Here is a 55601-nt window from a genome sequence, read left to right on the forward strand (position 1 = left end):
GACCAGGACGGGCCCGGCCCACAGGAGATCCTGCGTGCCGACCGAGATGATCTGGGATCCGAGGGTCGGCGCGAGCCAGTCCTCGACCAGGTAGCGCAGGCCCAGCCAGAGCAGGGCGCTGGAGATGAGGCCGCCGATGATCGCGGCGACCGCCCCTTCCAGCAGGAAGGGGGCGCGGATGAACACGTTGGAGGCGCCGACCAGGCGCATGATCGCGATCTCGCGGCGTCGGTTGGCCACCGACATCCGGATGGTGGTGGCCACCAGCAGCACCGCGGCCACGAGCATCAGCACCGCCAGGCCCAGCGAGAACAGGGTCGACTGGTTCAGGGCGTCGATGAACGGGGCGAACACGCTGAGCAGGTCGGTGACCTCGTCGACGCCGTCGCGGCCCTGGAAGAACTCGACCACCGCCGCGGAGGAGTCGGAGTCCTTCAGCGTGATGTGGAAGGAGACGGGCATGTCCTCGGCGGTGAAGTTGGAGACGAACCCCTCCCCCGCGAACTGCTCCTGGTAGATCGCCAGCGCCTCCTCCTGGTCCCGCTCGGAGTAGGAGTCGATGTACCCCGACAGGACATCGCCCTCGAGGGCGTCGCGCACGGACTGGATCTGCGCATCGGTCGCCGGCCCGCCGGCGCAGGATGCGGCCGTCGAATGCGGGGAGCACAGGAAGATCGTCACCTGCGACTGCTCGACCAGGGTCGACTTCATGTCGATGATCTGCTTCTGCATGAGCAGACCGGTGCCCACGAAGGTCAACGACACGGCGGTGACGATCACCACCGAGACGACCATGGCGACGTTGCGCCACAGGCCGGTGAAGATCTCCCCGAAGATGTACCGCGCTCTCATCGCAGCACCTCCGGGTCGTCCTGGATCTCCTGGAAGGCGGCGGCGTCCTCGTCCAGGACGGTGTCCCGCTCGTCGTAGAGGTCCTCGTCCAGGACGTCGTCGACCACGGCGGGCTCCTCCGCCTCTGCGGGCAGCTCCGCGGCGATCTCGGCGCGGGGATCCTCGGCGTCCTCGAGCCACGGGGAGGCGGCGAGCACCGACGCGGCGGTCGGGCGGGCGCGGTCCTCGCCGTCGGACGGCAGGGAGCCGCCGGCCGCGGACGCCGGATCACCGGCGTATTCGGCCGGGCCGGCCGCGGCACCCGGCCCCTCGGCTGCGGCCAGGGTCGCTGCGGCGGCGCCGGGGGCGAAGGGATCCCGGGACCGGAAGCGGCGGCCGGCGGCGGCTCCTCGCGACGTGCGGGCTGCGCGGCCGGTCGCGGGAGCCGAGGGCTCGTGGGGAGCGTCGGAGGCCGGGGCATCGGCCGACGGCGCCGGCCCGGGGGCCGCCGGGGCATCCGGGGTGGCCGCGGCAGCGGGAGCCGTCGGGGCATCGGCGGGCACGGGGACGTCGGCGGTCTCCGGCTCCAGGAGCTGGGCGGCGCGACGACCGCGGCGCCGGCGCTCGGGACGACGCGGCTTCTCCTCCGGGGCCTGCGTCTCCTCCGGGCTCGGCGTGGTCGCGGGCTCCGGCGCGGGGGCCTCGGGCGCCGATGCGGGGCCGGTCGCGAGCACGACGGGTCCCTCCTCGCGCGGCTCCGGGGCGGCCTCGGGGCCGTCCCCGGCGGCGAGCTCCGCCGGCAGGGCGCCGTCGGGGAGGTTGCCGGAGATGACGCTGGCCTCGCTGGCGGACTCGTAGCCGCCGGCCTCCTCGTCGCGGACTACGTGCCCGCCGACCATCTCGACCACGCGCTTGCGCATGCGGTCCACCGCGGTGGCATCGTGGGTGGCCATGACGACCGTGGTCCCGCGGTCGTTGATCTGGCCCAGCAGGTCCAGGATCCCCTCCGCGGTGGCGGGGTCGAGGTTCCCGGTGGGCTCGTCGGCCAGCAGGATCGAGGGGCGGTTGACGTAGGCGCGGGCGATCGCGACGCGCTGCTGCTCGCCGCCGGATAGCTCATGGGGCAGGCGGCGGCCCTTGTCCGCCAGGCCCACCATCTCGAGCATCTCGGGCACGAGGCGCCGCACCACCTTGCGCGGGGTCCCGATCACGGCGAGGGCGAACTCGATGTTCTGGTAGGCCGTCTTCGACGGGAGCAGGCGGAAGTCCTGGAACACCATGCCGATGTCCCGGCGCAGCGTCGGAACCCGCCAGGAGGGGATGCGGGCGATGTCCTTGCCCGCGACGTACACGTTCCCGCGCGTCGGGGAGGTCTCCTTGAGCACCAGGCGCATGAGGGTGGACTTGCCCGAGCCGGAGGCGCCGACGAGGAACACGAACTCCCCGCGGGCGAACTCGAGGGTGAGGTTCTCCACCGCCGGCTTCTGGCCGCGCTGGTACGTCTTGGTGACGTTGTCGAATCGGATCACTGCTGCCTACGGGTCGAGTGGACGGACACGCTCAGGGTAGGCGCGAGGGGGCCCGGACCGCGACGGCCACGCGGCCGATCACCGGTCAAGCCTTGGTCAAGATTCGCGGCGCCACCTGCTGATGCGCCGCTTCCTGCGGGGCGGCCCGCCGCCGCAGGGAGCCCCGGGGCGCGCACGGCCCCGGAGCGGGTCCCGATCAGCTCGCGTTCTCGCGCTGCTGGCCCACGCGCCACCGGATCCCCGCCTCGAGCAGGGCGTCGATATCGCCGTCGAACACGGCCTGCGGGTTGCCCTCGGTGTGCTCGGTGCGCAGGTCCTTGACCATCTGGTACGGGTTCAGCACGTAGGAGCGCATCTGGTCGCCCCAGGAGGCCTTGACGTCGCCGGCGAGCTCCTTGCGCTCGGCGGCCTCCTCGGCCTTCTTCAGCAGCAGCAGGCGGGACTGCATGACCCGCAGGGCGGCGGCGCGGTTCTGGATCTGGGACTTCTCGTCCTGCATCGACACGACGATGCCGGTGGGCAGGTGCGTCATGCGCACGGCGGAGTCGGTGGTGTTCACCGACTGCCCGCCGGGGCCGGAGGAGCGGAAGACGTCGATCTTGAGGTCGTTCTCGTCGATCTCGACGGTGTCGGTCGACTCGATCAGCGGGATCACCTCGACGGCGGCGAAGCTCGTCTGGCGGCGGCCCTGGTTGTCGAAGGGGCTGATGCGCACCAGGCGATGGGTGCCGCCCTCGACGGACAGGGTGCCGTAGGCGTAGGGGGCGGAGACCTCGAAGGTGACGGACTTCAGGCCCGCCTCCTCCGCGTAGGAGGTGTCCATCACCTTGGTGGGGTAGCCCTTGCGCTCGGCCCAGCGCAGGTACATGCGCAGCAGCATCTCGGCGAAGTCCGCGGCGTCCACGCCGCCGGCTCCCGCGCGGATGGTGATCACGGCGTTGCGCTCGTCGTACTCGCCCGAGAGCAGCGTGCGCACCTCGAGCTCGTCGAGCGCCTTGCGGATCGAGGCGTACTCGGTCTCGGCCTCGTGGAGGGTGTCCTCGTCGGACTCCTCGGCGGCGAGCTGCACCATGATCTCGAGGTCGTCGATGCGGCTGGTCAGCTCGTCGATCCGGCGGCGCTCGGCCTGGGCGTGGGAGAGCGCGGAGGAGACCTTCTGGGCGTTGTCGACGTCGTCCCACAGGTCCGGCGCGGCGGCCTGCTCCTCGAGGTCGGCGATCTTCGCGTTCAGGGCATCGAGATCCGTCACCTTGGCGATGGACTCGAGGGTCGATCGCAGGTGCGGGATCTCTTCGGAGAAGTCGACGGTAGCCACGAGGAGCAAGTCTACGGCAGGGCCCGGGCGGAGCCGGCCGATTCCCGGGCGCGCGTCTCCCGGGAGCAGTCCGGGACCCCCGGTCACGCGGAGCGGTCAGCCCCTCCCGAGCGCCGCACCGATCTCGCGGCCGATGCCCTCCAGCAGCTCGGGGCCGCGCTGCAGCGCGTCCTCGAGCCCGGCGGAGCGGCCGATCAGGTCGTAGGCGGCGCCGATGCCGGCCGCGCGCAGCTGCTCCGGCGCCAGGGTCACGGCGCCGGCGACGGCGAGGACCTCCCGGCCGGCCTCGCGGGCGCGGCGGGCGACCTCGGCGGGGCCCTTGCCGTGGAGGGTCTGCTCGTCGAGCTTGCCCTCGCCGATGACGACCGTGTCCGCCTGCTCCAGCGCCTCGTCGAAGCCGAGCAGGGCGAGCACCGCATCGGCCCCGGCCTCGAAGCTCGCGCCGAGGGCGTACAGGGCGAAGCCCGCTCCCCCGGCGGCGCCCGCCCCGGGGCGGTGGGCGTGCTGGCCGCTGGGGTCGATGCGCTCCCCCGCCGCGGCGAGGCGCGCGTCGATCTCGCCGATGCGCTCGGGCGCGATGCCCTTCTGCGGCCCGTAGACGGCGGCTGCGCCCTCCGGGCCGGTCAGCGGATTGATGACGTCGCAGGCCGCGACCAGCTCGACGCCCTCCAGGGCCGTCAGGGCGGGGACCAGGTCGACGGAGGCGAGGTCCTCCAGGCCGTCCGCGCCGGGGGCGATGTCCTCCCCGCGCGCGGTGCGCAGGTGCGCGCCGAGGCCCTGGAGGATCCCGGCCCCGGCATCGGTGGTGGCGCTGCCGCCGAGGCCCACCAGAATCCGCCGCGCTCCCGCGTCGCGGGCGGCGAGGATCAGCTCCCCCAGGCCCCGGGTGCTCGCCCGCCCCGGGGCGAGGTCGCCGCCGGGAAGGACGCGCAGCCCGGAGGTCTCGGCCAGCTCGAGCACGGCATCGGCGCCGCGCAGCGCCCACCGGGCGGGGACCGGCTGACCGGTGGGGCCCTCGACCGTGGTGGTGCGGCCCTCGAAGCCGGCGGCGAGGGCCGCCTCGACGGTGCCGTCGCCGCCGTCGGCGATCGGGCAGCGCAGCACGCGGGCGTGCGGCGCGGCGGCGGAGATGCCGGTCTCGAGGGCGTCGCAGACCTCGGCGGCGGTGAGCGTGCCCTTGAACTTGTCCGGGGCCAGCAGGACGGTGCGGGGGGCGGGGTGGGTCATCGAGCTCGAGCCTCTCCGAGGGTGGTCAGGGGGATGGACATGTCCGTCGCGCTGGTGAACCAGCCCACGAGCGGCGGGTCGACGCGGCCGGTCAGCGTCACCGAGACGGTGCCGTCCTCGGCCACGTCCACGCGCGCGACGCCCACGTCGCGGAGGCGCCCGTCCCCGAGAGGGTAGCGGGCCAGGAAGTCCTCCGCGGCCCGGCGCGCGAGAGCCGGAGTCGTCGTGGCCTGGGCACCGGGCGTGTAGAGGCCCGCCTCGTCCACGGTCTGGGAGGCGGCGAGGGCCGCGCCGTCGGCGGCATGCTGGAGGCCGTTGCGCTCCAGGTGCACGCCGGTGATGGCGACGCCGAGGGCGATCACCATGAGCACCACGGCGACCACGCCGGTGGTCAGGATGGTCATCGTCCCCGAGTCCTCGGCGAGCGCGGCGCGCAGGGCCCGCGCCCTCCGGCGGATCGGGCCGCAGGCGCTCATGCGGCGCCCTCGGGGCCATTCGAGCCGGGGGCGCGGTAGCGGTCCACGGGGGCGATGTGCTCGCTGCTGACCGCGACCGGTCCGGCGCCGCCGAGGACAGGGCCCAGCCCCGGGATCGGCACGGGGATGCGCACGCTCGCGGTGACGGTCCCGCCGGGGGTCGCGCAGGGGTCCTCGGTGCAGCGGATCTCGACGACGTCCCCGGGCTCGAGGCCGAAGTCCTCCAGCACCATCCGGGCATGCGCGGAGCTGCGGCCGGAGGCGGCGACGGGATCGGTCTCGGTGGCGTGGATGCGGGCGGCGTCCCGGGCGATGACATCGGCCGCGAAGACGGCCGCCTGGACGGAGCCGAGCGTCAGCACCAGGTACAGCGTCGGGATCAGCAGGGCGACGGCGAGGACCACGAACTCGATCAGGGCGTTGCCCTCGGTGCCGCGCAGAGCCCGCCCGGCCTCGCGGAGCCGGGCACCGCCGCGGAGCCGGGGCCATGGGGCGCGCCGGCGCATCACCAGGTCTCCTCGGCGATGGCGCGCCCGTCCACCTGCAGCGTCCCGCGGGGACCGTAGAGGCCCACCAGCGGGAAGGCGGCGCTGACGCGGACGTCGATGATCCCGTCCTCGCCCTGCACGGCGCTCACCTCGACGTCCAGGTCGCCGCCGAGGTTCTGGTCGATGAGCTGCCGGGTCCGCTCCTCCCCGTCCTGCAGATCGTTGCCCACCAGCGAGGCGTGGTGGGCGCCCTGGACGCTCGCATCGATCAGGGTGTTGCGGGTGTGCAGGATGACGGCGGCCTGGATCACCGCGAGGGCGATGATCAGGATCAGGACGGCGACCAGGGGGAACTCGACGACGGCGGAGCCGTCCTCGGCGCGCAGCGCCCGCCGCAAGCGGGCGAGGCGGCGCCGCGGCGGTCGTCGCTGCCCAGGAGGACCGGTCCGGCGGGTCGCGGCCATGTCAGCCGACGGTGCCGCCGAGGAACGGCTTCATCGCGTTGTTGAAGATGGCCACCAGCTGATCCGCCGCGACGGCCCACAGGGCCACCACGATCGCCGCGGTCATCAGGGTGATCAGGACCCAGCCGGGCACATCGCCGCGGTCCGCCGCGAGACGTCTCGCCGCGCCGTGCAGGGCACGGCGCGCGCTGCGGCTGCTCCAGGCGCCGGCCGCCGCCGCGGCACGGCGCACATGCGCTCGAGTGGTGGTGATGGCCTGTCCGGGGGTGATGCGCGTGCTCATGGGATTCTCCGATGCTCTCGAGGAGGGGTGTTGGGATGGGATTCGTGGGGGTCGGCGCCGACGGCGGTGGGGAGAGGCCCGCGCCGGCGCCCCGTCCGCCCCGCTCACAGCGAGATCTCCAGGACGGCGAGACCGGGGAAGATCGCGAACACGATCACCAGCGGGAGCACGAAGAAGACGACCGGCACGAGCATGTAGATCTCGCGGCGGCCGGCCGTCTCCAGCAGGTCCCGCTTGGCGGTCTCGCGGGCATCCTGCGCCTGGGCGCGGAGCACCTCCGCGAGCGGGGTGCCCCGCTCGATGGCGACCGCGACCCCTTCGCCGAACCGCCCCAGGGCGTCCAGCGGGGTGCGGGTCCCCAGGCTCATGAGCGCCTCGGAGACCGTCGATCCGGCGCGGATCTCGGCGACGGTGGTGGCGAACTCCTCCGGCAGGGCGCCGCGGGAGGTGGTGGCCACGCGCTCCATGGCGGCCACAGGGCTCTCCCCGGCCGCGACCGCGAGGGCGAGCAGATCCGCGACCGTCGGGAACTCCCGTGCCATGCGCCGCCCGCGCCGCGCGACCGCGATGCCGAGCAGGTAGTCCCGCAGCAGCACGCCGCAGATCCCGCCGATGAGGATGATCATGAGGCCGAGCAGCGGGCTCGCGCCGCGCAGGGTGACGGCGGCGACGGCCAGGACGCCGGCGACCGCCATCGCGCCGAGCCCCATCACCACCTGCTCCAGGCGGAAGGTGTCCACGGTGGTGCTGCGACCGGCCAGGCGCAGCCTCCGCTCGAGCTGCTCGGGACCTCCGGTGAGCCGCTCGAGGAGACCGATCACCCGGCTCACCATGGGGCCCAGCAGGCGCCGGGCCACCTGCCAGCGGCGTCCCCGCTGCTCGCGCGGGGCGAGCAGGGCGCTCTCGCGGTCGCGGCGCAGATACGGGTCGATCCTCTGCGCGAGGCGGCGCGGGCGCATGATCGGGTTCCCGTAGACGACCAGCAGCAGACCGGCCCCGAGCACGAGGCCCAGTCCGGCGCCGAGCAGCGCAGGGTGCACGGCGGTCATCGCAGCACCCTCTCGTCCTGGGGGAGCCGCGCGATCTGCAGCATCACCCGGTAGGCCACGAGGGAGACCGCCCCGCCGATGAGGATCAGCAGGATCCCCTCGCGGGAGTCGTAGGCCTGGGCGGCCTGCGGTCGCGTCGACATGAGCACGAGCACGATCCAGGGCGCCGCCAGCGCCAGGCGGGCCGCGTTCACGGTCCAGGACTGGCGGGCCTCGAGCTCGGCGCGGGTGCGGGCGTCCTCGCGCAGGAACGAGGAGAGGGTGCGCAGCAGGACCCCCAGATCGGTGCCGCCCACGTCCCGGGTGATCCGCAGCGCTTCGACGATGCGGTCGCCGACGGGGTCCGCCAGGCGCACCTTGAGGCGGTCCAGGCAGCTGCCGAAGTCTCCGCTGGCCTGATAGTCGCGGGCGAACTCCACGAACGGCGGGCGCAGCGCCTCCGGGCCGCGCTCGCCGACCTGCACGAGCGCCTCGGGCAGGGACATGCCGGCCCGGACGGCGGAGTTGATGTGGTCCACCGCTTCGGGCCAGACCTCGCGCAGCTCGATGCGCCGCCGGCGTGCCGCGGAGCGCAGCACGAGGACCGGCAGCGCTGCGGTGCCCACGGCGATCGCGAGCGAGGGCACGAGCGCGGAGGAGATCGACCACAGGGTCGCCAGCACGACGAGAGCCGCCCCGGCGCTCAGCGCCGGCACGGCGACCGGAGGCACGCTGCCGAGCCCCACCTGGACGAGGTCGTCGCGGATACGGTCGCTCCACGTGCTGAGCCGGCCCGGGCCCGCGGCGCGGGGCTCCGCGGTCTCCCAGCAGGAGCGCCAGATGGCGACCAGGCCCACGCCCATCAGCAGACCGAGCAGCGCTCCCTGGATCATGCCGCGTCCCGCCCCAGCAGACGGGAGAGGTCCGCCCCGGCACGGGCGAAGCGCTCGGCATGCGGCGGGAATCCGTCGCCGCGCACCAGCTGGTCCTCGCGCAGGTGGAAGATGTCGGAGATCTCGATGACGTCGTTCTCGACGCGCCCGGGCAGTCCCGCGATCTCCCGCACGCAGCGCCGGCCGTCGGGCCGGATGTCCAGGTGGACGACCAGGTCGATGCAGCTGGCCACGGTGGGGACCACGAAGCGGCTGGAGACGTTCTCACCCGCCAGCAGCGGCAGCGTGCACAGCTTGGTGACGGCGTCGCGGGCGGAGTTCGCGTGCACGCTCGCCATCCCCGGCAGCCCGCTGTTTAGCGCGATCAGCATGTCCAGGCTCTCGGCCTCGCGGACCTCGCCGACGATGATGCGGCTGGGACGCATCCGCAGGGATTCCTTGACCAGGTCGCGCAGGGTGATGCGGCCGGTGCCCTCGAGGTTCGGCTGGCGGGTCTGCATCCCGACGACGTCGCGCAGGTGGAGGTCGAGCTCGAACACCTCTTCCACGGTCACGACGCGCTCGCGGGCCCCGATGGATGCCGCGAGGCAGTTGAGCATGGTCGTCTTCCCGGCGCCGACCGCGCCGGAGACGATGATGTTCAGCCCGGCGGCGACGGCGGCGTCCAGGAAGGCGGCGGACTGCGGGGTCAGCGAGCCGAGCTCGACGAGGTCCTCCAGCCGGTGGGCACTGGCGATGAACTTGCGGATGTTCACGGACCAGTGGCGCCGGGTCACGCTGGGGATCACGACGTGCAGACGGCTGCCGTCGCTCAGCAGGGCGTCCACGAACGGGGTGCTGAGGTCCAGGCGGCGGCCCGAGGAGACGAGCATCCGCTCGACGATGCCGCGGATCTCCGGTTCGGAGAGGACGAGGGAGGTCAGCTCGCTGCGTCCGTGGCGGGCGCAGAAGATCTGCCCGGGGCCGTTGATCCACACCTCTTCGACGCTCGGGTCGTCCAGCAGCTCCTGGATCGCGCCGTAGCCGCCGATGCGGGCCGCGACCTGCGCGACGACGGTGTCGAGGTCGCGCACCGGCGGCACCGCGCCGCTCGCGGAGCGCTGGTCGTAGTCGGCGGCGACATCGCGGATCAGGGGCTCCAGGCCGCCGGTGCGCACGTCGAGGCCTCGCCGCCGGATGATCTCGCGGGTCTCCGCCTCGATGATCGCGTGGGCCTCCATCGACCGCTCCCCTCCTGCTCCGGCGCCGCCCTCCCTGGGGACCGCCGGTGTCTTCCCTGCATCTGCGCTGTGACTGCAGCCACTCTAGGGAGATCGGCCGGATCCCGCTCCCCCGTCCCGAGGATTGTGGACAACTCCGGCACGGTGCCCGCCGCGGAGCACGACCCGTCCCCGGGCCCCGGGGACGCGCCCGCGACGGCGCACCCGGTGCGCGCAGTCCTGCGACGTGCAAGGATGACATCGCCTGAGACCCGGCCCCCGGCCGGTCCCCGACATCGCGGAGGAACCATGACGGCGAAGGACGCATCCCCGGTGACGACGAGCGGCTCGGCCACGAGCCCGGCAGCGAAGGACCGGCCCCGCCTGACGCGGGCCACCGTGGTGTACATGGCCAAGCGCGTGCTGACGGAGTTCGGCCGCGACGGCGGCACCGACCACGCCGCGAAGCTCACCTACTTCATGGTGCTCTCGGTCGCCCCGACCCTGCTGGCGGTGTTCTCCCTGGCGACGCTGGTGCTGCAGGGCTTCCAGGAGCAGATCTCCCAGCTCATCATCGACATGATCTCCCGGTCGAACCCTGACGGCGGCCAGATGAACCTCGAACCCCTGGTCACATCGACCCTGGAATCGCTGATGGGCAGCTCCACCGGCGGGACGGTCGCCCTGATCATCGGTATCGCGACGGCCCTGTGGTCCGCCTCCGCGTACGTGAAGGCGTACGCCCGGGTCTCCAACGCCATGTACGACGTCCCCGAAGGCCGCGGGCCGATCCGCATGAACGGCACCATGCTCGCCGTGACCGCCGCCCTGGTCCTGGGCATCCTCGCGATCGCGATCTCCCTGCTGCTGAGCGAGTCGATCGTGACCTCCCTGCTGGGGCCGATCGCCGACCCGATCGGGGCGACCGGGCTGCTCACCTTCCTGGTGGACTCCTTCCTGCCGATCTGGGCGTGGGCGAAGTGGCCGGTGGTGGTGCTGCTGATGTTCGTGCTCATCTCGCTGCTGTACTGGGCGACCCCCAACATCGCCAAGCCCTTCCGGCTGATCTCCCCCGGCGGCGTGTTCGCGATCCTGGGGATCGCCCTCGCGCTGCTGGCGCTGTCGCTGTACATGTCGACCCTGGCCTCCTACTCCTCCTACGGGGCGATCGGCTCGATCATGGCGGTCCTGTTCGCGCTGTGGGTCGTGAACACGGTCATCCTGCTGGGGGCGGAGGTCGACGCCGAGTACGAGCGGGCCCGCGAGCTGGCCGCCGGCAAGCCGGCCGAGGACTCCCTGGCCCTGCCGCTGCGCGCGGAGGCCGGCGCGGTCAAGGCGGAGGAGAAGTACCAGCAGGTCGTCGACGCGGGCCGGGACATCCGCCTGCGCAACCTCCATCACGACGCGGCCTCCTACACCGGCCCCGAGCACCGCCTCACCCCGCCGGAGGACCGGGCCTCCGCCCCCGAGCGCGAGGACTGACGCCCTCGGCGTCGCGCCGGCCCGCAGCCCCGATCCCGCCGCCCAGAAGGAGGCCCGCCATGTGCGGTCGATTCGCGTTCTACCAGGAGATCGAGCCGCTGCTGGACGACCTCGGCGCCGTGGATCTCACCGAGCCCGGCTTCCGGGCCCGCTGGAACATCCCGCCCACCGTGCCGATCCACATCGTCACCGAGTCGATCGACCGGGACTCCGGGGAGGTGCTGCGGGCGCTGCGGATGGCCCGATGGGGCCTGCTGCCTCCCTTCGCGAAGGACCTCTCCTTCTCGGCCCGCACCTTCAACGCCCGGCGCGAGACCCTCGCCGAGAAGCCGTCCTTCCGCGGCTCCCTGGCCCGCTACCGGGCCGTGGTCCCGATGAACGGCTACTACGAGTGGCGGCGCGATGCGAAGGGCCGGCGCACCAAGGAGCCCTTCTTCATCACCCCGGCGGACGGCTCCCTCCTGTACATGGCGGCGCTGATCTCCTGGTGGAAGGGCCCGGGCGGGCACGAGGGCCCGACGGCGAGCGCCGACGGCGCCTGGCTGCTCAGCGCGAGCATCATCACCCGCGAGGCCCGGGGCGAGCTCGCCGACATCCACGACCGCACCCCGCTCATGCTCACCCGGGAGGCCGTGGACCGGTGGCTGGATCCGGGCATGGACCGGGCGGCCGATGCCCAGGCCTTCGCCCTGGAGGATGCGAACCTGATCGACGACGCCCTGCTCGAGGTGCGGCCCGTCGGCCGGGAGGTCGGCAGCGTCCGCCACGACGGACCGGACCTCATCGCCCCGGCGGGGACCGCCCAGGGCCGGATCCCGCTGCCGCCGGCGTGACGCATGGCGCACCCCGGCTCCGACCACGGGAGGACGCCGGCATGCCGCGTCATCCCTAGGCTCGAGGCATGAGCGCACCGCACGACCCCGCCGCGGCCCGGGCGGGAGGCCCCGACCTCCGGCCCGCGCCCCGGACCCGTTTCGACCCCTTCCGCTGGGTCGTCGAGCACCCCGGCTGGGTGGACCTGGTCGTCTTCGGGGGCGGCGCGCTGTTCCTGGCGGCGTTCTCGGTCCTGACCGGCTCGCTGGGATGGTGGCTGCTGTCGACCTTCCCGATGGTCGCCGCGGGCGCGTTCCTGCGCACCCGCACCGGCGGGGCGACCCTCGTGATCGGCATCCTCGCCGTGCTCCACTTCGTCGCGGGACAGCCCTACGTGCTGGGCGACGCGATGATCTTCTACGCCCTGTTCTGCGCGACCGTGCACGGCTCCGCCCTCGCCCGCCGCCTGGCGCTGGGAGCCGCCTTCTTCGGGGCGCTCCTGCAGGCCGGCGCCATGGCGGCGAGCCTGGCCGTGACGGTGCACTCGCTCGGGGAGCTGTACGAGATCGTCCTCGTCTTCGCGGTCTCGCTGTTCGTGGGCTGCGTCGCGGTGCTGGGGACCTGGGCCATCGGCCGGTACCAGCACGTGCGCGTGGACCAGCTGCGCCTGGCCCGGGAGCGGGCTGCGCAGGAGGTGCATCAGCGCGAGCAGCGCACGGCCCTGGCCGTCGCGGACGAGCGCGCCCGCATCGCCCGCGAGATGCACGACGTGGTGGCCCATTCGCTGTCGGTGATCATCGCCCAGGCCGACGGCGGCCGGTTCATCGCCGCCCAGCAGCCCGAGAAGGCGCAGGACGTGCTGTCCACCATCGGCGCGACCGGCCGCGCGGCCCTGGCCGACATGCGCAACCTGCTGGGGGTGCTGCGCCAGGACGAGGAGACGAGCTTCGGCCCGCAGCCCGGCATCGAGATGCTCGACGAGCTCGTCGCCCGGGTCCGCAGCGCCGGGGTGCGCGTCGAGCTGCGCCGTGACGGCGACCTCGCCACGGTCCCCCACGCCCTGGGCCTGACCGTGTTCCGCGTCGTCCAGGAGGCGCTGACCAACGTGATGAAGCATGCCGGCCCCGCCGCGAGCGTGCGCGTGGAGCTGGCCCGCACCGGCGACCTGCTGCGCCTGGACGTGCTCGACGACGGCCGGGGCCACGACCCGGCCTCCGACGGCCAGGGCCACGGCCTGACCGGCATGCGCGAGCGCATCGCCGCCTTCCAGGGCGAGCTGCAGACCGGCCCGCTGCCCGGCGGCGGCTACCGTGTGAGCGCACGCATCCCCCTGCGACCCGATGCCCCCGTCCCCGGAAGGACCGCCCGATGACCACGCCCGAGACCTCCCTGCCGCTGCGCATCGCCCTCGTCGACGACCAGCCGCTGGTGCGCGCCGGCTTCGCGATGGTCATCGATTCCCAGCCCGACCTCGAGGTCGTCCTCCAGGCCGACGACGGGGCCGCCGCCGTGGACTCCCTCGCCTCCCGGATGGTCGACGTGGTCCTCATGGACGTGCGCATGCCGCGGATGGACGGCATCGAGGCGACCCGGCAGATCCTCTCCCGCGCCCCCGCGGATCGCGCCCCGCGGATCATCGTGCTGACCACCTTCGACCTGGACGACTACGTCGTCGCCGCGATCCGCGCCGGGGCCAGCGGCTTCATGCTCAAGGACTCCCAGCCCGAGGAGCTGCTCAGCGCCATCCGGACCGTCCATCGCGGGGATGCGGTGATCGCGCCCTCGGCCACGCGGCGCCTGATGGAGCAGATGGTCTCCGCCGTCCCGTCCGCGACCCGGTCCACGGCCGTGCTGGACTCCCTCACCGACCGGGAGCGGGAGGTCCTCACCCTCATGGCCAAGGGGCTGTCCAACACGGAGATCGGGGCGGAGCTGTTCGTGGCCGAGGCGACCGTGAAGACGCACGTGGGCCGGGTGCTGTCCAAGCTCGGCGCCCGCGACCGGGTGCATGCGGTGATCACGGCCTTCGAGACGGGGCTGGTGCGCCCGGGCGAGTGATCCCGGGCGAGCGATCCCGCGCGAGTGATCCCGCGCGGGTGATCGTGGGCGGGTGATCGTGGGCGGATGATCGTGGGCGGATGATCCCGCGTCATACCGTGGGCGGACCTGTCCCTCCTGCTCAGGACTCATGTCCCGCCGCGGCCTCACGACCTCGCGCCGATGTGCGCGGGGCCCGGCATGGCGGAGGCTGAGGGGGAACCGTCCACCAGCGAAGGAACGAACCTCCATGTCATCCTCTCCCGCCTCCCCCTCCTCGTCCCCCGCGCAGGGGCCCGCCCTGCGCGCCCGCGACCTGCGCCGCACCTACGGCAGCGGCACCTCGCAGGTGCTCGCCCTGGACGGGGTGGACCTCGACCTGCAGCGCGGGGCGTTCACGGCGATCATGGGCCCCTCCGGCTCCGGGAAGTCGACCCTGCTGCACGTGCTCGCGGGGCTGGATGCCGTGACCTCCGGCAGCATCGAGCTGGAGGGCACCGAGCTCACCGGCCTGGACGACGACGCGCTCACGCGGCTGCGCCGCGACCGGATCGGCTTCGTGTTCCAGTCCTTCAACCTGCTGCCGATGCTGACCGCCGAGCAGAACATCCTGCTGCCGCTGGACCTCGCGGGCACCCGCGCGGACCGCGCCTGGCTGGACACCATCACCTCCGCCTTCGGCATCGCCGACCGCCTGGACCATCTGCCCTCCCAGCTCTCCGGCGGGCAGGTCCAGCGGGTGGCGATCGCCCGCGCCCTGATCGGCTCGCCCGCGGTGATCTTCGCCGATGAGCCCACCGGCAACCTCGACTCCCGCACCACGGAGGAGGTCCTGGACTTCCTGCGGCTCTCTGTCGACCAGTTCGGCCAGACGGTCGTCATGGTCACCCACGAGCGCGACGCGGCAGAGCGCGCCGACCGCATCGTCACCCTCGCCGACGGCCGCATCGCCAGCGACGAGCAGGGACCCTTCGGGCCCTCCGCCGCCCGCGCAGCCTCCGTGCCCGCCGCCGGGGGCGCCCGATGAGCCGGCCCGCACGTCCCCGCATCACCCCGGTGCGGCGCCATGTCGCCGCCATCGTCACCATCGCCCTGTCCACCGCGTTCGTCGCCGTTCTCGTGCTGGCGGGCAACCTCATGACCGCGTCCCTGGACCAGAGCGCCGAGTCGACGTACCGCGGCGCCGATCTGGTCATCGACACCGGCGGCGCGGAGCCGGTCGAGAACGCCGACGGCACCGTCAGCGCCCCGCCCGCCCCCGCGCTCCGGGACGCCGCGGCCATGTGGCCGGTCGCCTCGTACTACACGGAGCTGCGGTCCGCGGCGCCGGGAGGCTCTCCCCGCTTCGTCGAGCTGCGCACGCTCCCGCCGCAGGAGGTGGCCCCCACCGCGGTCGGCGAGGGCCGCGAGGCCGTCGGCGATCACGAGATCACGCTCGCCCCGGAGACGGCGGAGGCCCTCGGGGTCGGCGTCGGCGACGCGGTCCTCGCGCAGACCTACGACGCGCAGGGCGAGGAGCAGCAGGTGTCCCTCGAGGTCACCGGGATCCTCGCTCCCTCGGCCTCCGGCTCGGACCTGTTCGCCTTCGACACGCCCTGGGCCGTGCTCACCGCGGCCAACGCCCCGGTCCTGACCGGCGGCGACCTCCCGGCGAGCACCTACACCTGGCATGCCGCCCTCACCCCGGGGGCCGATGCCGAGGCGATCGCCAGCTCCGGCTCGACCGCCGGTGTCGAGATCGTCACCGCCGAGCAGGCCATCGCCGAGGCGAAGTCCCAGGGCCTGTCCGGGATGGTCGCCATGGGATCCATCTTCGGCGTGTTCGTCGTCATCGCCCTGCTCACCGCGGCCGTGGTGGTCGGCAACACCTTCACCGTCACCCTCGCCCAGCGCACCCGCGACCTCGCCCTGCTGCGCACCCTCGGCGCCACCCGCCGGCAGGTGACGGCGACCGTGCGCGGGGAGTCGCTGCGCGTCGGGCTGGTCGGCTCCGTCGCGGGCCTGCTGCTCGGGCACGTCCTGGCCCAGCTGGCCCTGCTCGCGGCCTTCCTGCTGGGGGCCACCCCGGGCCTCGGCATCGTCCCCGTCAGCGTGCTGTCGGTGGCGCTGCCGCTGATCGCCGGGGTGCTGGTGACCGTCTTCGCCGGGGTCTCCCCGCTGCGCCGGGCGACCCGGGTCGCCCCGCTGGAGGCGCTGCGCCCCGTCGAGGCGAGCTCCCGAGGGGCCGGGCGGCTGCGCGCCGTCGGCTCCGCGGCCGCGTTCGTCGCCGGCGTCGGCATGCTGCTGGCCGGGACCGGCATCTCCCTGGCCGGGACCACGGGCCCGGGGCTGCTGCTGGCCATCGCCGGCGGCGTCGTCAGCTTCGTGGCCGCGCTCGTGGGCCTGGTCGTGCTCACCCCGATCGCGACCTCCCTCATCGGCCGCGTGGTGCGGCGCCTGGGCGGGGTCCCTGCCACGGTGGCCGCGGCCAACACGCTGCGCCACCCCCGCCGCAGCGCGGCGACGATCTCCGCGCTCCTGATCGGCACCACCCTCATGACGATGATGGCGGTGGGCGCCCACACCGCGGAGGTCTCGCTGACCTCCGATCTCGACAACCGCAAGCCGATCGACATGGTCGTCCGGGCCGAGGCGATGCCGCAGGACGCCGTCGCCCAGGTCGAGGCGGTGCAGGGCATCGAGAAGGCCGTGGAGGTCCCCACCGCGGAGCTGGACGTCGACGCCCGCGACACGATGACCGTCTACGGCCCCACGCCCGAGGAGATCGACGACGTCGCCGTGCGCGGGGACATCTCCGCGAAGATGGCCGACGGCGTGCTGCTGACCGGCGGGGATCGCGCAGAGCAGTTCGGGCTGCACGACGGGCAGGTGCTCACGCTTCCCGCCGCCGACGGCGGCACCGTGCCGGTGACCGTCGAGCTCGACGGCAACCTCGCGATGAGCCTGCTGACCCCGGCGACCTTCGCGCAGCTGGCCGGCGGCGATCCGGCCACCGCCCTGTTCGTGGACATGGCCGCCCCCGGCGCCAGCGCCCGCGGCGGGCTCGACTCGACCACGATCCTGCTGAACCTGCGCGATGCGCTCGAGGAGGGCGGCTTCACCGACCCGTCCATGAGCGCCGAGGGCGTCGAGCGGGAGATGTACGGGCAGATCCTCGGCGTGCTGCTGGCGATCACCCTGGGCCTGCTCGCGGTCGCCGTGCTCGTGGCTCTGGTCGGCGTGGCCAACACGCTGAGCCTCGGCGTGGTCGAGCGCACCGGCGAGAACGCGCTGCTGCGGGCGCTGGGCACCACCCGCGCCCAGATGCGTTCCATGCTCGCCTGGGAGGGCCTGCTGCTCGCGGTGATCGGCGCGGTGCTGGGCGTGGCCCTGGGGATGCTCTACGGCACCACGGGGATCATGGCGATCTTCGGCTCGACCTTCCCGACCGTCGTCACCGTGCCCTGGGTGCAGGTCCTGACGGTGATCGTGCTGACCCTCGCGGCGGGACTGATCGCCTCGGTGCTGCCGGCCCGTCGCGCCGCCTCGACGGCTCCCGCACAGGCCCTGGCCGCGGCCGAGTCCTGATCCCTCAGGTCGCGGACGTCCTCCGGCTCCTCCGCCCCCGGCGTCAGCGCCGCGGGCGCGAGGGGCCGGTGCCGTCGCGGCGGTCCTCCGCCGCGGCGGCGAGATCGTGGGGCAGAGGGGTGGCCCGGGCGATCCGGGTGAGAAGCACGAAGGTCGCGACGGCGACGGCGATCGCCGCGAACCCCTCGGGGATCAGACCGGCGGTGAGCAGGCTGGCGCCCACCAGGGCCTGGAACAGCTGCCAGGTGATGCCGTAGCCGACGCCGAAGCGGGTGCGGGCCAGGATCGATCGGGCCGCGGCGAACACGGCCAGGGCGAAGGCGATGACGAAGATCCCCAGCCCGGTGCCGAACCGTCCGCCCTCGGGGACGCGGGCGATCACCGCGAAGGCGAAGGTCGCCACGCCCAGCAGGGCGAGGCCCTCCAGGGCCAGGAGCGCGGCCGCCGCGCGGCGGGTCCCGAGCAGGGCGGGCGCCTCGGGGCGGTCGGGACGGGCCGCACCCGGGCGTCCCGGGGCGCCCTGCGCGGGCTCGGACGTCGTCATGCCAGCACTGTATCGCCCGCCGACCAGGACGCCCGTATCGGACGTTTCGACGCAAGGCTCTGGGCTGTGGGAAGTGCCACCCACCTGACCTGCGCATCCCCTTGTGACCACCGGGTCACCCCGCAACAATGGAATCAGCCCGCCTTCGCGCCCCGGAGGGCATCTCACGCTCCGGCCGCGGCACGAAGAGGCCGTCCCACGAACATCGCCCGAACAGCGGGCGAGAGCACCACCGTGCCGCATCCTCCGGGTGCGGCGGGGTGATCCGGAAAGAGAGAGTGACGATGGACTGGCGCCACCGCGCAGAGTGCCTCACGCAGGATCCCGAGCTGTTCTTCCCGATCGGGAACACCGGGCCGGCGATCACGCAGATCCAGGAGGCGAAGGCGGTGTGCCAGCGCTGCGACGTCATGACGGCGTGCCTGAAGTTCGCCCTGGAGACCGGTCAGGACTCGGGTGTCTGGGGTGGTCTGTCCGAGGACGAGCGCCGCTCCCTCAAGCGCCGCAACGCCCGCGCCCGCCGCGCAGGCTGAGACCCGCCGCACCGCGGCTGTCGCCCCGCCCCCTCGGGTCCGCGGCCGATCTGCTCGACTTCCGAGGAGCCCGTCGCCGTCGCGACGGGCTCCTCGCGCGTCAGACGCCGATCGGGTCGAGGTAGACGTCGACCGTGGCCCGGGTCCCCCCGCCGCTGCGATCCTCCCAGGTCAGCGTCCCGCCGAGCTCGCCCTGCACGAGCGTCTGGGCGATGTTCGTGCCCAGACCGGTGGGCGCGCCCCGGGATCCCATGCCCACGCCGTCGTCCTCGATGGAGATGACCAGATGGCTCCCCTTGCGCTCGCTGCGCACGGTGAGGGTCCCGCCGGTGTCGGACAGGCCGTGCTCGACCGCATTGGTGGCGAGCTCGGTGACCACGAGCGCGAGCGGCGTGGCCTCCTCGGCCCGGACCGCCCCGGCCTTGCCCTCCTTGGAGGTGCGCACCTCCACCTGGCTGCCTCCCACGGCCGGCGCGCCCACATGGCGCACCGAGGCGCTCGCGGCGTCCACGGCCAGGCGCAGGCAGCGGTCGATCACCTCGTCGAAGAACACGGTCTCCTCGCTGCCCTGCAGCAGGGACTCGTGCACCAGCGCGATGGTGGAGACCCGTCGCATGGCCTCGGAGAGGGCGTCGCGGGCCTCCTCCGACTTCATGCGCCGCGACTGCAGGCGCAGCAGCGCCGCCACCGTCTGCAGGTTGTTCTTGACGCGATGGTGGACCTCGCGGATGGTCGCATCCTTGGTGATGAGCTCCCGCTCGCGACGGCGCAGCTCGGTGACGTCCCGGACCAGCACGATCGCGCCGGTGCGCCGGCCCGCCTCCGTCAGCGGCACCGCGCGCAGCGACAGCGTCCCCCCGCGGGCCTGCATGTCCGATCGCCAGGCGGCGCGCCCCATGAGCACCAGCGGCAGCGACTCGTCCACCGGGGAACGGGTCTGGATGACCTCGGTGCTCAGCTCCGCGAGCGTGCGCTCGCGCATGTCCCCCTCGACCCCGAAGCGGTGGAAGGCCGAGAGCGCATTGGGCGAGGCCCACTGCACGGTCCCCGTCTCGTCGAGCTGGACGATCCCGTCGCCCACGCGCGGGGCGCCGCGCCGCGGCGGGATCGGAGCCCCCGCGATCGGGTAGGCGCCGGCGTCCATCATCTGCAGCAGGCGCTGGCCGAGCTCGTCCATGTGGGCCTCGGCGGTGCCGGCCGCGGTCTCCTGCGCGGAGGTCTCCACCGTGACGGCGGCCAGCAGCTTCCCCTCCTTGCGCACCGGCGTCAGCCGCACCCGGGCGGGGCGGTCCTCGCGCTGCACGGCGCGGGCCGTGCGGTCGACGGGATGGCCCGCCAGCAGCTGCGAGATGTCGCCGGCGATGTCCTCGGGGGCGGGGCTGCCGACGGGGTCGTCGTAGTAGACGGACTGGCCGGTCGCGGGACGGCAGTGGGCGATGGCGAGGACCTCGCCCTCCCGCTCGATCCACAGCACCAGATCCGAGCGCAGCAGGTCCGCCACGAGGTTCCAGTCCCCCACCAGGAGCTGCAGCCACTCGGCGGCGGCGGAGAGGGAACCGGTGGAGTCGGAGAGGAACTTCGCGAGGCTGGGCATGCCACCAGCTTAGGGCCGCCCGGCAGCTGCCGGTGCCTGGCATAGAGTTGGCCCGATCGCCACATAGAGTTGGCCTCATCGCCGATGCTGGAGGAAGAGACCATGAAGCTGACGGAGACCCTGAGCCTGCCGATGCCCGCGCAGGACGTCGCCGCGATGTACGCCGACCCGCGCTACGCGACGGTCCGCGGCGAGGTGCTGGGCGCGCAGGACGCGTCCTCGAGCGTGGAGGGCGACGTGCAGGCCGCGTTCACCGTCTCGACGGACCTCTCCATGCCGACCGACCGCGTCCCGGACATCGCCCGCCCCTTCGTGGGCTCCTCGATCACGGTGCGCGAGGTCCAGCAGTGGTCGGCCCCGCAGGCCGACGGCAGCCGCACCGGCACCACGCATCTCGTCGTGGTCGGCACCCCGGCCTCGATGACCGCCTCGGTCTCCATGACCCCGGGCGCGGAGGGCACCACGGACATCGTGATCGACGGCGAGCTCGTCGCGAAGGTCCCGGTGCTCGGCAAGCGTCTGGAGAAGGCGGCCATGCCGTACGTCTCGCGCGTGCTGAAGGCCGAGCAGAAGGCGGCCCGCACCTACCGCGACGGCGCCTCCGCGTAGTCCAGCGCCGCGGCGCCCTCGCTGGCGTCGAACCACAGCAGGGCCGGGTCCGTGTCGTCGGCCTCGACGGCGCGCGCCCCCAGCTCGCTCACGTGGAAGGCGGCGATCCGCAGCGTGGCGGGCGCGGCGAGCTCGATGCCGTAGGCCCCGCCCTCCTCGGGGGACTCGACCACGGCCCGGTCGGGGACGTCCCCCGCCACCACCAGGGCGCGGCGATCCGGGTCCTCCTGGGGGCCGGAGGTCAGGGCGACGTGCACGGCGTCCTGCAGGGCGTCGTACTCGAGATCCTCGGGGTCCTCCCCCGGGCGGTCCGCGCGCGCCGAGGCATGCACGGCCCAGGCGGAGCGCCCGGCAGGAAGCTCCAGGGCCCCGGCACCGGAGCGCAGCGCGGCGTGCTCGGCAGGGGTCACGGGCAGATAGATCCTCATGCGCTCATCCTGCCACCCGGGCGGGCGCGCCCTGCACCAGCGGCGAGCAGGCCAGCTCCTTCAGGGCACGGCGCAGCGGGCTGCGCGGGGCGGATTCGGCCAGCAGCGCCCCGTCCCAGGCCGCGCGATGGCATGCGGCCGAGTCCTCGGGCAGGGCATGCAGGGACGCCAGCGGCATCCGCCCCGCCAGCAGCTCCTCCAGCCGCTGCGCCGGGATCAGCGAGGTCGTGCGGTTGACCAGGACGGCCAGATCGGACACCCCGAGCTCCTCGAGCCGCTCGCGCTCGCGGATCAGCCGGGTGATGCCGACGGGCTCGGCATCGACCACGGCCAGCACCTGGTCGGCCGCCTGCAGGGCGGAGAGCGCGGCGCCGTTTCGCTGCGGGGCGCTCGTGTCGTAGCTGAGCTCCTCGTCCTCCTCGAGGTTCGCGGCCACGTCGACGATCACGAGCCCGCCGCGGCGGCGCAGCGCGGACCACACGCCGTCCAGGCCGCTGGGCCGGACCTCCGCCCAGCGGGCGGCGACGCCGATCCCGGTCAGCAGCCGCAGCCCCGGCCCCAGCGAGGGAAGAAGCCCGGCCAGCGTCCGCGCATCCAGCGTGTCCCGGGCGCTCGCCCGGCACGCGGCCACGAGGCCGGGAGCCTCCTCCAGCACGCCGAGCATCTGCGCGAGGCTCGGGGCGTAGGTGTCGGCATCGACCAGGACCGTCTCCGTCCCGGCGGCCGCGGCCTCCGCGGCGAGGTTCACGGCGACGGTCGAGCGTCCCGGGGCCCCGGCGGGTCCCCACACCACGAGGATCCGGCCTCGCGGCTCGTCGTCGCTGGGATCGGCCGGAGGATCCTGGGTCCAGGCGTCGACCTCCTCCTCGTCCTCGCCGATGGCCGCCTCGACCGCCGTGAGGATCTCCTCGACCGGTGCCGAGGAGTCGACGACGTGGCGCAGCCCCAGGTCGGTGCGGCCCAGGGCGGCGCTGTCGGGGCGCAGGCCCACCACGGCGGCGCCCGTGCGCAGCAGATCCGCGATCGCATCGCGGTCCAGGCCGCGCACGGTGAGGTCGATGACGACGACGTCGCCGATCCCGGCGGCCGCGGCGCCGCGGGTCTCCGCCAGATCCGCGCAGCGCCGGACGACCCGCGCCCGGGACCCCGTCGGGGCGAGGTCGTGCACGATGCGGACCTCGTCGCTGCCCGAGGCGCACAGCACGATGTCGATCATGACCGCGCCCCCTGGGCGCCGGGGACTCCGATGACGTCCAGCCGGGCGTCCTCGGCCAGCGCCTCGAGGACCAGCGGCACGTCCTCGGCGGGCACGAGGACCTCGACGGTCATCGAGCGCATCCCGATCGCGCTGCCCTCGTCGACCCGGCGCACGACGGCGCTGTCGATGAGGAGCTCCGCGGTGGGCGGGGCGCCGTCGATCCCCTCGCGGGTGCGCCACAGCTCGACCTGCCCGCCGGGCGCGACGGACTGCGCGACCGACTCCTCGACGGGCAGCACGACGGGACGCAGCGGCACCTCCGTGCCCTGCCCCACCGCGGAGACCGTCAGCAGCTCCCCGGAGCGGACCGTCTGCATGGCCACGGACCCCTCGGGGATCGCCTCGAGATCGCGGACGTAGAGGCCCTCGAGCTCTCCGAGGCGCACGTCCACGGCCGTGAGCTTGTCGGCGGTGATGACGTCGCCGGGGACGATGTCCACGCGGGCGGCGAGGACGGTGGTCGTCTCGGCCAGGCGGGAGACGAGCACGGAGCCGAGCAGGATGCTCAGCAGCACCAGGGCGATGCCGACCACCAGGCGCGGGTCCTTCCAGCGGGGTCTCCGCAGGCGCATCGTGGCGGGGGCGGGGGCGGCATCGGTCATCGGGACCTCCGGGGACGGCCGCGGCGTGACGGCCAGGGGCGGGGACGGGCGCGGCGGGCCGCGCTGGTTCGAGGGTAGACGAGCCCGCAGGCGGGCGGGCCCGGTGGTCATCGGCTGTGGACAACTGCCGCGCTCGCGGAGAATGCGCAGGCGAGCGAATCGCAGGAGGGACGCGCGGGCGCTCGTCGCCTCCTCCCGCGGGCCCGGAGGTGCGACAATGGGCGTGCCCGACCCCGAGGAGTCCAGATGCCCCCACGGTTCATCCCGCTGTCCGATGTGGCGGAATCGCTGTCCATCTCCGCGTCCCAGGCCTACGCCCTGGTGCGCTCCGGGGAGCTGCGCGCCATCAAGGTCGGCGGCCGGGGGCAGTGGCGGGTCGAGATCTCCGAGCTCGAGGACTACATCCAGCGCAGCTACGCCGAGACGCGCACCCTGCTCGAGCAGGAACGAGCCGCCGAGTCCCCCGCCGGCGAGCGCACCTCCCGCTGACCTCCGCCCGCCCGCGCCCGGCGCGGGCCCCAGTCCGGCTCAGAGCACCTGCACCAGGACGAGCGCGGAGAACGGCACCAGCACGTCGCGGCCGGCGCTGACCCGCACCGCCTCCCCGGTGGGAGAGGTGCGCAGGTCCAGGGCGTCGGCCCCCACCGCCCGCAGCCGTCCGTGGCAGGTCCCGGCGTCGGTGCGCAGGCGCACCAGCGAGCGGTCCCGGGCGATGCCCCGCAGCTCGTGCCCGATGCCGTAGGGACGCCGGCCCACGGTGTCCGAGACCGGCCTCGCCCGCTGCGGGAGCCCTTCGACCAGGGAGATCCTGGACATCGGCACCAGGGCGATGCCGCCCTCCCCGGAGGGGCGCAGACGCACCCACTCCTCCCCCGAGTCCTCGATCGCCCCCTCGACCACGAGGTCCGCGGCGAGGTGGATCCGCACCACCCTCCCGGCCGCCCCACGGAAGCGATCGGCCAGGCTCACCTGCGCGCGCTCGGCCCGGGCGAGCTCGTCGGACATGGCGCGCATGTCGAGCGACTCGAGGTGCTCGAACCGGCCCTCGAGATCGTCGAACATCCTCTCCATGCTCATGGGGGCCACTGTAGCGACCTCGCTCCGGCCGCCGTCCGCCACGCAGATCCCCCTCCCCGGAATCCGGGGGCTTGCCGGACTCCACACATCGCCGTACTGTGCATCACATGACACCAAACTGCATCAAACGACAGCATCAACGTCCGAGCGATGCCGAACGGCACGTTCCTGTTCCGGGACGGCTCGCATGACCTCGGCAGCACCGCCGCGCCGCGCGGCACGCCCCTCCTCGCCGGGGATCGGTCCGACAGGAGGGGCGTACGCCCTGCTCAGCGTGCTCGCCGCCGCGGCCGGCGCCGCTGCGCTGCTCTGCGCGCGCTCCTTCGGCCCCGCGGCGCTCGCGGGCGCCGGCACCCAGGCGATGACCGCCTCCCTGCTGGCCCTGGTGGGGCTGGCCGCCACCGCCTTCTGCGGGTACCTGACGCTGATCTGGGCTCTGGCGGCCCTCGCCCGCGGTCGCCACGGACGGCTGAGCGGCCGCGCCAGCCTGCAGGTCCTGCGCCTGCTGGCCCCGGCCCTGGCCCGCCGCGTCGCCCTGGGCGCCGCCACCGCGACGGCCGTCGGCTCCCTCGCCCTGGGCCCCGCGCTCGCCATGGATCCCTCGTCCTGGGAGGATCCGCCCAGCACCCCGAGCGCCCCGAGCGCGACGGCGCAGACCGTGGGCACCGCGGCCTCGGCGCCGGCGATGTCGGAGCCGCTCCTCGAGGCCGCGCATCCCTCGCACATGGTGCGGGCGGGTGGCGCCGCGGAGCTCGCTCCTGTTCCGGCCGACGGGGAGGCCGTGCCAGCCGACGGCGAGGCCGTGCCGGCCGATGGGGAGTCCGTGCCGCGCGACCGCCGGGACGACGCCGCATCCTCGTCGGAAGAGGTCGCCGCCGACCCCGACGAGACGCCGCCCGGTCTCGGCTGGGTCGCACCGGCTCCCGAGCCCGCGTCCCCCGCCCCTCAGCAGCGCACCGTCACGGTGCACCCCGGGGACAGCCTGTGGTCCCTCACCGACGATCTGCTCGGCCCCGAGGACGAGCCCGCCGCGGAGATCGCCGCCGCCTGGCCCGAGCTCTACCGCGCCAACTCCGCGACCATCGGCTCGGATCCCGACCTCATCCACCCCGGGCAGGTGCTCGTCGTCCCCGCCGGGATCGGCGAGGGTCCCGGCACCCCGGATCAGCCCGCCCCCTCCACGCAGGACACCCGAGATCAGGAGGTCTCATGACCGCCACCGACCAGCGCCTCCAGACGGCACCCGGACGCCCCGGGATCGCCCCCGAGGACCCGCGCAGCGTCGCGCCGATGGTCGAGGCCGTCGCGCGCAGCGCCGTCGAGATCGTCCGCGACGCCCGCCCGGTCACCGCTCTGTCCCGCGTCGTCACGCCGGAGATCTCGGCCATGCTGGCCCGGCGCGCCTCGCTGACTCGGCGCCTGAGAGGGACGTCGACGCCGCGCGACCCCTCGGCCCTGCGCATCGCCGTCACCGGGGTGCGGGTGTGCGTGGTCGACGAGCGCACCGTCGAGGCCAGCGCCGTGCTGCGCGAGGTGGGGCGCGCCCGCTTCCTCGCCATGCGCTGGGAGCTGCGGCACACCGGCTGGCGCGTCACGGTGCTGGAGATCGGATGACCCGGCGATCGGCGCGCGATGGCCCGGCACCCCCAGGTGCCGGGCCTTCCCTCTGCCCGGGTCGCGCCCGCCGGGTCAGGTCCCCGCAGGTCCGCGTCCCGCCGCGGCGGCTCGCACCGCGTCAGCGTCCGCGCCGGGCGCTCCCCGATCCCTTCGTGTCGCGCTGCTCGGCGCTGCGGCTGCGACGCTCGGCCTTGGCCCGGCGGCGGCGCTCGGCACGCGAGAGGGAGCTCTCGTCCTGCGCGTCGGTGGCCTCGGCGGAGGAGTAGCGCAGCTGGCCTGCGCTCGGGCCGTCGTCCAGACCCTTGGCCTCCAGCACGACCTCGGGCGCCCCGCGGTCCTCATCGGTCGCCGAGAGCTCCTCGCCATCGGCCGCCGGCGTCTCGGCCTCCTCGGCCGCGGAGTCCGAGGCGGCGCCGTCCTCCTGCGCCGCCCGCGGGGCGGCCGCCGCATCGGCGGCGGCCTTCGCGGTCGCGCCGACGGAGGTGACGAGCTTGGAGACCGCATCGGGGACGACGGAGGTCTGCTGCTGCACCGTGACCTCGAGGTTGAAGAGGTAGCCGACGGCATCCTCCTTGATCCCCGCGATCATGTCGTTGAACATGAGGTGGCCCTCGCGCTCGTACTCGATGAGCGGATCCCGCTGGGCCATGGCGCGCAGGCCGATGCCCTCCTTGAGGTAGTCCATCTCGTAGAGGTGCTCCCGCCAGCGCCGGTCGATGACCGACAGCAGGACGCGGCGCTCGAGCTGACGCAGGGCGTCCTCGCCGAGCTCCTCCTCGCGCCGGTCATAGGCCAGCCGCGCGTCGGCGAGGATCTCCGAGCGCAGATGCGCGGCCGAGAGGTTCTCCTTGCCGTCGACGTCCTCGATGAGCTCATCGGCCGTGATGGAGACCGGGTAGATCGAGCGCAGCGCGCCCCACAGCTCCTCGAGGTCGAAGTCCTCGGGGTTGCGGCCCTTGGTCGCCGCGTCGACGGCGCCGCCGATCACCTCGTCGATGTAGCGGTCCACGTGCTCGGTGAGGTCCTCGCCGTCGAGGATGCGGCTGCGCTCCTCGTAGACCTTCTTGCGCTGCTTGGTCAGGACGTCGTCGTACTTGAGGACGTTCTTGCGGATCTCCGCGTTGCGCGACTCGATCGAGGTCTGCGCCCGCTGGATCGCCCCGGAGACGACGCGTCCGGTCAGCGGGATCGACTCGTCGACGCCGCCGCGGGAGAGCAGCGACTCGGCCATGCCCGCGTTGAACAGGCGCATGAGGTCGTCCTGGAGCGAGAGGTAGAACCGGGACTCGCCGGGATCCCCCTGGCGCCCGGAGCGGCCGCGCAGCTGGTTGTCGATGCGCCGCGACTCGTGGCGCTCGGTGCCCAGCACGTACAGCCCGCCGAGCTCGACGACCTCGTCGTGCTGCTCCTTGACCTGCTCCTTGGCGTTCTCGATGGCCTCGTCCCAGGCCGCCTCGTAGGCCTCCGGATCGGCCTGGGCGTCCAGGCCGCGCTCCTCGAGGGCGGCGTGCGCCATGAACTCGACGTTCCCGCCGAGCATGATGTCGGTGCCGCGGCCGGCCATGTTGGTGGCCACGGTCACGGCGCCCTTCGCCCCGGCCATGGCGACGATCGAGGCCTCGCGCGCATGGTTCTTGGCGTTGAGGACCTCGTGGGGGACGCCCTGGGCGGTGAGCAGCTTGGAGAGGTACTCCGACTTCTCCACGCTGGTCGTGCCCACCAGCACCGGCTGGCCGCGATCGTGCCGCGCGACGATGTCCTCGACGACCGCGTCGAACTTGGCCTTCTCCGTGCGGTAGACCTTGTCGGCCTGGTCGATGCGCTGCATCTCCTTGTGCGTCGGGATCGGCACGACGCCGAGCTCGTAGGTGTTCATGAACTCGGCGGCCTCGGTCTCGGCCGTGCCGGTCATGCCGGAGAGCTTCTCGTAGAGCTTGAAGTAGTTCTGGAGGGTGATCGTGGCCAGCGTCTGGTTCTCCGCCTTGATCGCCACACCCTCCTTGGCCTCGATGGCCTGGTGCATGCCCTCGTTGTAGCGGCGGCCGGCGAGGATGCGGCCGGTGTGCTCGTCGACGATGAGCACCTCGCCGTTGAGCAGCACGTAGTCCTTGTCGCGCTTGAAGAGCTCCTTCGCCTTGATGGCGTTGTTCAGGAAGCCGATCAGCGGCGTGTTCAGGGACTCGTAGAGGTTGTCGATGCCCAGGTGGTCCTCGACCGTGTCGATGCCGGACTCGAGGATGCCGACGGTGCGCTTCTTCTCGTCGACCTCGTAGTCCCGGTCGCGGCGCAGCAGCTTCACGACCTTCGCGAACTCGGCATACCACTTGTTGGCGTCGGCGCCCGAGGGCCCGGAGATGATCAGCGGCGTGCGGGCCTCGTCGATGAGGATCGAGTCGACCTCGTCGACGATGGCGAAGAAGTGCCCGCGCTGGACGCGGTCCTTCGGCGACAGCGCCATGTTGTCGCGCAGGTAGTCGAAGCCGAACTCGTTGTTGGTGCCGTAGGTGATGTCGGCCGCGTACTGCCGGCGGCGCTGCTCGGGGGTCTGGCCGGAGGTGATCACCCCGGTGGTGAGCCCCAGGGCGCGGAAGACGCGCCCCATGATGTCGCTCTGGTAGGTGGCGAGGTAGTCGTTGACCGTGACGATGTGCACGCCCTTGCCGGCGAGCGCGTTGAGGTACGCGGGCAGGGTCGCCACCAGCGTCTTGCCCTCACCGGTCTTCATCTCCGCGATGCGCCCGCGGTGCAGGGCGGCGCCGCCCATCACCTGCACGTCGTAGGGACGCTGGCCGAGGGTGCGGCGGGCGGCCTCGCGCACGGCCGCGAACGCCTCGACCTGGATGTCGTCGAGGGTCTCGCCGTCCTCCAGGCGGGCCCTGAAGCGCGTGGTCTCCTCGCGCAGCTCCTCGTCGCTCAGCTCGGTGAAGACGTCCTCGGCCTCACCCACCCGCTGTGCGATGGACTCGAGCTTCCGTCGCTCTCGGCCCTCGCCCGCGCGCAGGATCTTGTCGAAGAGGTTGACCACAGGTACTCCCATTTCGTCTGGAAACGTCTCGCCGGACGGTTCATGCCTGTCACATCGTAGTCGTCACGAGCCTGGGCGTGAGCCCGGTCCGTCCCCGTCAGGACGGGATGCCCGCCGCGGACGCCGCACGGACCTCCGCGTGCAGGGCCGCGGAGAGGTCCCCGGTGCCCGGGCCCGTGAGCACCTCGATCTCCTCCAGCCCCTGCCAGGTCGCGGCGCGGGACAGCTCGGCGGCGAGCGCCGCGGCGATGGTCCCCTCCCCCGGGCGTTCGCGGGCCCGGGTGCGCAGGGCGGGCTCGGCGTAGGTCCCGCGCACCTCCAGCACTCCGCGGGACCGGTCCGAGCGCAGGTCCACCCGGGCGGGGATGCGGTCGCCCAGCAGGAGGAGCAGGGAGTAGTAGCCGGTGGTCCGGCGCTGCGCCGGGGTGTAGATCCCGATGGTGTAGTCGACGTCGAACAGCTCCCGCAGGCGGGGCCGATGGAAGGCGATCGGGTCGAAGGGGCTCACCAGGGCGGCGCCGCGCAGGGCGGAGCCCTGGGGCGCGTCGCGGTGCAGCAGCAGGCGGCGGGGTCCCTCCGGCAGGCCGACCTCGACCTCGCGCAGCTCGCCGTCGGCCAGCAGGCGGGTGATCGCCGGGCGCACCTCCCCGACCCGCAGGCGGAAGTAGTCCGCGATCGCGCCGGCATCGGCGATGCCGAGCGCCCGGGCGGCGAGCGAGGTCAGCGAGAGCACCGCGGCGGGGTCCTCGGCCGCATCGGCGCCGGGGTCGACGGGGCCGTCCGGCGCCTCCGGGGCCGGGAGGTACAGCCGCTCGAAGCGCTCGTTGCGCCCGACGCAGTCCAGCGCCCCGGAGCGGAAGAGGTACTCGACCGCCCACTGGCTCTCCGTGCGCCGCCAGCCCCACCCCTCTCCGCGGTCGTGGTCGCCGAGGTGGCGGGAGATCGCCGCCGCGCTGAGGGGGCCGTGCTCGGCGATGGTCCGGAGGATCCCCTCGAACAGGTGCGGGGACTGCTCGGCGGCGCGGCGGACCGCGCCCCAGTCGCGGTGCGCGGCCCGGGCGCGGCGGAAGGCCAGCAGGGCGTGGACCGCGGGCGTGGCATAGGCGGCCTCGTGCGCGAGGGCCTCGCGCACGCGCCGTCCGGGGCCGGGACGGGACGCCGTCTCGAGCACGCTGGTGTCCCAGCTGCCGGTGCGCGTGAACACGGGCATGTGGTGGGCCCGGGCGAAGACGTTGACGGAGTCGATCTGCAGCAGGTGGGTGCGTTCGAGGGTGCGGTCCAGGGCGCGCCGGCTGGCGGCGGGGCCGGGCACGACCGTCCGGCGGGCCGGGCCGATGCCCTGGGAGCGCAGCGCGATCCGGCGGGCCTGCGCCCAGGAGAGGGTCTCGGTCATGCGGGCGGGTCCTCCGGGATCGCGGATGGTGGGCGCAGCGAGGGCGGGAGGCCGCGATGCGCGTGCCTCCCGCCCGGGCTCGTCAGGGGATCAGGCGTCCTCGAGCTGGCCGTCCAGCTCGATCACTCCGTAGCTCCAGCCCTTGCGGCGGTAGACCACCTTGGGGTTGCGGGACTCGGCGTCGATGAACAGGAAGAAGTCGTGCCCGACCAGCTCCATCCGGTACAGCGCGTCGTCGATGCTCATCGGCTCGGCGACGTGCTTCTTCTCGCGGATCACGACGGGGCTGAGGCCGGTGTCCGGGACGTCCTCGGCGGCAGGCTCCGGCTCCGGGGCTGCGGGCGCCGTGCTCGGGGTGCTCTCGGCGCCGGCGTCCTGGGCGAGGTCCGGATGCGTCGGCAGGGTGCGCAGCGAGGCGACGGACGTCTGGTGGGAGCGGTCCTTGCCGCGGTGACGGTCCTTGCGGCGGTCGCGGGCGCGACGCAGCCGCTCCAGGAGCTTGCCGTAGGCCACGTCCAGCGCGGCATAGAGATCGTCGGCCCGGGCCTCGGACCGGATGATGGACCCGCTGTCGTGCACGGTGAGCTCTACGCGGTCGCTGAGCTCGCTCTGACGCGGGTTGTTCTCGTGCGACATCTCGACATCGACCCGGAGCGCAGCCGGGGCGAGCTGTGTGACCTTGTCGAGCTTCTCCTCCAGGTGGCGGCGGAAACGCTCGGGGACGTCCATATGGCGTCCGACGACATTGATCTCCATGAGGTCCTCCTCGGAATCTTCGGCGCGGCCGCTCTCCGCCCGGCCGCCATGGCGCTGAGTGGGGGACCACCTCCTCTTCTCGAGGGCACTCGTCGTATCGAGTCAGGCCAGCATGCCACGAACGGCTGGGCCTGTGCAGGAGATCACTCCCAGGTTCCGGGATCCGGTCTCTCACAGCCGCACCGGGGCCGGCCAGCGGGCGGAGGCGACGACCACCGCCGCCACCGCCGCGGCCCCGGCCGGCGATCCCTCGTGGAGGGCGCGCAGGGTCGAGCCCGTGGTGACCACGTCGTCCAGCAGGATCACCCGCGGGTGATCCGGCGCCGGGCCGCGTGCGGGATCGCGCCCCCGATCGCGCGCCGCCGCGGCGCCGGCCGCGCGGAAGGTGCGCCGGCGACGCTGCCGCGCGCCCTTGCCCGCCTGGGACCCGCTCAGCGAGCCCCGCACCGTGAGGACCTCCACCCCGGTGCGCCGGGACAGGGCGCGGGCCAGCAGCGCCATGTGGTCCTCCCCGCGCCGGATCCGGCTCCCCGGGCGCGAGGGGACGGGCACGAGGCGGTACAGGGCGGGGTCCTCGCTCCCGACGATGTCGCGGACGACGGGGGCGAGGGCCTGCGCCAGGGCGCCCGTGTGCACGAGGGCGCCGCCGTTCTTCCACTGGACCACCAGGCGCTGCAGCGCCCCGGCGTACTCCCCCAGGGCGAGCACCGGGAACGGGGAGCGGTAGTCGACGCCGACCGGCTCGGGCGGGGCTCCGGAGCGCTCCCGCACCCGCGCCGCGGCGACGATCTGCAGGGCGTCGCACACCGACTGCACCTCCTGCGCCCCGGCCTGGAGGAGCGTCCGGCAGGACGGGCACAGCAGCGTCCCCTCCTGGCCGCAGGCGCACTCCAGGGGGATCACCAGGGCGCACAGGTCCCGCAGCATCCTCGTGACGGCCTCGCGCGCATCCATGGCTCCAGGGAACCGCGTCGGCGGCCCGCGCGCTCGCGCCTGGGGACGACGGGGCGCTGGGGAGGAGCAGCCCGAGGCGGCGCGGCCCGCCGTCGGCAGGCTGCGCCGCCTCGGCGGGGCGCGCCGCCGGCGCACGGTGCGCCGACGGTCAGCTCCGGGAGCTCGCCGCGATCAGCGCGCGGGAGCTCAGTAGGTGAGGACCCGGCGGCCGTCCACGCACCAGCCGCGGTCCCACATCCGGTTCATGAACGCCGTCGAGACCCGGGCGCAGCCGTGCGAGGCCGGGTACGGCGGGATCGAGTACGAGCCGTGGATGGCCCAGCCGCTGTAGAAGTAGATCGGCCGGTACAGGTCTCCCAGGGAGCCGCTCTGCCAGCCGGCGCTGTACCGGCGGAAGACGCGGTAGTCCCCCAGCGGCGTGTAGGCGGTCTTCCACCGGCCTCCGGAGTAGTAGCGCTCCCCGCTGCCGGTCGAGGTGTTCATGATGTACGACAGGCCGCCGTTCCAGGTGAAGATCATCAGGTCCCGGCCGACGTCGATCTCGATCCCGGTCCCCGAGGTGATCCTGCGGCTGGGGCGCACCCCCCGGTCCAGGGCGCTGCGCGTGTTCGGGCCGACGACCCCGTCCTGCGCGAGCCCGGCGGCCTTCTGCAGCGCCCAGACCGCCTGCTGCGTGAGGTGCCCGAAGGAGCCGTCGGCGGCGCCGCACCAGTACTTCAGCTCCCACAGGCGGCGCTGGATCGCCGCGACCTCGGTGCCCCTCCAGCCCCGGGACGGGTAGTGCGAGGCGTGCGCGGCGCCGGTGCCCAGCGCCAGCGACAGCCCGACGGTCCCCGCCCCCACGAGCACGCGCCTCCTGCCGGGCCGGGGCATCCCCCGGTCCTCCCCGCCCCTGTCGATCCGATGTGTCCTGGCGATGGTGCTCATCGCGTACCCCCTGATCCGTCCGGGCTCCTGCTCCCTCCAGGGGTGCGGTCGCCCCCATCGGCGGCCGACAGGGCCCGGACCCTCACCATAGCGCGTCAAGGGCAGGTAAAGGAAGGGTCAACTCGAGGGTGCAGGTCGCAGCAGGTCGGGGCGGCCGCAGGGCGGGATCAGTAGTACGAGGGATCCCGTGCCGGGAGATCGACGCTCGTCCATCCGGTGCCGTTCGTGCGCAGCAGGGCGCCGCCCTCGGTGGTCGCCCAGATCACCTCGGACACGGCCGTGCCCGCCACGCGCAGGGTCCCCGGGCGCGGGGCCGGCATCATCTCCGAGCCCTCGAGGAGGTTCAGCACCAGGACCTGCTGCTCGCCGCTCTGCGCGGCGGTGCCCAGCACGAGCACCTCGATCTCGTCGTACCAGCTGACCTGGGTCACATCGCCCAGCTCCGTATGGAGGGTGATCGGGCTGGTCAGCTCGGTCGGCACCCCGGCGGCGTCCCGGATCACGGCGCACAGGTCGATCCGCGAGACGCTCTCGTCGGCCGAGAGCACGATCAGGCGCGTCGCATCCGCGGACAGGTCCACGGCCCGCAGCTCCCGCCCGGCGAGCCAGGGCGCGTCCACCCGGGCATCGGCGGCGGATCCGGATCCCGACAGCGCCAGCAGCGCTCCGGCGCTGGTGACGGGCGAGGTCCACACGTAGCCGGCGTCGTCCACCCGCGGCGCCACCAGCGCTCCGCCCAGCGCCGCGTCCCGGCGCGGGATGGAGCCGTTGGTCGAGGCGAGCACGAGGGTGCCGCCATCGGCCGCGAGGGCCGCCGCGAGCGGGCCCGACTGCGCGATCGCCGGGGAGGAGACGACGTCGTCGGCGAGGGCGGGCACCAGCTGCGCGGCGCCTGCGCCGGCGGTGATGTCGGCCAGGGAGATGATCCCGGTGGTCCCCGCGCCGATCGGCCGGTGCCCCGGCAGCGGCCGGCTGAGGTTCCCGGCGGAGAGGTCGACCACCACGCCGCCGATGCTCACGCGCACGCTGCTGAGCCCGCGCAGGGTGCGCAGCGAGGTCTGGATCTGGGCGAGGGCGCGATCCCGCTGCGACTGGGGCAGGTCGTCGATCGCGCGGGGCAGCTCGACCTGGGTGGTGTTGTCGTCCCCCGGGGCCAGGGTGACCTCGGCGAGCTCGGTCAGCTGGGGGACGGCGCTGCGCACCGCCGGGGCGAGCACCTCGGAGGGCCCGGCCCCCAGCTGCACCAGCAGCTTCTGGGCGCTCTGCTGCACGGGGAACCACCGGTGGTCGGGCACCAGGTGCGCCGCCCGGGGGTCCAGGAAGTAGAGCCGCGCGGTGGTGAAGAGGTTCTCGAAGGCGGCCTGGGACAGGAAGATCCCGTCCGGCGGCGAGGAGATGCGCCACTGCCCGTCGACCTTCTCCAGGCGCATGTCGATCTCGCGCGAGGACGGCGCGCCGAGCACCGTGCGGATGCCGCGGGCATCGACCTGGGCGAGGGCCTGCACCGTCAGCCGCGCGGACACGTCCGAGGTGCGCACGACCTCCAGCTCCATCCCGGCGGGATAGATGGTCACGCCCGCGGTGGGGTCCCAGCTGCTGCGGGCGGACGGGGCGAGGTACTGGCGGGCGACCCCGTAGTCGTCCTCGGGCCCCACCCCGGCCTGCACGAACCCGAGCACGATCTCCTCGGGGGCGGCGCCCTGCACCGGAAGGCGCGGCTGCACGTAGGGCGCGTCCTGGACCACCCCGGAGCCGACCTGCTGCTGCTGGACGGGGGAGCTGGTGGGGATGCGCGCGCAGGCCGCGGCGAGCAGGCCGAGCCCGGTCACGGCGCCCGCGCGCAGCACGGAGCGCCGCGGGTGGCCGGGGCGGTCGGGGCGGTCGGGGCGGCGGATCGTCATCGGTCCTCCTCGGGATCGATCACCGGGAGATCGTCGGGCCGCACCGGGACCGGCTCCGACAGCGGGCAGGGCGCCGCGGCGCCCTCCCCGGAGGACGGCTCGACCAGGGTGAAGGGGCGCTCCAGCGGCACCGGGGAGCGCCGCAGCGGCGCCCCGGGGCGGCGCGGCACGGTCAGGCGGAACACGGCGCCCTCCCCCGGGCTGCCCCACGCCTGCAGCCAGCCGCCGTGGAGATGGGCGTCCTCGGCGGAGATCGCCAGGCCCAGCCCGGTGCCGCCCAGGGTGCGGGCGCGCGAGGGATCCGCGCGCCAGAACCGCTCGAACACCCGGCTGGCGTCCTGCGGGGAGATGCCGTGGCCGAAGTCCTGCACGACCACGGCCACCGCGTCGTGGTCCGCCCCGGTCTGCACGTGCACCGGGTGCCCTGCGCCGTGCTCGATCGCATTGGTCAGCAGGTTGCGCAGGATCCGGTCGATGCGGCGGCGGTCGACGACGGCATCGGCGTCGCCGGACTGGTCCAGCCGGATCACCACGCCCTGGCTCCCGGCGAGCGGGCGGATGTCGTCGATCGCGGAGCGGACCAGGGCGTCCATGTCCTCGCGCCGCGCCTCCAGCATGGCGGCGCCGGAGTCGAAGCGCGAGATCTCCAGCAGGTCCGCCAGGAGCGTGTCGAAGCGACGCACCTGGGCCGAGAGCAGCTCGGTGGTCCGGGCGATCTCGGGGGCGAAGTCCTCGCGGCGCGCCTCGAGCACGGAGGTCGCCATCCGGATCGTGGTCAGCGGGGTGCGCAGCTCGTGGGAGACGTCCGAGACGAAGCGCTGCTGGACGTGCGACAGCTCGGTGAGGTCCTGCACCTTCTGCTCGAGGCTCTGCGCCATGTCGTTGAAGGACTCCCCCACCCGTGCCAGCTCGTCCCCGCCCTGCACCTCGACACGGCTGGTCAGGTCGCCCTCGGCGAGACGCTCGGCGGCCGAGGCGGCCCTCTGCAGGGGCACGGTCACGAGCTTGGAGACGACGAAGGCGACCCCGACCATCAGCGCCAGCAGGACCGCGAAGCCGCCGATCATGACCCGCTGGACGAAGGCGAGGGTGCGCTGCTCCTCGCCGAGGGAGTAGACGAGGTAGAAGTCGTAGCTGCCGCTGCCGGGGACGGTGACGCGCGTGCCCACCAGGATCCCCGGCTCCTGCCGGCCGTCCTCGCCGTCGAGGGCGACGCTGCGGTAGGTCAGCGCGTCGGGCTCCTCGGTGATCGCGGCGGCGAAGTCGTCGCCGGCCTGCTCCTGCACCAGCCCCAGTACGTCGCGGTCCGTGGAGATCGGCACGATGCCGCCGGTGGAGTCCACGGGCACCAGCGCCGCCTGCCGGCCCGAGCCGTCGCTGTCCTGCCGCACCGTGGTGATGAACTCCGTCGCGGAGTCGCGCTGCTGCGTCGAGGTGGTGCCCACGGACTGCTGCAGACGGCCGATGAGCCCGGAGCGCAGGGACGCGGACTCGTCCAGGACGCGCTCCTGGCGCTGCTCGAACAGTCCCTCGGCGATCACGGAGGAGAGATAGGCGCCCACCCCGAGGATGGAGACCATCGCCATCACGATGGTCACCGAGACCACCCGCGCGGCGAGCGACCAGCGCCGCGGGTCCAGCCTGCGATGCTCCGCATCGCCCTCGCCGGACGGGACCACCCTGGCTCAGCCCTCGGTGCCGGCGCGGTAGCCCACCCCGCGCACCGTCACCACGACGCGCGGGTTCTCGGGGTCGCGCTCGATCTTCGAGCGCAGCCGCTGGACGTGCACGTTGACCAGCCGGGTGTCCGCGGCGTGGCGATATCCCCACACGTCGCGCAGGAGCACCTCGCGGGTGAACACCTGCCAGGGCTTGCGGGCGAGCTGGGTGAGCAGGTCGAACTCCAGCGGGGTCAGGGGCACGACCTCCCCCGCCCGGCGCACCACATGGCCGTCGACGTCGATCACCACCTCGCCGATGGTGAGCGTCTCGGTGCTGGGGGCGTCCGAGCGGCGCACGCGCGCCTTGATCCGGGCGACCAGCTCGTCGGGCTCGAAGGGCTTGGTGAGGTAGTCGTCGGCCCCGGCCTCGAGACCCTCGACCACATCGGCGGTGTCCGACCGGGCCGTCAGCATGATCACGGGGACCCCGGAGTCGCGGCGCAGCCGCCGGCACACCTCGATCCCGTCCATGCCCGGGAGCATCAGGTCCAGCAGCACGAGGTCCGGCCTCACCTGCCCGAAGGCCTCGAGCGCGGAGGCCCCGTCGGGAGTGGTCACGACCTCGAAGCCCTTGCCGCGCAGGACGATCCCGACCATCTCGGCGATGGCCTGGTCGTCGTCCACCACGAGGATTCGAGAAGGCGTCGTCATGGCCTCATTGTGCCATCGGGCGAGGCCGAGCGGTCGCAGGCCCCCTCCCGGGCGCGGCAGGCGCCGACCGGCGGCGGGCGCGCTCTCGACCTTCGTCGGATCGAGGCACCGTCGGCGGCCTCGTACGGTGAACGGGTCAGGTTCGCCGACGCGCACCCGCGCACAGGAGGAGGAGCAGCGATGAGCACATCGTGGTCCGCCCCGGGTCAGCCCCCGCCCCCGGAGCCGGAGGCCCCGCCCTCGCCCTGGAGCGCCGGCGCCTCCGAGCAGGCATCGGGGGCCGCCGCATCGCCCCGCCGGCACGGCGGGGCCCCGCCCGGCGGCAGCCCCCTGCAGCGCGAGCTCGTGGCGCGCGTGCCGATGTTCCCGCTGCGGCCGATGGGCCTGGGCGAGGTGCTCGGCGCGGCGGTCCGGATCTACCGCGTGCGCCCCCGGCTGGTGCTGGGGCTGAGCGCCGTGGTCTTCGGGATCGCCTTCGTGCTGACCTCCCTGTTCCAGGGGGCGGGCATGATCCCGACCATGACGCAGCTGCAGGTCCTCTCCGATCCCGTCGCGGATCCGACCGCGTCCGGAGTCGAGTTCTCCCCCTCCGAGATGTACGCGATCATCCTCTCGAGCGTGGCCGCGGCGCTGGTGTCCCTGGTGGCCACGCAGCTCGTGACGCTGGTCCTGGCCCGCATCACGATCGACGAGGCCGTCGGCACCGCGGCGACCCAGGCCGGGATGCGGGCCCTCCTGCGCCGCCGCGGCGTGGCCGCCGTCCTCCTCGGGCTGCTCACCGCGATCGTCTCCGCGATCCCCATGGTCCTGCTGCCGATCCTGGCGGGCCTGCCGCTGCTGATCGTCCAGGAGGCGCACTGGTGGACCATCGCGCCGTTCGTGCTGGGCATCGTCCTGGGGCTGCTGGGCACGGTGTACGTCGCCTTCCGCCTGCTGCTGGCCGTCCCGGCGCTGGCCGTCGAGCCGGTGGGGCCGATCGGGGCGCTGCGCCGCTCCCTCGCCCTCACCCGCGGCCGGCGCTCCCTGCGCGTGCTGGGCATCGGGGCGCTCGTGTACATCCTCTACCTCGCGGCGCAGCAGGCGCTGTCCGGGGTGCTGGGCACCATCGCCGCGATCGTGTACATCGCGATCCTGCTGGCGACGAACTTCTCCGCAATGGTCCCCGCGATGATCCTCATGATGGTGATCTCGATGCTCGGCGCCTACCTCGCCATCATCCTCACCGCCCCGTTCCTCTCCGCGGGCATCACCACGCTGTACGCCGACACCCGGATGCGCCATGAGGCCTGGGACGTCGAGCTGAACGCCGTCGCGGCGGAGGCCTCGTGGGAGGGGTCCGCGGCGTGAGCCCCGTCGACCCGGACGAGGCCCGGCGGCGGATCCTCGAGGAGCTCTCCCGGGACGAGTACCGCACCGGCGACGGGTTCGTCGCCTGGCTGCTGCACCTGTTCGACAGTCTCGTCGCCCGCATCACCGCCGACCTGCCGGAGGCGACCCCCGTGCACTGGGCGCTGCTGGTCCTCGCCGCCGGGGTCCTCGCCCTGCTGGTCGCCCTGGTCGTGCGGCGCACCGGATGGCTGCGCCGGTCCGGGGCGCTGAGCGTCTCCGCCGCGCTGGACGCCGCGGAGACCGCCGATGCCGCCGAGCTGCGCGTGCGCGCCCGCACCGCGCTGGATGCCGGGCGCCATGACGACGCGGTGGTCCTCGCCCTGCGCTCCCTGGTGCGGGATCTCGACGAGCGCACCCTGATCGAGGTCAGCGTCGGCATGACCGCGCGGGAGGTCGCCGCCGGCGCCGCCCGCCCCTTCCCGGACCTGCACCGCCGCCTCGAGCACGCCGCGGCGGCCTTCGACACCGCCGCCTACTCGCGCCGGCCCGTCGGCGCGAAGCCGGCGCAGGACGCCGTCCGCCTGGTCGAGTACGTCGCCCAGACGCGGCCCGATCTCGCCGAGGTCGACGCGTGAGCGCCGGCGGCCTCCTCGCCCCGGCCCCGACGAGCGGGCCCGCCGCCGGCGCCGCCGGATCCCCGCAGGGCGGCGCGGAGCAGCCCCCGCCCCGCAACGGACTGCTCGTCGCCGTCCTGGTCCTCGCCCTGCTGGCGACCGTGATGGTCTCCGTGCTGCGGGGCTCGTACCGGGACGGGCCGCTCGAGCCGGACGCCCCCAGCCCGCAGGGATCCCTGGCCGCCGTCCGCGTCCTGGAGGACCTCGGCACCGAGGTCACGCCGCAGCGGCGCACGGCCGATGCCGCCGAGACCCTCCGCGCCGGTGGCACGGTGCTGGTCACCGCCCCGAACCTCCTCGGCGCCGCCCAGGTCGACCTGCTGCGCACCGCCCGCGAGGAGGGCGGGGGCCGCCTGGTGCTGCTCCAGCCCGACTTCGTGACCGCCACGGCCTTCGCCCCCGGGGTGCGTCCCGCCGGGACCACCGACGAGCCGACCCTCCTGCAGGCCGGGGCGGGCTGCGGCCCCGCCGCCTTCGGCGCCCGCAGCCTGCAGCTGAGGCCCGTGGCCGAGGTCTCCGGCCACGACACCTACTACACCGTCCCCGACGGGGCCGCGGGCTGCTTCGACCACGGCGACGGCAGCGCCGTCGTGGTCGCGGACGGCGTCGTCGTGCTGGGCTCGGCGAGCCTGCTCACCAACGACCGGATCGGCACCCTCGACGCCCCCGCCCTGGCGCTGAACTCCCTGGCCGATCCGCAGGGGCTGGGCTGGTACATCCCCTCCGCCGGGGATCCGATGTCCTCGCTGGGCCCGACGCTGCTGGACCGCATCCCCGGCTGGGCCGCGCCGCTGGCCCTGTGGCTGCTGGTCGTGACCGCCCTCGTGCTGCTAGCCGCCTCCCGGCGACACGGCCCCGTCGTGGTCGAGCCGCTGCCGGTGAGCGTGCGGGCCCACGAGCTGACCATCGGCCGCGGCCGGCTGATGCACCGTGCCCACGCCCGGGACAGCGCCGCCCGGGCGCTGCGCTCGGCCGCCTCGACCCGCCTCGCGCACCGGCTGGGGATCCGCCGCGAGACCCGCCGCGACGCCCTGGTCGACGCCCTCGCGCCCCACACCGAGCTCGATGCGGCCCAGCTGCACCGGCTGCTCGGGCCCACCCCCGTCGCCGACGACCGCGAGCTCGTCCGCCTGGCCCATGACCTGGACCGCCTCGAGAAGGAGATCTCCTGATGACCGACCAGCCCGCCCCCGGGACCGAGCAGCTCGCCGACCCCCGCCACCGCGAGCGCATGGCGGCGCTCAGCACCGAGATCCACAAGGCCGTCGTGGGCCAGGACGCCGCCGTGACCAGCCTCGTCGTCGCCCTGCTGTGCCGCGGCCACGTGCTGCTCGAAGGGGTTCCCGGCGTCGCCAAGACGCTGCTGGTCCGCTCCCTGGCGGCCTCGCTCGACGTCCAGATGCGCCGCGTCCAGTTCACCCCGGACATGATGCCGGGCGACGTCACCGGCTCCCTCATCTACGACAACGCCACCAGCGACCTCGTCTTCCGCGAGGGCCCCGTGTTCACCAACCTCCTGCTGGCGGACGAGATCAACCGCACCCCGCCGAAGACGCAGTCCGCGCTGCTGGAGGCGATGGAGGAGCGCCAGGTGACCGTCGACGGCGCCAGCCGGCCCCTGCCGGAGCCGTTCCTCGTGGTCGCCACCCAGAACCCGATCGAGTTCGACGGCACCTACGCGCTGCCCGAGGCCCAGCTGGACCGCTTCCTGCTCAAGGCCGTGCTGCCGCTGCCGGGCCGGGAGGACGAGCTGGACGTGCTGCGCCGCCACGCGGCGGGCTTCTCGACCTCGGACCTCGCCGGGGCGGGGCTGCGCGCGGTGGCCGATGCCGCCTCCCTGCACGCGGCCCAGGAGGACGTCGCCCGGGTCCGCGCCGAGGACGCCGTCCTGCAGTACATCGTCGAGGTGTGCCGGGCCACCCGCCGCTCCCCGAGCCTGCAGCTGGGCGTCTCGCCCCGCGGGGCCATCGCCCTGCTGCGCACCGCCCGGGCGTGGGCGTACCTGGGCGGCCGCGACTTCATCACCCCCGACGACGTGAAGACGATGGCCCCGGCCACCCTCTCCCACCGGGTGCGCCTGACCACCGAGGCCGAGCTCGAGGGCACGCAGGTCGCCGCGGTGCTCGCCGCCACCCTGGCCTCCGTGCCGGTCCCCCGCTGAGGCCGTCGTGCGCATCTCCCTAACGGTCCCCGGCGCGCTGACCGCCCTGGCGGCCGCGCCGTTCCTGCTGCTGTGGCCCAGCGCCTGGACGCTGCTGGCGTGCGCCCTGGCCTGGTGCGCGCTGATCGGCACGGACCTGCTGCGCACGGCCGATCCCCGCACCCTGCGGGTGCGGCGGGAGAACCCCGGCCAGGTGCGGCTGGGCAGCAGCGCCGACGGTCGCCTGCTGGTGACCAACCCCGGCACCCGCCGGGCGGTGCTCCACCTGCGCGACGCCTGGAACCCGACCGCGGGCCTGGCCGCGCAGCGCACCCGCCTCACCGTGCCCGGCGGCGAGCGCCGCGCCGTCGCCCAGACCTTCACGCCCACCCGCCGCGGCCCGCACTCCTCGCGCGCGGTCGTGGTGGACTCCCTGTCGCCCTGGGGGCTGGCCCGACGCTCCGCCCGGCCCGAGGTGCCCGGGACGCTGCTGGCCCTGCACGCCTTCGCCTCGCGCAAGCACCTGCCCTCCCGGGTGCGGCGCCTGCGCGAGCTGGAGGGCCTGGCTGCGGTGCATCAGCGCGGGCAGGGCACCGAGTTCGACTCCCTGCGCGACTTCGTCGACGGCGACGACGTCCGTTCCATCGACTGGCGGGCCACCGCCCGGCGGCGCAGCGTCGTCGTGCGCACCTGGCGTCCCGAGCGGGATCGGCACGTGCTGGTGGTGGTGGACACCTCCCGCACCTCCGCCGCCCGCATCGGCGAGGAGCCGCGGCTGGACGCCGCCCTGGACGCCGCGCTCCTGCTGACGGCGCTCGCGACCGAGGCCGGGGACCGCGTGGACGTGCTGTGCATCGACCGGATCCCCCATGTCTCGGTGGCGGGCTCCAGCCCCCGCACCGTGCTGCACGACGTGGTCGCCGCGACCTCGCCCGTGCAGCCCGCCCTCGTGGAGACCGACTGGGAGCGGGTCGCCGCCGAGGTCGCCGCCCGCACCCGCCGCCATGCCCTGGTGGTGCTGCTGACTCCGGTGGAGCCCTCCCTCGTCGAGCAGGGGCTGCTGCCGGTGGCCTCCCGGCTGGCGGCCTCGCACCCGCTGGTGGTCGCCTCCGTCGCCGACCCCTCGCTGGAGGCGCTCGCCGCCGGTCGCGACGACGCCGAGGCCGTCTACCGGGCGGCGGCCGCCGCCCGAACCGGCCTGGAGCGGGACGGGGCGGCGCAGGCGCTCAGCCGATGCGGAGCCCATGTCGTCGACGCCGGCCCGGAGGCGCTGCCGCAGGCGCTGGCCGACGAGTACCTCCGGCTCAAGGCCGCGGGACGGCTCTGAGGCGACCACGGCTCCTCCCGGATCCACCGCGGGGTCGAGGGGGCCGCGGCGATGTCGCGGCCCGGGCGGCGACGAGCGGATCCCGGGAGTCCGACCGGCCCGCGTCGATGCCGGGCCCGCTCGCCGCGGAGCCGAGAAGGACGGGACCGATCAGCCCGTCGCGTTCCTGCACGCCGCGCACGAGCGCGGCGGAGAGGGCGTCGGATCTCTCGGGATGTGCCGTGGGAGGGTCCTCTCGTGCTGCGGCGACCACGCGCCGCGGGGGCGGCGCGGATGCGCGGCAGGTGCCGAGACAGAGCCCGTGAGGTGCAGGTGCGAGGTCACCGGGCGACGGCGAGCATCGCCCGGTCCGTGCCGAGGCCATCGACCAGCGGCAGCGGCAGGCGCACGGCCTCGGGGCGGGGGAAGGCGGCTCAGGCCGCGACCGCCACCCGGTCGCCGACGATGTCCTCGGACAGGTCCCCGCTCACCCCGGCACGGTGGACCTGCCGTCCCCGCACCAGCGCCACCGCGAGGAACCCGGCCCACAGCACGATGCCGATGCCCAGGCGCACCGGCGCCGGCAGGCTCGAGGGGGTCACGAAGGCCTCCACCAGCCCGGCGACCAGCAGCACCGGCACCAGGCCGATGGCCACCGTGACCAGGGCGCGCGCGGACCGCGCCAGGGCCCAGGCGCGCGGAAGGTCCCCGGGGCGCACCCAGGACCAGAACATCCGCAGCCCCGCTCCGGCGCCCACGCACACGCAGGTCATCTCGAGCAGGCCGTGCGGGAGGATGAACACGAAGAACGTGCCCAGGCCCCCGTGGGCGGCCATCACGCCGGCGGACAGGCCGATGTTCAGCCCGTTCTGCAGGAGCATGAGCACCGGCCAGAATCCCGTGACGCCGAAGACCACGGCCTGCACGGTGATCCACGCGTTGTTGGTCCACACCTGGGCGGCGAAGCCGCTCGCATCGCCCTGGAAGTAGTAGGCCACGAAGTCGCGCTGGGCCAGCAGCCGCTGCTGGGAGGCCGGGACGACGGCCTCGCGGGCGTCCGCGTCCAGACCGAACCAGAGCCCGGACACCAGCGTCGACAGCAGCAGGAGGCCTGCGCACAGGGCCACGGCCCAGCGCGCGTCGTAGAGCGCGGCGGGCACGTCGTCCCAGAGGGTGCGTCGCAGGTGCGCCCACATCGGCACCCGGGCCCCGGTGATGCGCAGCCGGGCCCGGTTCAGGATCATCGACAGGCGCGCCGTGAGGGTCGGGTCCGGGTTGGTCGAGCGGACGGTCGACAGCTGGGTCGCCACCCGCTGGTACAGGGCGATCAGCTCGTCGATGCCGTCGGCGTCCAGATCCCGCCGGCGCGTCAGCGCATCCAGGCGGTCCCAGTCCTCGCGGTGCACGGCGATGAAGGCGTCGGTATCCACGCGCCCCAGCGTAGGCGGGTGCCGCGGCGGGCACCTGCGACGAAAGTCGGCCGCCTCCCGCGCGAGAGGAGACGGTCGTCGATGGAGGGCATCGGCAGCGGCTGGGACACTGGAGGGCATGGATGCTGCCCCCTCCCGGCGCCGGGACGCCCTCGTCACCGGCGAGGCCGTGCTGCTGGACCTGCTGCCGGCGTCCTTCGCGACGCGCATCGTCTCCGCCGCGATCGACGGCGCGATCCAGCTGCTCGTGTTCCTGGGGCTGACCGCCGCCACGGCGTTCCTCGGCTCGGCCACGGGGCTGGACGACGGGATCCTCACCGCCCTGGTGGTGCTGGTCGCCGTGAGCACCTGGATCGGGTACCCGGTGCTGTGCGAGCTGCTGCTGGACGGGCGCTCGATCGGCCGCCTCGTGATGGGCACCCGGGTGGTCCGCGAGGACGGCGGCCCGGTGCATGTGCGCCAGAGCCTGCTGCGGGCCGTGATGGCGATGCTCGAGATCTGGTCCACGTCCGGGGCGCTGGCGCTGACCGCTTCGGTGATCGATCGCCGCTCGCGGCGTCTGGGCGACATGATGGCCGGCACCCTGGTGATGCAGGAGCGGCTGCGCGCCCCGATCCCTCGCCGCGCGGAGGTCCCCGCCGAGCTCGCCGACTGGGTCCGGACGGCCGATGTCGGCCGCCTCCCCCTCGCCCTGGCGCAGGAGCTGCGCGGATACCTGCCCCGGGCGCATCTGCTCGCGACGGAATCGCGCCGGGCCCGCTCCCGGGACCTGCTGCGCCGCGTGCTGCCCTCGGTCTCGCCCCCGCCGCCGCCGGGCACGGACCCGGAGGACTTCCTGCAGGCGGTGGTCGCGGAGCGCTCCCGCCGGGACGAGGCGCTGCTGCGGCGCGCCCGCGAGCGCCGCAGCGAGGACGCCGAGCAGGTGATGACGCTGCCGTTCAGCGCCTGAGCCGCCGGCATCGCCGGCGGACGCGCCGGGTCAATCGCCGGGGATCAGGACGGGGATCCCGCCCTCGACCGTGAACACCCGGCCGCAGGAGGCGCACACCAGCGTGCCGGGGCGATCCTCCAGCGCGCCATGGCAGTGCGGGCAGACGATCCGTGCGCGCACCCAGTCGGGGATGTCGGCGCCGCTGGCACCGGCCGTCGCACCGCTGCGGGCATCGTTCCCGGTCATGGCATCGGCCCCTTCCGGAGCGTCGGGGGTCGGCCGGTCGCCGGGACCCGCCGATGCGGCCGCGGCCTCGGGGGCCGCGCCGGCATCGTCCTGGTGCGCAGTCGCGGACCAGGCGTCGGTCTCGTCCGCCGCGGGGAAGGCGGGGTCGGGGGATCCGGCCGGGCCGGGCTCGCCGCGCACGACGGCCAGCACCTCGTCGCGGATGCGTTCCATGGTCTCGGGGACGGCGGCCTCCACGTTCAGCCGCAGCAGCGGCTCCGTGTTCGAGGAGCGCAGGCTCAGCCACCAGCGCCCGGCGGCCGGGCCCTCGTCGTCCCAGCAGGTGACGGTCATGCCGTCGACGTCGTCGATCTCGAGGTCGGCGCCCTCCGCGGCGGCGCGGGCGAGCAGATGGGCGCGCACGGCCTCGCGGGACGCCGCCGGGTCCGGTGCCCGCGTGTTGATCTCCCCGCTCGCGGCGTAGGGGTCGTGCCGGGCCACGAGGGCCGAGGCCGGCCCGTCGGACTCGCGCAGCGCGGCCAGGACGTGCAGGGCCGCGAGCATCCCGGAGTCGGCGAAGAAGAAGTCGCGGAAGTAGTAGTGCGCCGAGTGCTCTCCGCCGAAGACGGCGTTCTCCTGCGCCATCAGCGCCTTGATCAGAGAGTGGCCGACCTGGGAGCGGATGCGCCGCCCGCCGGCGGCGGCGATCGTCTCCTGCACATGGCGGGAGGAGACGAGGTTCGCGACGACGGCGGGGCTCTCCTCCCCCGCCGCGCGGGCCCGGGCGATCTCCCGCTCCGCGATGAGCGCGGTGATGGTGGAGGCCGGGACGGCGCGCCCCGTCTCGTCGACCACGAAGCACCGGTCGGCGTCGCCGTCGAAGGCGAGGCCCAGGTCCGCGCCCTCGGCGAGCACGGCCGCCTGCAGATCCCGCAGGTTCTCCGGGTCCAGCGGGTTGGCCTCGTGGTTCGGGAAGGTGCCGTCGAGGTCGAAGTACAGGCCGATCACCTCGACGCCCTCGAGGCGCTGCGCGAGCGGGGGCACGGTGAGGCCGGCCATCGCGTTGGCGGCGTCGACGACCACGCGCAGCGGGCGGCCCGGCGGGACCGGGGCCAGGCGCAGCACGGTGTCGATGTAGTCGCCGAGCGTGTCGATGTCCTCGCGGCGCCCCGCGCCCTGCTCGGGGATCTCCCCGCGGTCGAGGTACTCCTCGGCGCGGCGGCGGATGTCGGCGAGGCCGGTGTCGCGGCTGATGGGCCGGGCACCGGCGCGGCACAGCTTGATCCCGTTGTCCGGGGCCGGGTTGTGGGAGGCGGTGAACATCGCGCCGGCGGCCCGATGCAGGCCGCTCGCGCAGTACAGCTGGTCGGTCGAGCTGAGCCCCGTGAACGCGACGGTGGCGCCGCGGCGCACCGCGCCCTCGCTGAAGGCCTCGGCCAGCTCCGGGGAGGAGATGCGCATGTCGTGCCCGATCACCAGGGCGTCCTCGCCGAGGTGGTCGACGAAGGCGGCGCCGAGCGCCCGGGCCACCTCCGCGGTGAGGTCCTCCCCCGCCGTGCCGCGCACGTCGTAGGCCTTGACGATGCCGCTCAGGTCCGCGCGGCGGGCGGCGCCCTCACTCATGGCCGCTGCTCCGCACGACCTGGAGGTGGCGCTCGCCGGGCCGCGGGGCGGCGCCCGCCGGGGCGGGGGCCGGCTCCGGATCGGGCTGCTCGCCGCCGCGGACGGCATCGGCCAGGGCGACCAGGTCGTCGGAGGCGCCGGCGCCGCCGGGGACGTGGATCAGCCGCCAGCCGCGGGGCGCCGTGAGCCGCTGGCCGTGGTCGGCGCAGAGGTCGTAGGCGTGGGGCTCGCTGCTGCGGGACAGCGGTCCCAGCACGGCGGTCGAGTCTTCGTACACGTAGGTCAGCGTGCTCACCGCAGGTCGGGAGCACGCCGTCCGGGAGCATTCACGAGCGGGCACGCCCAGCAGTCTACGCAGGCCCGACCGGCCCTGCGGGACGGCGCGCCCAGGGCCGGGCGGGCGAGGGCGCTAGAGTGCGGCCATGGACTCTCCCGCCGCCTCGAACAACCGGTCGGGCGCCCTCGGTCCGGCCCGCCGGTCCCGCCGTGACCGGCACGGACGGGGGTTCCGGCATGATCTGATCCCCTCGCATCTTCCGGGATACATGTCACGCCGGCAGCAGTTCGACGAGACGGTGCTCGATGCGGTGCGCCCGCACCTGGACCGCTTCGGACGCAGGCTCGAGCACGTCCGCGTCACGGTCGAGGAGGTCCCCGCGAGCGACCCCGCCCCCTGGGAGGGCGAGCAGGTGCCGCTGGGGCGCTTCGTGCCCGCGGACCGCTTCCAGCCGCCGGCCATCGTCCTGTACCGCCGCCCGATCGAGACCCGCGCCTCGACGCCCGCGGAGGTCGAGCTCATGATCCGGCAGGTGCTCGCCGAGCAGATCGGCGCGATGCTCGCCATCGCGCCCGAGGACGTGGACCCCGACGCCTGGAGCGGCTGACCCGGGCTGCGGCGCCGGCGGGGCCGACGCGCGGCTCAGCGGACCTGGACGGCCAGGGCTCCGGTCTCGCGACGGGCGGGGGCGACGGTGCAGGTGGACAGCAGCGGACCCAGGGCCGGGTCGTGCTCGACCTGCACCCAGGCCGCGTGGAGGACCCGCGCCGCCCCGGCGGTGATGGCGAGGCCGGCCGGGGTGCCGGTGGTGCCCGTCAGCTCGGTCGCGGGGACGGTCACGATCCGCCCCGCGGGCACGTCGCGCTCGATGACGTCCCCGGCGCCCCCATCGGCGCCGACGGGGATCACGGTGGCGGAGGTGTCCTCGGTGGCCGCCAGGGCGAGCAGGCCGAAGGGCCCCAGCGCCGGCAGCGCGAGCACGGCGCCGCCGCCCAGGGCGGGGGCGGGGCCGGCGATCGCGAGGTCGGCCTGCACCCCGAGGGTCCCACCGGGGAGGCGGGCCCCCGGCGCGCGGGAGCGGACCACGGCGTCGATCGGCCGGTCGGCCTGCACCCGGACGACGTAGTCGCCCGGGGCGGTGATCGGCAGCGGGACGGCGAGCACCGTCCCGGCGGGCAGCTCGAGGCCGCCGAGCCCTGCCAGGGGCAGCGCACCGGCGGGGCCGAGCACGGTGACATCGGCCGCCGCCCCGGTGCCGCCGGGGTTCTGGAGCACCAGCAGCGGCGGCTCCTCGGCGGAGCTCACGTGCACGCCGGGGATCATCGGGGACGGCGCCGCCGGCGGCAGCGGCGAGAGGATCTGGGCGCCGCGGGGCGTGAGGCCGTCGCGCTCGGCGGTGCTCACGTGCATCAGCAGGGGCGCGCCCACGGTCACCACGCGCAGGCCCACGGCCTGCTGACCGGCGGCGACGGTGTCCAGCAGGAGCTGCTGCTCCGCCCCGGGGGCGACGACGATCTGGCTGCGGCCCTGCATCGCGGCGGGGCCGTCGGGGGTCCACACCTGGACCGCCGCGGTCGCGGGACGGGAGGAGACGTTGCGCAGCACCAGCACCGAGGTGGTCCCCGGCAGCGTCCCCATGCCGAGGAAGGACGCATCGACCACCGGGGACAGCATCCGCGTCAGCGAGAGCGAGCGGAAGTCGCCGGTGTCGGTGTGGGTGCTCTGGACGGCGTCGGCGACGGGGAGGCCGCCGTCGGCCGCGGCGAGCACGGCGACGGGGGCGCCGGCGAGCTCGGGGACCGCGAGGGCCAGGGCGCCCAGGCCCAGGGCGGTCGGCTCGGCGGCGGTCTCGGCGCCGTCCTCGTCGGTCACGGCGATGCTCGGGGCCAGCGGGTTGCCGTCCTGGTCCTGCAGCGTGGTGCTGGTGCTGACGCGGCCGAACAGGAGCGAGGAGTCCTCCTCCAGGGCCACCGCGCCGATGCCGATGTCGGGGCTGGGCGGCACCACGGCGAACTCCTCGTCGCCTCCGCCCGCCTCGAGGATCGCGGCCGGGACGGTGAGGGGCCCCTCGGCGTGGAGGGTGAGGGCGCCGGGGGCGGCCACGGACTGCGGCCGCACGATCTCGCCGAGACCGGGCGTGCCGCGGGAGGACAGGGCGACCGCCCCGGCCCCGACCAGGGGCAGCAGGCTGAGGGCCCCGAGCAGGGGCCGGCGCGCGATGCTCATGAGGGGACCTCCGTGCGGACGCCGCGGCGGCGCCAGGGCACCGCGGTCAGGGCGGTGAGGACGACCGTCGCGCCGAGCAGGATCTGTGCCGGGAGGCGGAAGGGCTGCTCCCGCTCGATGCGGACCTCTCCCCCGGTGCCGGCGGGCAGCACGAAGCCCTGGGCCCAGTCGTCCAGGCGGACGGCCTCCAGCTCGGTGCCTCCGACGGTCGCGGTCCACTCGGCGTCGAAGCGCTCGGACAGCACGAGGACCCGCTCCTCGTCCGCGGCGTCGACGGTGCCCTCGGCCGTGATGACCTGGCTGCCGATCGGGACGGTCTCGGAGGCTCCCGCCTGCTGCCCCGTCCGGCCCGCCCAGGCGCGCGGAGCGCTGTCCACGAGCCGCCAGAGGCCGCCGGTGGTCGTCTGGGTGACCTTCTCCAGCCGCGGCGAGCTGTCCAGCGCGCTCGCGAGGGCCTCCTGCTCCCCGAGGGAGCCGGGGACGACGATGTACTCGATGCCCAGCAGACGCATCGCGTCCACGGACGCGGCATCCGGCGGGGAGGAGCTGAGCAGCTGGGCGGCGGACTCGCGCAGGGCGGTGGTGCCGGGATCGGTGCCGACGGAGCCGTCCTCCGCGACGGCGTCGATGATCCGCGCCTCGGCGAAGCCGGAGTGCTCGATCGCGGAGTCGCCGCCGCCGACCACGAGCTGGGCCCGGACCTGATCAGGGCCTGCGGCGCGCAGGACGAGCACGCGCTGGCGGTCCCCGGAGCGGCCGCTGTCGGCGGCCGCGGCCGGAACCTCGACGGTGGTGTCGCGATGCAGCCCCAGCACGGCGGGCAGCCCCATGGACCAGCCCACCACGAGCGCCGTGCACACCGCGGCCATCACCCATGCCGCGCCGAGGGACAGCACGCGACGGGGCCGGGAGATCGTGGGGCCGCGGCGGGCGAGGGCGTCGAAGGTGCACCCGGCGCCCAGCAGCACGGCGAGCAGGGCGATGCTCACCAGCCCGTGCTGGGAGGCGGACAGCAGCGCGCCGTCCTCCACGGCGATCGGCGTGCGCGCGGCGAGCACCGCGAGGGCCAGGGCCACCGCGGCCACCAGCAGGGCCAGGCGGCCCGCGCGGGCGGCATCGCCCTCGAGGAAGGGTGCGGCGCAGGCGGCGAGGACCACGGGCGCCAGCAGCAGCACCGGCAGCATGGCCGCGGTGGTGCCGCCGAGGACGGGCGCGAGCAGCTGCCACGCCGGGGTCACCACGGGCCACAGGGAGATCACGGTGATCCCGCTCTGCTGCCCGGCGGGGGTGCCCGGGATCCCGGCCAGGAGCGTCGCCGGGTGGTGGACGTACTGCGCGATGTACGGCAGGTGCAGCGCGATCGAGGGCACCAGGACCCAGATCAGGCGGCTGCGGCGGCCGGGCACGGAGGGCGCGAGCAGCGCCAGGGCCAGCGCCGTCACCAGCACCAGCACCGGCTGGGCGGCGCCGATGACCAGCAGCACGAGCCCGCCGGCGGCGGCCGCGGAGACGCTCGCCTGCGAGACGCGGTGCGGGAGGCCGATCGCCCGGCCGACGGCCAGGGCCAGCAGCGGCAGCAGCATGTGCACGAGCAGCGCCTGCCAGGCCCCGGAGGCGAGGGCGGACAGCACCGTGGGCGCGCTCGCCCACACCACCGCGATCGCCAGGCGGGCCCCGATGGCACGGGTCAGGGCCCCGGCGGCCCACCAGGCGGCGAGCGCGGAGACCGGAACGGCCGTGAAGACGATCGCCTCGACCAGGAGGCCTCCCGGCACCGGGACCGAGCCCAGCAGGCGGATCAGCGGATCCGCCGGCCCTCGCGCGCCGAGATCTCCGGGGATCCAGCTCGACCAGGCGGCCTGGGCGGTCTCGCGCCAGTCCTCGGGCAGCGGGAGGAACGACGGCCCGGCCAGGTCGCCGCGCCCGAACAGCGAGCGCAGGGCGATCAGGGAGATGCAGGTCGCGCCGAGCGCCAGCACCAGGGTCCAGACGCCGTGACGGCCGAAGTCGGCGTCGTCGGCGCCATGGGTCGTCCCGGAGATGCCCCAGGTGGTGCGGCGGATCCGGCGGGTGCGGTCGTCATCGGCGAACAGCCGCGTCCACACCGTGTCGATCTGCTGGCGCAGGTCCTCGCCGCGCGGGAGGTACAGCGGCGCCAGGCGCCGGCGCGGCACGGGGGATCGCCGCGAGATCACCGCGGACTGCGCGAGCGCCCGCGGGGTGCCGCGCAGCATGGCGATCCATGCCATCACCTCGGCGCCGGCGAGCCGGGGACGGTGCACGACGATCGCCCCGAGCATCCGGGCGAGCGTCATCAGCGGGGTGAGCAGCAGGAACAGGACCGCGTACGGCAGGGGGCGGTGCTTCAGCAGCGTCAGCAGCTGGCCGCGGCGGTGCTCGCGCAGTCGGGCGGCCTCGTCGCCCGGGGGCGCCGGGGAGACGGCGCGCGCCGCGGCGACGACCGCGACCCTCTCGCCGCCGCGCCAGACCCGGTGGCAGAGGTCGATCTCCGCCCAGGGGGCGGGCAGCGCCGCGTCGAAGCCGCCGACGTCCACGAGCGTGGACTCGCGCACGAGCATCCCCGGCAGCGCGACGGCGAGGACGTCCTCGCGCCAGTCGAGCTGGCCCTGGTCGATCTCGCCGGGCTCGACGCCCGTATGGATGCGGCCGCCGTGGGTGAGGGTGAGGCCGACGTCGACGAGCCCGTCGGCGTCATCGGCTGAGAGGAGGTGCTCGGACAGCGGCACCGCGTCGCGGTGGCGGACCCGCTTCGGCCCGGCCACGGCGGTCGACGGCGAGCGCCCGACGACCTCGAGCAGCTCCTCGAGGGCCCGGCGCCCGGGGGCGGAGTCCTCGGGGACGAACCAGAGCCAGGAGTCGCCGTCCAGGGCGCGGCGCCGGCCGGCGCCGCGGCGGCCCGGAGCCCCGGTGCGCTCGCGCAGCCGCACGGGCACCTGGGCGATCGTGTCGGCCTCCTTGAGCTCGCGGCGCACGGCCTCGTCCACGTCGATGTCCAGCGCGCGGCGGCCGCTGCCGGAGGTGGGGGCCTCCTGCTCGACGGGACGCCGGACGGGCGGCAGGCGGTCGGGGTCGGCGAGCAGGTCCAGCACGTGCCGCACGGCCCCGACGTGGCCGACCGCCGCCGAGGTGCGCAGGAGCTCGTCGATGCCGCCGGCGTCGAACGCCTCGTCCACGACCGCCTCGGTGCCGTCGGGGAGGTCCGAGGGCGCGACGACGACGACCCGGTCCGGAGGTCGGGTCTGCGCCTGGAGCGCCGCGAAGGTCTCCCGATGATGCGTCGGCGTGTCCCGCGGGGAGAGCAGGACGACGGCGGTGACGATGCGGTGGGTCACGGCCAGCGCGGCGGCCGCGTCAGACGGCCCGGCGCTTGAGCTTGCGGCGCTCGCGCTCGGAGAGACCGCCCCAGATGCCGAAGCGCTCGTCGTTCTCCAGCGCGTACTCGAGGCACTCGGCGCGCACCTCGCACGAGACGCAGACCTTCTTGGCCTCTCGGGTCGAGCCGCCCTTCTCGGGGAAGAACGCCTCGGGATCGGTCTGGGCGCACAGGGCCCGCTCCTGCCATGACAGCTCTGCCTCGTCGCCCTCGACGTCGGCGAAGCTCAGGAGGTTCAGTTCGACGGGGGCGGTATCCTCCGGCTGATTGCTGTCCATCGGCACCTGTCCTTCCACCTGAGGTCTCCAGGATCCGGCGGCTGACGGACCTGGATGCGGATGCTGCGGAGCATGCACTCGCGTCGCCCTAAAATACACCGGTGTAGTTCCCGCCCGTCAAGCCCGCCGTCGCCGCGGCCTCGGCCGCCGTGCCCGGCGTCACCGCACCTGCCGCCCACCTCCCGCCCTCCCGCCGCCCCCAGGAGCACCATGGAGACGCACCCCCGCACCGCACCGCACCCGCCCGCCGCGCCCCGGCCGGGCCGGGTCGAGGTGCTCCCGCTGCACGGCGTGCCCGAGGTCGCCCCCGGCGACGACCTGGCCGCCCTGCTGCTGCGCGCCCTCGAGCTCCCGGACGGGCCGGGGCTGGAGGACGGGGACGTGCTGTGCGTGTCCACCAAGGTCGTCTCCAAGGCCCTGGGCCTGGTGATCGACCCCGCCGAGAAGCAGGAGGCCATCGCCGCGCAGACGGTCCGCCTGGTGGCGCGCCGCCGGCACGACCGGACGGTCACCTCGGTGGTCCAGACCCCGCACGGCGCGGTGATGGCCGCGGCGGGGATCGACGGGTCCAACGCCCCCGACGGCCTGCTGCTGCTGCCCGAGGACCCGGACGCCGAGGCCGGACGGCTGCGCGACCGGCTGCTGGAGCTCATCGCCCGGACCGGCCCGGCCCCGCGGATCGGCGTGGTCCTCACCGACACCTCCTCGCGGATCTGGCGCCGGGGCGTGGGCGACATCGCCCTGGGCTGCGCGGGCGTCGCCTCGCTCCAGGACCTGCGCGGCAGCGCCGATGCAGGCGGCCGCACCCTCTCGCTGACCGTGCGCGACCTCGCCGACGAGCTCGCCGCCGCGGCGGACCTCGTCAAGGGCAAGGCCTCCGCCGTGCCCGCGGCCCTCGTGCGCGGGGTGCCGGGGGCCCTCTCCCCCGCCGTCCCGGCCGGCGATCTGAACCGCCTGCCCCCGGAGGACTGGTTCGCCCGCCCGTCCCTGGAGTCGGTGTGGCAGGCCCTCGGCCTGCCTCCGGAGTCCGAGCCCGTGGCGCGCATGGACCCCGAGGAGCCGGCGATCCGGATCGCCCGGGCGCTCGAGGTCGCCCTGGTGCCCCGCGGCGGGTCCTCCCCCGCGGCGGCCGGCGAGGGGACCGGGGCCCCGGCGGCCGCCTCCGCCGAGCTCGTCGGCCCGCAGCGGATCCGCATCCGCCCCGCCGGCGCCGCGCCGGCCGCGCTGCTGGCCGCGGGCGCGCTCGCGGAGCGGGTGCGCACCGCCCTCGCGGCCGAGCACGACTGGTCGCCGCTGCCCGCTGTGGCGGTGGAGATCGACCTGCCGGGCGAGGATGATGGGACCGCCCCCGACCGATCCCCTGCGCACGACCCCCAGGAGCTGCGATGACCCCCGAGCTGCGAGGCCCCGGCCCCTCCCGAGAGCCGGCCCCCGACGGGGGCGTCCCGGAGCGCGGCGCCCGCATCGACCGTCCGGCCGCGCGGCTGCTGGCCGCCCTCGAGGCGCTCGGGCCGCGGCCCGCGCTCGCCTGGCACGGCGAGCCGGGACGGGTGGAGCTGTCCGGGCACGTGCTGGCCAACTGGATCGTCAAGAGCGTCAACCACCTCGATCAGGAGCTCCTGCTGAGCCCCGGGGACCTGGTGGTCATCGACCTCGCCCCGCACTGGAAGCGCCTGGTCCTGGCCGTGGCCGCCTGGTCCCTGGGCGCCCGGGTCGTGCCGGCCGATGCGCTCGGCCCCGGCGAGGCCGCACGGGTCGCGGTGACCGACCGCCCGGAGGCGGGCCCCGCCGCCGATGCCGAGGAGGTGCTCGCCGTGGACGCCGTCTCCCTCGCCATGCGGTTCTCCGGGACCCTGCCGCCGCTGGCCCACGACTGGGTGCAGGAGGTGCGCGCGCATGCGGACGTCCTGGTGGCGGTGCTGCCGGCGTGGAGCGGCCCGGAGATCCACGAGGATCTCGCCGGCGGCGCGGAGCCTGCCGGACAGCGGGAGCTTCCCCGGCCGCTGCTGCTGGAGCAGGACGGCTTCGACGAGCCGGCGGCGGCGGTGGCGGCGCTGATCTCCGGGCGCGGCGTCGCCGGTCCGGCCCGTGCCCTGGGCGGGCTCCCGGGCGCCGACGGGGTGCTGCCCGCGCGCCCGCATCGGGCCCGTTCCTGAACGGCCCCGTCCCGGATCAGGACTCGCGCAGGGTGCGCACCGCCTGGACGGGGTCGCCGTCGAAGACGATGCGGCCGCCGCGCAGCACGACGATGCGGCTGCACAGCGACTCGAGCATGTCCAGCTCGTGCGAGACGACGACCATCGTCCGCCCGGCCTCCTGCAGCTCGCGGATCCGCTCCAGGCACTTGGCCTGGAAGGGCTCGTCGCCCACGGAGAGGATCTCGTCGACCAGGAAGATGTCCGGATCGGTGTGCACCGCCACCGAGAAGGCCAGCCGCAGGAACATGCCCGAGCTGTAGTACTTCACATCGGTGTCGATGAACTGCTCGATCTCGCTGAAGGCGAGGATGTCGTCGAAGCGCTCGTCGATCTGCTGGCGGGACATGC

Annotated in this window: 52 protein-coding genes (2 of these 52 cut by a window edge); 20 read left to right on the forward strand and 32 right to left on the reverse strand. The window is 74.6% G+C overall.

Annotated elements, in window-relative coordinates:
* The 11 genes from ftsX to ABD234_RS03695 form a co-directional block, all read right to left on the reverse strand.
* Window positions 1-852: the 5' portion of a permease-like cell division protein FtsX gene (ftsX, locus tag ABD234_RS03645; protein WP_038372912.1), read on the reverse strand. The gene continues 66 nt to the left of window position 1, outside the view; only the first 852 of its 918 coding nucleotides appear in the window; its start codon is at window positions 850-852; the stop codon falls past the left edge of the window.
* Window positions 849-2360 carry a cell division ATP-binding protein FtsE gene (gene ftsE / locus ABD234_RS19170; RefSeq protein WP_415749462.1) on the reverse strand — a complete coding sequence of 504 codons (1512 nt, stop codon included), beginning with the start codon at window positions 2358-2360 and terminating at the stop codon, window positions 849-851. Before ftsE ends, ftsX begins: the two co-directional genes overlap by 4 nt.
* A gap of 196 nt (window positions 2361-2556) precedes the next feature.
* Window positions 2557-3675 (reverse strand): peptide chain release factor 2, encoded by a 1119-nt coding sequence (gene prfB, locus ABD234_RS03655; protein WP_038372996.1) that lies wholly within the window; start codon window positions 3673-3675, stop codon window positions 2557-2559.
* A gap of 96 nt (window positions 3676-3771) precedes the next feature.
* Complete coding sequence (locus ABD234_RS03660) at window positions 3772-4902, reverse strand: glycerate kinase (protein WP_344354082.1); 1131 nt, start codon at window positions 4900-4902, stop codon at window positions 3772-3774.
* Window positions 4899-5378, reverse strand: a complete 480-nt coding sequence (locus ABD234_RS03665) for a pilus assembly protein TadG-related protein (RefSeq protein ID WP_344354083.1) — start codon at window positions 5376-5378, stop codon at window positions 4899-4901. Before ABD234_RS03665 ends, ABD234_RS03660 begins: the two co-directional genes overlap by 4 nt.
* Window positions 5375-5884 (reverse strand): hypothetical protein, encoded by a 510-nt coding sequence (locus tag ABD234_RS03670; RefSeq protein ID WP_232226363.1) that lies wholly within the window; start codon window positions 5882-5884, stop codon window positions 5375-5377. The genes ABD234_RS03665 and ABD234_RS03670 overlap by 4 nt, the downstream gene beginning before the upstream one ends.
* Window positions 5884-6330 (reverse strand): TadE family protein, encoded by a 447-nt coding sequence (locus tag ABD234_RS03675; RefSeq protein WP_084148510.1) that lies wholly within the window; start codon window positions 6328-6330, stop codon window positions 5884-5886. Before ABD234_RS03675 ends, ABD234_RS03670 begins: the two co-directional genes overlap by 1 nt.
* A 1-nt stretch (window position 6331) precedes the next feature.
* Entirely contained in the window at window positions 6332-6613 is a 282-nt protein-coding gene (locus tag ABD234_RS03680; protein WP_344354086.1) for a hypothetical protein, read from the reverse strand.
* 104 nt (window positions 6614-6717) lie between these two features.
* Window positions 6718-7662 carry a type II secretion system F family protein gene (locus tag ABD234_RS03685; RefSeq protein ID WP_038372908.1) on the reverse strand — a complete coding sequence of 315 codons (945 nt, stop codon included), beginning with the start codon at window positions 7660-7662 and terminating at the stop codon, window positions 6718-6720.
* On the reverse strand, window positions 7659-8534 hold the full coding sequence (locus tag ABD234_RS03690; RefSeq protein ID WP_344354089.1) for a type II secretion system F family protein: 876 nt from the start codon (window positions 8532-8534) through the stop codon (window positions 7659-7661). Before ABD234_RS03690 ends, ABD234_RS03685 begins: the two co-directional genes overlap by 4 nt.
* Entirely contained in the window at window positions 8531-9754 is a 1224-nt protein-coding gene (locus ABD234_RS03695; protein WP_344354091.1) for a TadA family conjugal transfer-associated ATPase, read from the reverse strand. The genes ABD234_RS03690 and ABD234_RS03695 overlap by 4 nt, the downstream gene beginning before the upstream one ends.
* A 288-nt stretch (window positions 9755-10042) precedes the next feature.
* Between ABD234_RS03695 and ABD234_RS03700 the strand changes: the two genes are divergently transcribed.
* The 6 genes from ABD234_RS03700 (at window position 10043) to ABD234_RS03725 (ending at window position 17632) form a co-directional block, all read left to right on the forward strand.
* Window positions 10043-11215: a YihY/virulence factor BrkB family protein gene (locus ABD234_RS03700; RefSeq protein WP_344354092.1), complete on the forward strand. Its 1173-nt coding sequence runs from the start codon at window positions 10043-10045 to the stop codon at window positions 11213-11215.
* Between the two features lie 59 nt (window positions 11216-11274).
* A complete protein-coding gene (locus ABD234_RS03705; protein WP_344354094.1) occupies window positions 11275-12048 on the forward strand; it encodes an SOS response-associated peptidase in 774 nt (257 codons plus the stop codon).
* A gap of 68 nt (window positions 12049-12116) precedes the next feature.
* Window positions 12117-13400, forward strand: coding sequence for a sensor histidine kinase (locus tag ABD234_RS03710; RefSeq protein ID WP_051486890.1), 1284 nt, complete (start codon window positions 12117-12119; stop codon window positions 13398-13400).
* Complete coding sequence (locus tag ABD234_RS03715; RefSeq protein WP_038372903.1) at window positions 13397-14086, forward strand: response regulator; 690 nt, start codon at window positions 13397-13399, stop codon at window positions 14084-14086. The genes ABD234_RS03710 and ABD234_RS03715 overlap by 4 nt, the downstream gene beginning before the upstream one ends.
* 229 nt (window positions 14087-14315) lie before the next feature.
* Window positions 14316-15092: an ABC transporter ATP-binding protein gene (locus ABD234_RS03720; protein WP_344354097.1), complete on the forward strand. Its 777-nt coding sequence runs from the start codon at window positions 14316-14318 to the stop codon at window positions 15090-15092.
* A complete protein-coding gene (locus tag ABD234_RS03725) occupies window positions 15089-17632 on the forward strand; it encodes an ABC transporter permease (protein ID WP_344354099.1) in 2544 nt (847 codons plus the stop codon). The genes ABD234_RS03720 and ABD234_RS03725 overlap by 4 nt, the downstream gene beginning before the upstream one ends.
* A gap of 43 nt (window positions 17633-17675) precedes the next feature.
* Here the strand turns inward: ABD234_RS03725 and ABD234_RS03730 are convergent, their stop codons facing one another.
* Window positions 17676-18176, reverse strand: a complete 501-nt coding sequence (locus ABD234_RS03730) for a hypothetical protein (protein WP_084148509.1) — start codon at window positions 18174-18176, stop codon at window positions 17676-17678.
* 284 nt (window positions 18177-18460) lie between these two features.
* Here ABD234_RS03730 and ABD234_RS03735 point away from each other — a divergent pair, with 284 nt between their 5' ends.
* On the forward strand, window positions 18461-18709 hold the full coding sequence (locus ABD234_RS03735; protein WP_038372899.1) for a WhiB family transcriptional regulator: 249 nt from the start codon (window positions 18461-18463) through the stop codon (window positions 18707-18709).
* Window positions 18710-18809: 100 nt separating this feature from the next.
* Here ABD234_RS03735 and ABD234_RS03740 read toward each other — a convergent pair whose 3' ends face one another.
* Window positions 18810-20303, reverse strand: coding sequence for a sensor histidine kinase (locus ABD234_RS03740; RefSeq protein WP_038372897.1), 1494 nt, complete (start codon window positions 20301-20303; stop codon window positions 18810-18812).
* A gap of 102 nt (window positions 20304-20405) precedes the next feature.
* Between ABD234_RS03740 and ABD234_RS03745 the strand changes: the two genes are divergently transcribed.
* Window positions 20406-20912, forward strand: coding sequence for a DUF2505 domain-containing protein (locus ABD234_RS03745; protein ID WP_038372895.1), 507 nt, complete (start codon window positions 20406-20408; stop codon window positions 20910-20912).
* On the opposite strand, the gene ABD234_RS03750 is transcribed toward ABD234_RS03745, so the two are convergent.
* From ABD234_RS03750 to ABD234_RS03760, 3 genes are read right to left on the reverse strand one after another with little or no spacing between them, the layout of a single operon-like run.
* A complete protein-coding gene (locus ABD234_RS03750; protein ID WP_344354103.1) occupies window positions 20888-21340 on the reverse strand; it encodes a DUF6912 family protein in 453 nt (150 codons plus the stop codon). The genes ABD234_RS03745 and ABD234_RS03750 overlap by 25 nt on opposite strands.
* Before the next feature lie 4 nt (window positions 21341-21344).
* Complete coding sequence (locus tag ABD234_RS03755) at window positions 21345-22556, reverse strand: CpaE/TadZ family protein (protein WP_344354105.1); 1212 nt, start codon at window positions 22554-22556, stop codon at window positions 21345-21347.
* Window positions 22553-23200 (reverse strand): SAF domain-containing protein, encoded by a 648-nt coding sequence (locus ABD234_RS03760; protein WP_344354107.1) that lies wholly within the window; start codon window positions 23198-23200, stop codon window positions 22553-22555. Before ABD234_RS03760 ends, ABD234_RS03755 begins: the two co-directional genes overlap by 4 nt.
* Before the next feature lie 246 nt (window positions 23201-23446).
* On the opposite strand from ABD234_RS03760, the gene ABD234_RS03765 reads away from it, so the two are divergent.
* Window positions 23447-23689 (forward strand): helix-turn-helix transcriptional regulator, encoded by a 243-nt coding sequence (locus tag ABD234_RS03765; protein ID WP_344354109.1) that lies wholly within the window; start codon window positions 23447-23449, stop codon window positions 23687-23689.
* 39 nt (window positions 23690-23728) lie between these two features.
* Here the strand turns inward: ABD234_RS03765 and ABD234_RS03770 are convergent, their stop codons facing one another.
* Window positions 23729-24277 carry a hypothetical protein gene (locus ABD234_RS03770; RefSeq protein ID WP_038372888.1) on the reverse strand — a complete coding sequence of 183 codons (549 nt, stop codon included), beginning with the start codon at window positions 24275-24277 and terminating at the stop codon, window positions 23729-23731.
* Window positions 24278-24464: 187 nt separating this feature from the next.
* On the opposite strand from ABD234_RS03770, the gene ABD234_RS03775 reads away from it, so the two are divergent.
* Together ABD234_RS03775 and ABD234_RS03780 are read left to right on the forward strand one after the other, a co-directional pair.
* Window positions 24465-25490: a LysM peptidoglycan-binding domain-containing protein gene (locus ABD234_RS03775; RefSeq protein ID WP_344354112.1), complete on the forward strand. Its 1026-nt coding sequence runs from the start codon at window positions 24465-24467 to the stop codon at window positions 25488-25490.
* Entirely contained in the window at window positions 25487-25891 is a 405-nt protein-coding gene (locus ABD234_RS03780) for an Rv3235 family protein (protein WP_038372885.1), read from the forward strand. The genes ABD234_RS03775 and ABD234_RS03780 overlap by 4 nt, the downstream gene beginning before the upstream one ends.
* 121 nt (window positions 25892-26012) lie before the next feature.
* On the opposite strand, the gene secA is transcribed toward ABD234_RS03780, so the two are convergent.
* The 8 genes from secA to mtrA all read right to left on the reverse strand — a co-directional run bounded on the left by secA (window position 26013) and on the right by mtrA (window position 37222).
* Window positions 26013-28919, reverse strand: a complete 2907-nt coding sequence (gene secA / locus ABD234_RS03785; protein ID WP_344354265.1) for a preprotein translocase subunit SecA — start codon at window positions 28917-28919, stop codon at window positions 26013-26015.
* Between the two features lie 97 nt (window positions 28920-29016).
* Window positions 29017-30312: a winged helix-turn-helix domain-containing protein gene (locus ABD234_RS03790; protein WP_344354114.1), complete on the reverse strand. Its 1296-nt coding sequence runs from the start codon at window positions 30310-30312 to the stop codon at window positions 29017-29019.
* Between the two features lie 90 nt (window positions 30313-30402).
* A complete protein-coding gene (gene hpf / locus ABD234_RS03795; RefSeq protein ID WP_038372881.1) occupies window positions 30403-31068 on the reverse strand; it encodes a ribosome hibernation-promoting factor, HPF/YfiA family in 666 nt (221 codons plus the stop codon).
* Window positions 31069-31239: 171 nt separating this feature from the next.
* Entirely contained in the window at window positions 31240-32022 is a 783-nt protein-coding gene (locus ABD234_RS03800) for a ComF family protein (RefSeq protein WP_344354116.1), read from the reverse strand.
* A gap of 186 nt (window positions 32023-32208) precedes the next feature.
* The gene (locus tag ABD234_RS03805) at window positions 32209-32949 is read right to left on the reverse strand and encodes a peptidoglycan-binding protein (RefSeq protein WP_344354118.1); all 741 of its coding nucleotides are present in this window, start codon (window positions 32947-32949) and stop codon (window positions 32209-32211) included.
* A gap of 167 nt (window positions 32950-33116) precedes the next feature.
* Window positions 33117-34850: an LpqB family beta-propeller domain-containing protein gene (locus ABD234_RS03810; protein WP_344354120.1), complete on the reverse strand. Its 1734-nt coding sequence runs from the start codon at window positions 34848-34850 to the stop codon at window positions 33117-33119.
* Complete coding sequence (mtrB, locus tag ABD234_RS03815; protein ID WP_038372878.1) at window positions 34847-36529, reverse strand: MtrAB system histidine kinase MtrB; 1683 nt, start codon at window positions 36527-36529, stop codon at window positions 34847-34849. Before mtrB ends, ABD234_RS03810 begins: the two co-directional genes overlap by 4 nt.
* Window positions 36530-36535: 6 nt before the next feature.
* Entirely contained in the window at window positions 36536-37222 is a 687-nt protein-coding gene (mtrA, locus tag ABD234_RS03820; RefSeq protein WP_344354123.1) for an MtrAB system response regulator MtrA, read from the reverse strand.
* Between the two features lie 180 nt (window positions 37223-37402).
* Between mtrA and ABD234_RS03825 the strand changes: the two genes are divergently transcribed.
* From ABD234_RS03825 to ABD234_RS03845, 5 genes are read left to right on the forward strand one after another with little or no spacing between them, the layout of a single operon-like run.
* Window positions 37403-38569 (forward strand): glycerophosphodiester phosphodiesterase, encoded by a 1167-nt coding sequence (locus tag ABD234_RS03825; RefSeq protein ID WP_344354125.1) that lies wholly within the window; start codon window positions 37403-37405, stop codon window positions 38567-38569.
* Window positions 38566-39186, forward strand: a complete 621-nt coding sequence (locus ABD234_RS03830; RefSeq protein WP_344354127.1) for a DUF4129 domain-containing protein — start codon at window positions 38566-38568, stop codon at window positions 39184-39186. Before ABD234_RS03825 ends, ABD234_RS03830 begins: the two co-directional genes overlap by 4 nt.
* Window positions 39183-40397, forward strand: a complete 1215-nt coding sequence (locus ABD234_RS03835; RefSeq protein WP_344354129.1) for a DUF4350 domain-containing protein — start codon at window positions 39183-39185, stop codon at window positions 40395-40397. Before ABD234_RS03830 ends, ABD234_RS03835 begins: the two co-directional genes overlap by 4 nt.
* Window positions 40397-41386, forward strand: coding sequence for an AAA family ATPase (locus ABD234_RS03840; protein ID WP_038372873.1), 990 nt, complete (start codon window positions 40397-40399; stop codon window positions 41384-41386). The genes ABD234_RS03835 and ABD234_RS03840 overlap by 1 nt, the downstream gene beginning before the upstream one ends.
* Before the next feature lie 7 nt (window positions 41387-41393).
* The gene (locus ABD234_RS03845; protein ID WP_038372871.1) at window positions 41394-42692 is read left to right on the forward strand and encodes a DUF58 domain-containing protein; all 1299 of its coding nucleotides are present in this window, start codon (window positions 41394-41396) and stop codon (window positions 42690-42692) included.
* 413 nt (window positions 42693-43105) lie between these two features.
* On the opposite strand, the gene ABD234_RS03850 is transcribed toward ABD234_RS03845, so the two are convergent.
* On the reverse strand, window positions 43106-44101 hold the full coding sequence (locus ABD234_RS03850) for a stage II sporulation protein M (protein WP_344354131.1): 996 nt from the start codon (window positions 44099-44101) through the stop codon (window positions 43106-43108).
* 118 nt (window positions 44102-44219) lie between these two features.
* Here ABD234_RS03850 and ABD234_RS03855 point away from each other — a divergent pair, with 118 nt between their 5' ends.
* Window positions 44220-45050, forward strand: a complete 831-nt coding sequence (locus tag ABD234_RS03855; protein WP_038372869.1) for an RDD family protein — start codon at window positions 44220-44222, stop codon at window positions 45048-45050.
* Window positions 45051-45080: 30 nt separating this feature from the next.
* On the opposite strand, the gene ABD234_RS03860 is transcribed toward ABD234_RS03855, so the two are convergent.
* Entirely contained in the window at window positions 45081-46880 is a 1800-nt protein-coding gene (locus ABD234_RS03860) for a Trm112 family protein (protein WP_038372868.1), read from the reverse strand.
* Window positions 46873-47175 (reverse strand): DUF3499 family protein, encoded by a 303-nt coding sequence (locus tag ABD234_RS03865; protein ID WP_425546773.1) that lies wholly within the window; start codon window positions 47173-47175, stop codon window positions 46873-46875. Before ABD234_RS03865 ends, ABD234_RS03860 begins: the two co-directional genes overlap by 8 nt.
* Window positions 47176-47425: 250 nt before the next feature.
* Between ABD234_RS03865 and ABD234_RS03870 the strand changes: the two genes are divergently transcribed.
* Window positions 47426-47764: a metallopeptidase family protein gene (locus ABD234_RS03870; protein WP_232226354.1), complete on the forward strand. Its 339-nt coding sequence runs from the start codon at window positions 47426-47428 to the stop codon at window positions 47762-47764.
* Between the two features lie 35 nt (window positions 47765-47799).
* On the opposite strand, the gene ABD234_RS03875 is transcribed toward ABD234_RS03870, so the two are convergent.
* The 3 genes from ABD234_RS03875 to ABD234_RS03885 are packed head-to-tail and all read right to left on the reverse strand — an operon-like array spanning window position 47800 to window position 53055.
* On the reverse strand, window positions 47800-49383 hold the full coding sequence (locus ABD234_RS03875; RefSeq protein WP_344354135.1) for a DUF5719 family protein: 1584 nt from the start codon (window positions 49381-49383) through the stop codon (window positions 47800-47802).
* Window positions 49380-52736 (reverse strand): hypothetical protein, encoded by a 3357-nt coding sequence (locus ABD234_RS03880; RefSeq protein ID WP_344354137.1) that lies wholly within the window; start codon window positions 52734-52736, stop codon window positions 49380-49382. The genes ABD234_RS03875 and ABD234_RS03880 overlap by 4 nt, the downstream gene beginning before the upstream one ends.
* Before the next feature lie 19 nt (window positions 52737-52755).
* On the reverse strand, window positions 52756-53055 hold the full coding sequence (locus ABD234_RS03885) for a WhiB family transcriptional regulator (protein WP_038372861.1): 300 nt from the start codon (window positions 53053-53055) through the stop codon (window positions 52756-52758).
* Between the two features lie 210 nt (window positions 53056-53265).
* Here ABD234_RS03885 and ABD234_RS03890 point away from each other — a divergent pair, with 210 nt between their 5' ends.
* Both ABD234_RS03890 and ABD234_RS03895 read left to right on the forward strand, forming a co-directional pair.
* Window positions 53266-54444 carry a coenzyme F420-0:L-glutamate ligase gene (locus ABD234_RS03890; protein ID WP_344354139.1) on the forward strand — a complete coding sequence of 393 codons (1179 nt, stop codon included), beginning with the start codon at window positions 53266-53268 and terminating at the stop codon, window positions 54442-54444.
* Window positions 54441-55211 carry a TIGR03089 family protein gene (locus tag ABD234_RS03895; RefSeq protein ID WP_344354141.1) on the forward strand — a complete coding sequence of 257 codons (771 nt, stop codon included), beginning with the start codon at window positions 54441-54443 and terminating at the stop codon, window positions 55209-55211. The genes ABD234_RS03890 and ABD234_RS03895 overlap by 4 nt, the downstream gene beginning before the upstream one ends.
* Window positions 55212-55227: 16 nt before the next feature.
* Here the strand turns inward: ABD234_RS03895 and ABD234_RS03900 are convergent, their stop codons facing one another.
* Window positions 55228-55601, reverse strand: the 3' portion of a protein-coding gene (locus ABD234_RS03900; RefSeq protein ID WP_038372976.1) for an ABC transporter ATP-binding protein. The gene runs 340 nt beyond the window's last position; only the last 374 of its 714 coding nucleotides appear in the window; the start codon falls outside the window, past its right edge — the gene reads right to left on this strand; its stop codon occupies window positions 55228-55230.

Source organism: Brachybacterium phenoliresistens (assembly GCF_039530785.1).
GTDB lineage: Bacteria > Actinomycetota > Actinomycetes > Actinomycetales > Dermabacteraceae > Brachybacterium > Brachybacterium phenoliresistens.

Bases quoted from the DNA above. Each gene is read 5' to 3' on its own strand.
- mtrA (WP_344354123.1), bottom strand. From the start codon at position 37,222: ATGACGACGCCTTCTCGAATCCTCGTGGTGGACGACGACCAGGCCATC.
- ABD234_RS03870 (WP_232226354.1), top strand. From the start codon at position 47,426: ATGTCACGCCGGCAGCAGTTCGACGAGACGGTGCTCGATGCGGTGCGC.
- ABD234_RS03720 (WP_344354097.1), top strand. From the start codon at position 14,316: ATGTCATCCTCTCCCGCCTCCCCCTCCTCGTCCCCCGCGCAGGGGCCC.
- ABD234_RS03760 (WP_344354107.1), bottom strand. From the start codon at position 23,200: ATGACCGATGCCGCCCCCGCCCCCGCCACGATGCGCCTGCGGAGACCC.
- ABD234_RS03700 (WP_344354092.1), top strand. From the start codon at position 10,043: ATGACGGCGAAGGACGCATCCCCGGTGACGACGAGCGGCTCGGCCACG.
- ABD234_RS03695 (WP_344354091.1), bottom strand. From the start codon at position 9,754: ATGGAGGCCCACGCGATCATCGAGGCGGAGACCCGCGAGATCATCCGG.
- ABD234_RS03715 (WP_038372903.1), top strand. From the start codon at position 13,397: ATGACCACGCCCGAGACCTCCCTGCCGCTGCGCATCGCCCTCGTCGAC.
- ABD234_RS03805 (WP_344354118.1), bottom strand. From the start codon at position 32,949: ATGAGCACCATCGCCAGGACACATCGGATCGACAGGGGCGGGGAGGAC.
- ABD234_RS03670 (WP_232226363.1), bottom strand. From the start codon at position 5,884: ATGCGCCGGCGCGCCCCATGGCCCCGGCTCCGCGGCGGTGCCCGGCTC.
- ABD234_RS03825 (WP_344354125.1), top strand. From the start codon at position 37,403: ATGAGCACATCGTGGTCCGCCCCGGGTCAGCCCCCGCCCCCGGAGCCG.
- ABD234_RS03755 (WP_344354105.1), bottom strand. From the start codon at position 22,556: ATGATCGACATCGTGCTGTGCGCCTCGGGCAGCGACGAGGTCCGCATC.
- ABD234_RS03735 (WP_038372899.1), top strand. From the start codon at position 18,461: ATGGACTGGCGCCACCGCGCAGAGTGCCTCACGCAGGATCCCGAGCTG.
- ABD234_RS03810 (WP_344354120.1), bottom strand. From the start codon at position 34,850: ATGACGATCCGCCGCCCCGACCGCCCCGACCGCCCCGGCCACCCGCGG.
- ABD234_RS03665 (WP_344354083.1), bottom strand. From the start codon at position 5,378: ATGAGCGCCTGCGGCCCGATCCGCCGGAGGGCGCGGGCCCTGCGCGCC.
- ABD234_RS03705 (WP_344354094.1), top strand. From the start codon at position 11,275: ATGTGCGGTCGATTCGCGTTCTACCAGGAGATCGAGCCGCTGCTGGAC.
- ABD234_RS03855 (WP_038372869.1), top strand. From the start codon at position 44,220: ATGGATGCTGCCCCCTCCCGGCGCCGGGACGCCCTCGTCACCGGCGAG.
- ABD234_RS03895 (WP_344354141.1), top strand. From the start codon at position 54,441: ATGACCCCCGAGCTGCGAGGCCCCGGCCCCTCCCGAGAGCCGGCCCCC.
- ABD234_RS03790 (WP_344354114.1), bottom strand. From the start codon at position 30,312: ATGACCGAGACCCTCTCCTGGGCGCAGGCCCGCCGGATCGCGCTGCGC.
- ABD234_RS03710 (WP_051486890.1), top strand. From the start codon at position 12,117: ATGAGCGCACCGCACGACCCCGCCGCGGCCCGGGCGGGAGGCCCCGAC.
- ABD234_RS03680 (WP_344354086.1), bottom strand. From the start codon at position 6,613: ATGAGCACGCGCATCACCCCCGGACAGGCCATCACCACCACTCGAGCG.
- hpf (WP_038372881.1), bottom strand. From the start codon at position 31,068: ATGGAGATCAATGTCGTCGGACGCCATATGGACGTCCCCGAGCGTTTC.
- ABD234_RS03770 (WP_038372888.1), bottom strand. From the start codon at position 24,277: ATGAGCATGGAGAGGATGTTCGACGATCTCGAGGGCCGGTTCGAGCAC.
- ABD234_RS03685 (WP_038372908.1), bottom strand. From the start codon at position 7,662: ATGACCGCCGTGCACCCTGCGCTGCTCGGCGCCGGACTGGGCCTCGTG.
- ABD234_RS03660 (WP_344354082.1), bottom strand. From the start codon at position 4,902: ATGACCCACCCCGCCCCCCGCACCGTCCTGCTGGCCCCGGACAAGTTC.
- ABD234_RS03800 (WP_344354116.1), bottom strand. From the start codon at position 32,022: ATGGATGCGCGCGAGGCCGTCACGAGGATGCTGCGGGACCTGTGCGCC.
- ABD234_RS03775 (WP_344354112.1), top strand. From the start codon at position 24,465: ATGACCTCGGCAGCACCGCCGCGCCGCGCGGCACGCCCCTCCTCGCCG.
- ABD234_RS03780 (WP_038372885.1), top strand. From the start codon at position 25,487: ATGACCGCCACCGACCAGCGCCTCCAGACGGCACCCGGACGCCCCGGG.
- ABD234_RS03765 (WP_344354109.1), top strand. From the start codon at position 23,447: ATGCCCCCACGGTTCATCCCGCTGTCCGATGTGGCGGAATCGCTGTCC.
- ABD234_RS03725 (WP_344354099.1), top strand. From the start codon at position 15,089: ATGAGCCGGCCCGCACGTCCCCGCATCACCCCGGTGCGGCGCCATGTC.
- ABD234_RS03730 (WP_084148509.1), bottom strand. From the start codon at position 18,176: ATGACGACGTCCGAGCCCGCGCAGGGCGCCCCGGGACGCCCGGGTGCG.
- ABD234_RS03675 (WP_084148510.1), bottom strand. From the start codon at position 6,330: ATGGCCGCGACCCGCCGGACCGGTCCTCCTGGGCAGCGACGACCGCCG.
- ABD234_RS03890 (WP_344354139.1), top strand. From the start codon at position 53,266: ATGGAGACGCACCCCCGCACCGCACCGCACCCGCCCGCCGCGCCCCGG.
- ABD234_RS03750 (WP_344354103.1), bottom strand. From the start codon at position 21,340: ATGAGGATCTATCTGCCCGTGACCCCTGCCGAGCACGCCGCGCTGCGC.
- ABD234_RS03885 (WP_038372861.1), bottom strand. From the start codon at position 53,055: ATGGACAGCAATCAGCCGGAGGATACCGCCCCCGTCGAACTGAACCTC.
- ABD234_RS03840 (WP_038372873.1), top strand. From the start codon at position 40,397: ATGACCGACCAGCCCGCCCCCGGGACCGAGCAGCTCGCCGACCCCCGC.
- ABD234_RS03860 (WP_038372868.1), bottom strand. From the start codon at position 46,880: ATGAGTGAGGGCGCCGCCCGCCGCGCGGACCTGAGCGGCATCGTCAAG.
- ABD234_RS03745 (WP_038372895.1), top strand. From the start codon at position 20,406: ATGAAGCTGACGGAGACCCTGAGCCTGCCGATGCCCGCGCAGGACGTC.
- ABD234_RS03875 (WP_344354135.1), bottom strand. From the start codon at position 49,383: ATGAGCATCGCGCGCCGGCCCCTGCTCGGGGCCCTCAGCCTGCTGCCC.
- ABD234_RS03690 (WP_344354089.1), bottom strand. From the start codon at position 8,534: ATGATCCAGGGAGCGCTGCTCGGTCTGCTGATGGGCGTGGGCCTGGTC.
- ABD234_RS03740 (WP_038372897.1), bottom strand. From the start codon at position 20,303: ATGCCCAGCCTCGCGAAGTTCCTCTCCGACTCCACCGGTTCCCTCTCC.